The sequence below is a fragment of the Flexivirga sp. B27 genome (genome assembly GCF_052905685.1).
The window spans coordinates 1-56386 of sequence record NZ_JBPYUM010000005.1; the positions used below are offsets into that span (position 1 = coordinate 1).

Sequence of the window (56386 nt, forward strand, 5' to 3'; positions counted from 1 at the left end):
GGCGCGGGCTGGCTCGGGGGCGGCGGCATGGGCGGACCTGCTGCGGGCATCGGGGACGGCATCGGCGCCGGCGGCGCACCCTGCGGCGGCACACCCGGCATCGGCGCAGGCGGTGCGCCCTGTGGCGGCACAGCGGGCATCGGCGCGGGCGCCGGAGGCTCCGGGTCTCCCTCCACCGAGATGCCGAAATCCGTTGCCAGGCCTGCCAGCCCGGAGCTGTAACCCTGGCCGATCGCACGCAGCTTCCACTGGCCGTTGCGTTGATAAATCTCGCCACTGACGAAGGCGGTTTCGTTCTCCGCGTCCATCACGAAGACAGCCAACTCTGCTCCGCTGGCGGCGTCGGACGCGACCAGCCGCAGGTCGGGGACCTGACCGAAGGCACCGCCGTCGGCGGACGCGGCCAGCACCACCTTGGGCACGGACTGCGGCAGGCGGGCCAGGTCCACCTCGAGCGCGTCGGCGCCCGGCTGCTTGCCGAGGTGCCGCACTGCACCGCTCGGGTGCTCGGGCTGGTTGTAGAAGATGAAGTCGTCGTCGGAGGCGACCTTGCCGCTCTCTCCGACCAACAGCGCGGACGCATCGACGTCCGGCACGCCCGGCCCCGGGCTCCAGTGCAGCGTGATCCGGAGCTGCCCGGCATCGATGGGTGTGTTCGATCCCTTGGTCAGTTGGGTCGTCATAGGGTCATCCTCACACGCGCAGTGCGCGCCGCCGACGATCTTCGCAACACAGACGTCAGGGCTTGTGGCGACGTTCCGCGATCCGCAACGCGAGTTGGAAGCGCGTGCTCACGTCGTGTTCCTGCATCATCGCGGCGATCCGGCGGCGCACGGTGCGCAGCGACACCCCCATCGCACGTGCGATCGCCTCGTCGGTCAGACCCTGCTGCATCCAGTGGACCAGCGCGTTGCCCGACTGGTCACCGCCGTGCTCCGCCGACGTCGCCGCCGCCCACAGCCGGTCGAAGAGCTCGATGAACGCCGCGACGACCATCGGGTCGCGCAACAGCACGTAATCACCGCCGCCACGGCCCCACTCGGTCGTGCCGATCGCCATCTCTTCACCGAACACGACGAACTCCGAGGGCAGCGTGCCCGCCATACGCTGCTGCTCACCCAGCTCCGCCCACGCCGCCAGCGTGTCGGCGTGCTCGCTCTGCGCGTCGGGCAGGTAGAGCGCACGCTGCTCGCGCCCGGACGCCAGCTGCTGACGCACCGTCGGGTAGTCGTCCAGCGGGCGCGGGGCACCCGGCACCGCCTGGCGTATGACGCCGACGGTCGACGCCACCAGATGCTCGAAGACCGACGGCAGCACCGCCTGATCGACACGTTCGCGCAGCGGCAGCTCGGAAGTCGAAAGCTCTTGCCCGGCACGATGATCGGTGACGAAGCTGTCGATCGCGTCGCGGACCCGCGCCAGGTCCTGGCGCCGGGTCGCCAACCGTGCCTCCTCCGCGCTGACGACCCGCTCCAGGGCCGCCCGCGGGTGGTCGGCAACCACCTCACCGGAGCCGATCAGCCGCACGAGCCTGCGGGCCCGCAACTGCTCGATGGCGTGCTCGGCCTCGTAGTCGGTCCAGCCGAGCTGCGCGGCGTGCGACGCCAGCGTCTGTCCGGGCGTGCGCAGCACGTGGCGATAGAGCTCCTCGCCCTGTGCCCCCACGCCGAGCACGCCCAGCCGACCGTCCATGACCCGCCTCGGGTCAGAGACCCAGCTCGCGGGCGCCGGTCGCCGAGGAGTCCCGCAGGAAGTCCGCGCAGCGGCGCTGCTCGTCGACCTCGCCGATCTCGCCGGCAGCCTTGGCCAACGCGCCGAGCGCACGCAGGAAGCCACGGTTGGGCTCGTGCTCCCACGGCACCGGACCCTGGCCGCGCCAGCCGGACCTGCGCAGCGCGTCCAGGCCGCGGTGGTAGCCGGTGCGAGCGAAGGCGTAGCACTCGATGACGTCACCGTCGGCCATCGCGTCCTCGGCGAGCGTCGCCCAGGCGAGCGACGAGCTCGGGTAGGAACGCGCGACGTCCCGCGGGTCGACGCCCTGCTCCAACGGCGAACTCGCAGGATCCTCAGGCAATTTCGTCTCGGGTATGCCGAGCAGGTTTTCAGTCATTGCGATGCAACCGTTCTTGAGATCGGGGCCCCCGCGAAGTATTCGGCGGAGCGAAGCGGGGGAGAAACTTCGTGGGGTTAGTGCTGGCCTGCCGAGCCGAGGTTCTCGCACGCCTCGACGACCCGTGCCGACATACCGGCTTCGCCCGCCTTGCCCCAGGCGCGCGGGTCGTACTGCTTCTTGTTGCCGACCTCGCCGTCGATCTTGAGGACACCGTCGTAGTTGCCGATCATCCAGCCGGCGATCGGGCGGGTGAAGGCGTATTGGGTGTCGGTGTCGACGTTCATCTTGACCACGCCGTAGGAGACGGCTTCGGCGATCTCCTTCGGGTCGGAGCCGGAGCCGCCGTGGAAGACCAGGTGGAAGGGCTTGTCATCGGGGGTCTTGAACTTCTCGTGCACGGCAGCCTGGGCGGCCTTGAGCACCTCGGGCCGCAGCTTGACGTTGCCGGGCTTGTAGACGCCGTGCACGTTGCCGAAGGTCAGCGCGGTCATGTAGTAGCCCTGGTCGCCGGTGCCCAGCGCCTCAGCGGTTGCGATCGCGTCCTCCGGCGTGGAGTAGAGCTTGTCGTCGATCGCGCCCTCGACGCCGTCCTCCTCGCCGCCGACGACACCGACCTCGATCTCCAGGATGATCTTGGCTTCCTTGCACTTGCCGAGCAATTCCTCTGCGATCTGGAGGTTTTCGTGCAACTCGACCGCGGAGCCGTCCCACATGTGCGACTGGAAGTAGGGCAGTCCGCCCTGCTTGACGCGCTCGGTCGACGCCTCGAGCAGGGGGCGCACGAAGACGTCGAGCTTGTCCTTGGGGCAGTGGTCGGTGTGCAGCGCGATGTTGACGTCATACGCCTTGGCGATCTCGTGCGCGAAGGCGGAGAACGCGAGCGCGCCGCTGACCATGTTCTTGACGCCCTGACCGGAGAAATACTCGGCGCCGCCGGTGGAGACCTGGATGATGCCGTCGCTGCCGGCGTCGGCGAACCCCTTGATCGCGGCGTTCAGGGTCTGACTGCTGGAGACGTTGATGGCCGGGTAGGCGAAGCCGCCCTTCTTGGCCCGGTCGAGCATCTCGGCGTACTTCTCGGGGGTCGCGATCGGCATGGAGGCCCTCCTGTTGGCGTCGAACGTTGGGTTTCCACTATCCAACCACCCGTGCCGGATCCGACAGGGTGGCCACTGGTCAACTGACGCGCAACCTGTCCCGTCGCGCACGCAATTGCGCCCGCTCGGGGTCGTTCTGGCACCTCTCGACCGCCAGGTCGTATGCCGCGATCGCCTCGGTCTGCCGCCCGGCCCGCCCCAGCAGCTCGCCGCGCGCAGCGGGCAGCCGGTGCGAGTGCGGGAGCTGCTCGTCCAGCCCGTCGAGCAGCCCGAGCGCGGCGGCCAGGTCACCGGCCTCGGCGACCGCGACCGCGCGGTTGAGCCGCACCACCGGCGATCCGGTCAGCTGCTCCAGTTGCCGGTAGTAGTCGGCGATCGTCAGCCAGTCGGTGTCCTCGGGCCGTCTCGCACGCGCGTGCTCGGCGGCGATCAGTGCCTGCAGCACGTACTCCGCGGCAAGTGCGCTCGACAGCGCGACTCCTCCAGCCACGCCGGTCGAGTCCGCTTCAGGCGCTGGTCGAGTAGGGCGAGGGACGAGCCCGTGTCGAGACCCGCCGGTCACTTCCGCCAGCAACTCCAGCCCCTCGCCGATCTCGTCCCGGTGCCAGGCGCTACGGTCCTGGTCCGGCAACAAGACCAGCGACCCGTCCACGGCGACACGCGCATCACGCCGGGCATGCTGCAGCAACATCAGCGCGAGCAGTGCTTGCAGCGCCGGACTCGTCGCCGCCGTGCGGCCTGTCGCCCGCACCAGACGCACCAACCGGATCGCCTCCCCCGCGAGCTCGGCACGCACCACGTCCTCGCCGCTACCCGGCGCGTAGCCGGCGGTGAACGCCAGATACGCAACGCGCGCAACGGTTTCCAGTCGCTGCGGCAACACCTCGTCATCGGGTATGGCGAGCGGCACGCCCGCCGCCACGACCTTCTTCCGGGCACGGGTCAGCCTGGCTGCCATCGTCGCCTCCGGCACCAGGAAGAGCCGCGCGATGTCCGCCGTCGAGATGCCGAGCACCAGCCGCAACGTCAGCGCGGCACCGGCCTCCTCGCTGAGCGACGGGTGCGCGGCAAGCAGCACCAGCCGCAGCAGGTCCTCGTCCTCCCCCGCACGTCGGTCGAGTAGCGGAGGAGCGGAGCGGGGGAGCGTATCGAGACCACGTGCGACCTCCTCAACCGCCAGCAACAGCTGCTTCCGGGCCGCCACCGCCTCCGCCCGCAACCGATCGAGGATCCGTCGCTTGGCGGCGGTCATCAGCCAGGCGGGCGGGTTGTCCGGCATACCTTCCTCGGTCCACAGACGTGCGGCGTGCTCGAACGCATCCGCCAACGCGTCCTCGGCGAGGTCGAGCCGGCGCGTGTGCGCGACGAGCAGGGCGAGCAACCGGCCCCACTCGTCGCGCCATACGTCCTCCAGCGGTGAGATCAAGCCGTCGATCCCTCGATGCGGATGCAGGGGCGGATCTCGATCGAATAGATCTCCGGCAGCAGCGCGCACCACTTCACGACCTGGTCGAGATCGGGTGCTTCGACGAGGTAGAAGCCACCGAGGTATTCGGCGGTTTCGGCGTAGGGGCCGTCGGTGAGTTCGACGGTGCCGCTGCGGCGGCGCAGTGTCGTCGCCGTGTCGGTGCCGTCCAGTGCCTCACCGCCGAGCATCGCGTCGCCGACCTCCCGGTCGAAGGCGATGTGGTCCTGGTGCCACCGGTCGCGGTCGGCCTGCTCGGCGTCGTTCCACTCGGTCTCGATGCCCGCCAGCAGGATCAGATACTTCGTCACGACGCCTCCTCGTCATAGCCCTCGATCGTGACGCATTCACGGATCTCCAGGCTGTATGACGGCGGCAGCAGTTTGCACCACTCCACCACCTGGCGACGGTCGGCCGCTTCGACCAGATAGAAGCCGCCGATCATCTCGGCCGTCTCCGCGAACGGGCCGTCGGTCAGGGCCGGCTCCCCGTTGACGTGCCGCAGTGTCGTCGCGGTCTCCGGGCCGTCGAGAGCCTGGCCGGCCAGGAGACCCGCGCCGACCGCGGTGTCGAACGCATGGTGCTGGTCGTGGAAGGCCTGCTGTTCCTCGGCGGATGCGTTCGCCCAGCCGCCCGGTTCGTAGGCGATGAGGACGAGATATTTCGTCATGACGCCCGCTCCTCCGGATGGACGACGCGTCGGATCTCGACACCCTCGCCGATCCCGGTCAGGATCTTGCAGCAGTCGGCGACGTCGTCGACGTCCTCGGTGTCGACGACGAAGAAGCCACCGAGCTGCTCTGCCGTCTCGGCGAACGGTCCGTCGGTCACGGCGCCGGTGCCGGGCGCGAGACGTTTGGCTTCCTGCGTCGAGTGCAGCTCCGCACCACCGGTGATCTTGTGTCCGCGGCGCCCCAATTCCTCTGTGAACCGGCCGTATTCGGCATACCCGCGCTTGCGTTCCTCGGCCGACATCGTCGTCCACCAGCGGTCGGCGTCCCCGACGATGGCGATCATGTACTCAGTCATGCTGACCCTCTCCATTCGGTCTGCTTCACATCCTCTGACAGCACGATGACGTGCGGGCCGGACCGATATCGACAACTCCGCGAAATTTTTTCTGCCCCCCGAGGTGGCCGAGCCGCTACCCCGAGGTGGCCGAGCCTGTCGAGGTCAAAAATTGAGTCGCGCCGCGCGAGCCCTCCCGCAAGGATCGACCGGATGAACACACCGGACTGGTCACTGCGGACAGCGACGTATGACGACGCGATCCTGCTCGGCGAGATCGTCATCGAAGCCACCAAGGACCAAGGGCGGTGGCCGCAGATGTCCGACGACGACGAAGCCGAGTGGTTGAGGGGATTTGCCGAGTGGAGCCGCGAGTGCGTCGATGCCGCCGATGGGCCGGGCCGTCTGGAGGTGATCGAGATCGACGGCGCAGCCGTCGGACGCTTGCGCACGGCACGCGACACCGGGACGGTGGACGGCGAAGAACTTCCTCGCGTCACGCTCTCCGGGTTGCAGCTGCGACCGGCCGTCCAGGACCGGGGCGTCGGCACGTCGATCATCCGCACCTTGCAGGACGAAGTCTCCGCTGCGGGAGGTGTGCTGGATCTGGGTGTGGAGCATACGAATCCGAACGCTCGCCGCCTCTACGAACGTCTCGGTTTCGTGGCTGTCGGCACCAACGACGACGAGGTCGAGATGCGCTGGACACCCGGTGGCAAGCACTCCGATACGGTCACCAGGCCATGAAGCTGCGGGAGAGCGTGCGCGCACTGATCGTCGATCCCGACGATCATGTGCTGCTGGTGCGCTTCGACTGGGACGGGCTCGACCTCGACGGCGGGTTCTGGGCGAATCCGGGCGGTGGCATCGAGCCGGGCGAGACACGCCTCGCCGCCATACAACGAGAGCTGCGGGAGGAGACCGGTCTTTACGTCGACCACCTCGGCCCGGAGCTCTGGACCAAGACCGCACACTTCGAGATGGCCGACTGGGACGGACAGGTCGACCACATCCACCTGCACCGCGTCGAGCACTTCGACCCCGCGCCGGAGATGTCACCCGAGCAGCTCGCCGCCGAGCACGTGCACGAGGTCCGTTGGTGGTCTCCCGACGAAATTTCCTCGGGATCAGCGACATTCGCACCGCGCGCCCTCGCCGCACTGTTGCGGGAGCTGCGTGAGCACGGCACACCGGACCGGCCGGTCGAGCTCAGCGGATTCTGACGCGCTAACTCGCCTCCACCAGATCCTTCAGGCGGGCAAGATCCTCGCCGACGGTTCGCAGGTCGCGCTCGAACTCCTCGTCGGTCAGCTCGATCTGCCGGACGGTGAAGATCACTTCCGCGCCATCCGGGTGCGCGATGACCCGGACCGGGTTGTTGACGGTGGTCCCCGACGGCAGAGTCACGTCGTGGTCGAGCACCCCGAACTCGTTGGTCGGCACGAACCGCACCGTGACCGCACCCATCGGCGACTCAACAACCAGCTCATCACCCTGTATGACGACAGGGCTCTTCGCCAGACCGGCCGCCCATCGCGGGAGATTGCGCACGTCCGAGGCGAAGTCGTAGATGACCCGCGGATCGGCGTGGATGACCTGGCTGACGTGCCGGCTGACGACATCGGTGCTCATGCAACGCCAGCGTAGAAGCGGCGTCCGACACACCGTCAGCGGCGAACCTCGAGTCCGTGCACGTGCCGCAACACCCACACGTGCATCGCGATCGCAGCCGCCGCGCCGGCGTTGATCGACCGGGTGGACCCGAACTGCTCGATGTGCAGCACGTCGACGCACGCCTCCTGTGCCTCCGTCGAGAGCCCGGGACCCTCCTGCCCGAAGACCAGCACACACCGTTGCGGTAGGTCGTAGGTCTCGATCGGTCTGCTGCCGGGGATGTTGTCGATCCCGATCAGCGGCAGCCCCTCAGCCTCGGCCCAGACAGTCAGCGATGCGACGTCCGGGTGATGGTGCTCGTGCTGATATCGGTCGGTGACCATCGCACCGCGGCGGTTCCACCGGCGCTTGCCGACAATGTGAAAAGCCTTGGCGCCCATGGCATTCGCGGTGCGGATAACCGAGCCGATATTGAAGTCGTGGCCCCAGTTCTCCACCGCGACGTGGAAGTCGTGCCGATGCTCGTCGAGGTCGGCGACGATCGCGTCGTGTGTCCAGTAGCGGAACCGGTCCTCGACGTTGCGCCGGTCACCGGCTGCCAGCAGCTCCTGATCGAACCGCGGGTCCGCAGTGCCGTCGGGCAGCGTCGGCCACGGCCCGGCATACGGCCCGACGCCGACGTCGTGGGACCTCGAGACGCTCGTTCCTCGCTCCTCGGCCACCTCGTGGGAGACGCTCGTTCCTCGCTCCTCGGCCACCTCGTGGGAGACGCTCGTTCCTCGCTCCTCGGCCACCTCGGGTTCTTCCTGCACGGACCTCAGCCAACCGCATTCCCCGCCAGCGCCGCCGTCCGGGTCGCCAGCCGCCGGTATGCCGCCACCAGCTCGTCGTTGTCGAGCACCTCGAAATCCGTTGGTATCCGGAGCAACCACCATGCCATCGTGTCGAGATTCTGCGCACCGACGCGCAGGTCGCAGTGCCCGTCGTCGACCGCGGAGAGGCTCCCCCACCGGGCGACATACTCGTCGACCTCGTCGATCGGGCACTGCAGCCGGACCGTCGCCTCGAACTCCCAACCGGAGTGCACCGAGCGCCGGATGTACTCCTCCGCATCGGGTGCCTCACGCGGGGTGAAGCCGAACGTCGAAGCGCGCACCTCGCTCATCCGGTCCAGCCGGAAGGACCGCCAGTCGTCCCGATCGAGGTCGAAAGCCATGAGATACCAGCGTCTTCCGGTCGCGATCAAACGGTAGGGCTCCACCCGCCGGTATGACGCAGCACCGCCGCGTGCGGTGTAGTCGAAACGCGCCTGGTGATGCTCCCGCACGGCCCGGGCCAGCGCGAGCAGCGCGTCGGAGTCGACGGTGGTGCCCTGGTAGTCGACGGTCACCGTCGCCTCCTGCACCGCCGCCACATGCGCGCGTATGGCGGCCGGCATCACCTGGTCCAGCTTCGTCATCGTGCGCAACGCGGCCTCCCCCACACCGGCGACGGTCCCGCCCGCAGCCAGCCGCAGGCACACCGCGACCGCGACCGCCTCGTCCTGATCCAGCAACAACGGCGGCAGTGCACGACCTGCGCCGAGCTGATAACCGCCGCCGCTCCCCCGGCTGGACTGCACCGGATAGCCGAGTTCGCGCAATCGATCGACGTCCCGGCGCACCGAGCGCGTGGTCACCCCGAGCCGGTCCGCCAGGTCCTCGCCGGTCCAGACGGCTTGTGCCTGGAGCAGACCGAGCAGTTGCAGCAGTCGTGCCGTCGTTGTCGCCATACCCACCAGTCTTCACGATCAGCGGACAGAAGCTGTCCGCTGACGACCGCGCCGCTGCGCCACCGCGCTAAGCGTCCCCTCAGCAGCGCTCACGTACTCTTGCGCTCGTGATGCACTCCCTCGGACCCAGCTTCATGGACCCGACGTACCTGCTCGATCAGTTCGGGGGTGCGTTCTTCGTCATTGCGCTGCTCATCGTCTTCATCGAGTGCGGCGTCCTCTTCCCGATCCTGCCCGGCGACTCGCTGCTCTTCGCGATCGGACTGTTCAGCTCCAGCGCGAAGTACGGCTTCCACGTGCCGCTCTACGTCTCGGTGCCGTTGCTGATGATCGTCGCCTTCGCCGGCAACGTCGTCGGCTATGAGATCGGCCGCGCCGTCGGGAAGCCGATCTATGAGCGCGACGGGCGGATCCTGAAGAAGGAGTATTTCGAGAAGACCAACGAGTTCTTCGACAAATACGGCAACAAGGCGCTGGTGATCGGCCGTTTCGTGCCGATCGTGCGCACGTTCATCACCCTGGTGGCCGGCGCCAGCCGGATGGACCGCAAGCGCTTCTTCACCTGGAGCGCGGTCGGTGCCGTGCTGTGGGTCGGCATCGTCGTCACCGCCGGCGTGGTCCTCGGCCGGACCTTCCCGGGCCTGGGCGACAAGATCGACGTGGCGATCATGCTGGTCGTCATACTCTCGGTGATTCCGATGGCTTACGAATATCTGAAGCACCGTCGCGAGAAGAGCGCGGCGGCACCGGCGGGCGACTGACCCGCCCCAGCACCCGAGGCGCTGCCACCAGCACGACCGCGGTCGCGACAACACCCGCCGCCACGAAGGTCCCTCGCGTGCCCAGCACAGCCGCGACGCTCCCGACAACGACCAGTGAGCTGATGCTGGCGGCCTGGATGACACCGTTGACCGCCGAGCTGACCCGACCGCGGAACTCCTCGGCGCTGCGCAGGATGAAGAGCGCGCCGAAGCAGGAGTTCATCACAGCGGTCACCACGCCGAAGCCGAAGACGGCGATCAGGAAGAGCCAGAACCACGGCGTCAGCCCGCTCACCACAACCAGGCAGGCGATCGCCAGGAAGCTCGACAGCACTGCGCGGACCCGTCCGGGGTCGGAGGCGATGCGTCCCGCGAGGACCGAGCCCGGCACCACGCCGGCAACCATCACGAGGTCCGCGAAGCCGTACCATCCCGCCGACATGCCCAGGTCGTCACGCACCAGGAAGACCTCGATGACGTTGGTGCCCATGAGGATTCCGACGATCGGGATGGTCGCGAGCAACAACGGCCAGACGATCGGGTCCGCCCGCAACACCCGCAGTCCGTCGCGCCAGTCCGGTCGCTCGCCGATCGTGCGCAACTCGCCGCCGCGCCGCGTCCGCACGCTGTATGCCGCCCCGGCAAGCACCGCGAAGGTCAGCGCGTCGGTGAGGACCGCGGCTCGCATCCCCGCGAACCCGTAGACCAGCCCGCCCAGCGCTCCGCCGACCGGCAGCAGTGTCTGCGCGAGGCCCTGCTGCAGCGCGACCAGCCGACCCACCTCGTCCTCGCCGACGAGGCGAGGTGTCAGCCCGGACCACGTCGGCGAGACCACCGCCTGCGCACTCTGCAGCACCGCAACCAGCAGGTAGAGCAGCGGCAGCGAAGGATCGGTCGCTATCGCGAGGCAGGCCAGTGCCTGCAGGGCGAGCGCCACCACGAGCAGCCGGCGCGAGTCGATTGCATCGGCCAGCCGCCCGGCCACGCCCAGCAGCACCACGAGCGGGAGTGCATCGATCACCAGCAGCGCGGTGACGGCGAGCGCGCCGTGTCCGCTGTCGTGCAGGTGCAGCAGCAGCACGACCGTGAGCATCCCGTCGCCGAGCACCGACAGCGCCCGCCCGGGCACGACGATCCGCACGTCGCGGTGCCGCCATACCGATTCTTGAAACATTTCCTTCATAACTATGAAAGTACCGTTTCACATATTCTGGCCGCAAGAGCACGCGAAGAGGCAGTCCGACCTTCCCCCTGAAAGGTCGGACCGCCTCGGGCCCCTGAGAGATTCACTGAGCAATGCGGAGCAACAACCGCCGCGCGCGATCAGTGCTGCGGCATGGGACTCGCCGGAGGCTGCGGCTGACCGCTCTGCTGCGAGTGCTGACCCTCGCTGCGCATCCGGGCATAGGCCTGGGCGTAACGCGAGCCGGCGAACAGCAGCACCAGGCCGACCACGATGAAGGCGATCGCACGGGTCGCGCCGCCGAGAGCCTGCAGGTCGAAGAGGAACAACTTCGCCACACCGCAGCCGGTCAACAGCAGTCCGGCGCCGAGCGTCGCAGCGCCATACCGCGGGAGGCGGATGCCGAGGGCGAGCAGGACCATCGCAACCGAGATCCACAGGACCGTCACGCCGAGGTGCGCCGACCGGAAGCCCTCCGTGCCGCCCACGGCCGCACCGAACGAGACGAACGCCGCGGTCGCGCCATACAGACCGACGATGCCGGCACCCACGGCGGCGACCGTCGGGGTCACCTGCGAGGTAGTACGCACCAACGCCAGCGCGGTGAGCACCGCCCACCCGGCGAGCAGTGCCCCACCGAGCATCGTTGCGTAGGACAGGTCCGCGTCGGCGCGGCCGGCGAAGGTCAGCGCGGCCGGACCCGCGAAGGTCAGGTATGCCGCGCCGCCGATGGCGCCGAAGGCCAGACCGATGATCGTGCTGACCGCGGACTTGGTGGACAGGGCGACCGCGCTGACCAGCACGCCAGGCACGAGCAACAGCACCGGCAGCCACGAACCTTCGGTGAAGGCGAAGGCCGACTCGATCGCGAGCGTGGCGGCGACGCCACCGACGGTGACCCGTCGCACGATGCCGAGTTGCGGGACGAGGAAGGCGACAGCGGCCAGGACCGCGGCGGTCAGCCCGCCTGCGACGATCGCGATCGAGCGGTCCAGATAGCTGAGCTGCGCAGCGACCGGCAGGACGGCGACGGCGAAGGTCGCCGCGTGCAGCTCGTCGTCCGCACCGGCGGAGATGACCAGGGACGCGAGCGCGATCCCGGCGATCGCCAGGGCCGGCGTCAACGAGGTGAGCGACTGAGCGTCGGTGAAGAAGAGGACGCCGGCGATGACGGCCGGCAGCGTGCGCACGAGTCCGAGGAAGTGCCAGTTGCAGATCCGCTCCGGCCACACACCGGCCGCCTGCAGGATGATCAGGAAGCACACCAACGCGAGGGTCACACCGCCGGTGAGCACCGGGGCCAGCACCGCGACGGCGACGGTGACCGCGACCGCGAGCAGCTCGGAACGCCACTGAACCGCGAGCACCCCTGCGGCTGCAGCGATTCCACCGGCGAGGGCGAGCCCGGCCGCGGACGGGATCCACTCGTAGAAGCTGGTCATCGCGACGGTGATGATGAACAGTCCGGCGATGCCGGTGCCCGCGAGCGCGGTGCCGCCGATGCTGCCGCCGGGACGACCGTGGACGCGCAGGCCGGCGGCGATCAGCACGGCGGACAGGACACCGCCGCCGATGACGCGGACCTGCGGGTTGAGCAGGCCGGCTCGCGCCGCGATCACCAGCAGCATCACCACGCCGATCAGCGTGATGGCCCCACCCGCGACGACGAGCAGCTTGCTGACGACGCCCTCACGCTGCCACCACGGCGCACGCTGCGGCTTCATCACCGCGGGCTGCATCGGGTACTGCGGCATCATGCGCTGCTGCGGGTGCGGCTGGTATGGCGGCCGGCCCGGGTGCTGCGGTTGCGCCGGGGGCGGCATGGCAGGCCCCGCGCCGTACTGCTGACGAGGCGCGGGACCTGCGAACGGGTTGGCCGGGCGGGCGCCCGGCCACTGACCTGGATTTTGCGGGCCCTGATTTTGCGGGCCCTGAGAGCCTGGGTTCTGCGGTGTCGTGTTCATGCCTTCAACCCTGTCGAGGGGCGGGCGCCCGGGCATGAGTACTACTACTCATCAGTAGTGAGGGTTCTCGGCAACGCCGGCCTGTGCAGACTCACCTGTGTCAGCTCTGATTCACTTCACGAGTGACATCTACGACGCAGATCAGACTGGCCGCACGCCCGGTGGGCGAGCCGCAGGACTCGGACTTCGACTTCACCACGACCGAGGTGCCGGAACTCGCCGACGGACAGGTGCTGCTGCGCACCATCTATCTGTCGCTCGACCCCTACATGCGCGGCCGGATGAGCGCCGCCAAGTCGTATGCCGACCCGGTGGAGGTGGGCGACGTGATGGTCGGCGCCACCGTCTGCGAGGTGGTGGAGTCACGCGCGGCGAACCGCGCCGTCGGCGACATCGTCCTCGCCTACACCGGATGGCAGACGTATGCCGCCGCGGACGCGCGCGCCACCCGGCGGTTGGACCCGCAGGCCGCACCGATCTCAACAGCGCTGGGCGTGCTCGGGATGCCGGGTTTCACGGCATACGCCGGCTTGCTGGCCATCGGCCGCCCCCAGCCGGGTGAGACCGTCGCAGTCGCGGCGGCGACCGGCCCGGTCGGTTCGGCGGTGGGTCAGATCGCCAAGGTCAAGGGCGCCGGCGCCGTCGGCATCGCCGGCGGACCGGAGAAGTGCCGCGCCCTACTGGACGACTTCGGCTTCGACGCCGCGGTGGATCACCGGTCCCCCACCTTCCGGGAGGACCTGGCTGCGGCCACCCCGGACGGTGTCGATGTCTACTTCGAGAACGTCGCCGGCCCCGTCGGTGCTGCGGTCACCCGGCGGCTCAATCTCTACGCACGGGTCCCCGTCTGCGGGCTGGTGGCGAACTACAACGCGACGCAGGCGCCGGACGGTCCGGACCAGTTGCCGGCATACCTGGGCATGATCCTCACGCAGAGTCTGACGGTGCGCGGTTTCATCCAGAGCGAGTTCGTGCCGACACATCACGATGACTTCCTGCGCGACATGGCCGGGTGGGTTGCGGACGGTTCGGTGCGCTATCGCGAAGATGTCGTGCAGGGTCTGGAGAGCACCGTGGAGGCGTTCCGCGGACTGCTCACCGGGCGCAACTTCGGCAAGCTGCTGGTGCAGGTCGGCACGGATCCGACCGCGGGCTGACAGGCCGACCGTCGCCGGCCTCAGTCGAGTTCGTGCTCGATCGCGTAGCGGGTCAGCTCGATGCGGTTGGACAACTGCAGCTTGCGCAGGGTGGCCTGCACGTGGTTCTCGACCGTGCGGTGGCTCACGTCCAATCTGCGCCCGATCTGCTTGGCACTCAAGCCTTTTGCGACATACCGCAGGACCTCGAGCTCGCGTGGTGTCAACGTCGGCGTCGGCTCGGAGCCGGCGGGTGTGGGCTCGCTCGCCATACGGCGGTATTCGCCGAGGACCAGCCCCGCGAGACCGGGCGTGAAGACCGCCTGCCCGTCGGCGGTGGCGTTGACCGCCTCGAGCAGCTCCGCTGCGGATGCGCTCTTGACGAGGTAGCCGCACGCGCCCGCCTTGACCGCTTGCAGCACGTCGTCGCGCTCGGACGAGGCCGAGAGGACGAGCACGTTGGCCTGCGGTGCCGCGTCGAGGACCCGCGCCGTCGCCTCAGCACCGTTGCCGTCCGGCAACTGCATGTCCATCAGCACGACCTGCGGCTGGGTGGCCTGCGCGCGAGTCGCCGCCGTGGCCACACTCTCCGCCGTCGCGACGACCCGGAAGCCGGCAGCTTCGAGGTCGCGACTCACGCCGTCGCGCCACATCGGGTGATCGTCGACAACCATGACCCTCGTCGAGGTCGCTGCCGAGTTCGCTTGCTCAGTCACGTCGGTCATCCTGCCTCCTTCGCGCGCGGCACGTGCAGCTCCCACTCGGTGCCGATGTCCGGCCCGGTCTCCAGCAACGCCTCGCCGCCGAGGTCGGCCATCCGGCCGCGGATCGACTTGCTGACGCCCATCCGCCCCTCGGCCTCGGCCTGCGACAGTCGCCCGTCGGGTATGCCGACACCGTCGTCGCGGACGGTCAGCACGACCTCGTCACCCAGGTCCTCCAGCAGTACGAACGCCCGGGCGCCGTCACCGGCATGCCGGGCGACGTTGTCCAGGATCGTGCTGACCACCGCGACGAGTTCGGTGACGGTGGCGTCGGGCAGGTGCACCGCCTCGGCCGGCCCGGAGAACGCAGCGTCGGCGGGCAGCACCGCCTGCAACCGACCGCGCAGCTCGGTGGTCTCGTCGATGCCGGGCACGGGCACCGCGGCCTGCTCGCTGATCAGGCTGCGCAGCGCTCGCTCCTGCTCCCCCGCCAGCCGGCCCAGCTCCGCCGCGTCCCCACCGAGGTCCGCGCCCCGGCGGCGCATCAGGGCCAGCACCTGCAGAGCGCCGTCGTGCACTTCGCGGGCCAGCCGCTCGCGCTCCTTGGTCGCGGCCTGCATGCGCACCGCCGCCGACAACTCCTGCTGTGCGCGCGTCACGATCCGCGCGCCGATGCCGAGCGTCACGCCGACGGTCAGCAGGATCGGGGTGGTGGCGTCCGTGACGACGTTGTGGAACTGCTCCTCGACGCCGAGGCTGAGCAACGAGAGCCCGACACCCGTCACACCTCCGGCGATCGGCCCCCGCAGCAGTGCGACCGAGACGACCGCGTTGGTCACCCAGAACGTCGACGGCAGGCTCTGGTGATGGTGGTAGTACTCCGGGCGCACCACCCACATCGTGGAGGCGATGAGCAGGACGGTGATGACCAGCTCGGTGATCACCATCGGCGGCCGCGGCAGCAGCTCGAAGGCATAGACCAGGCCGCTCACACCCGACCAGACCACGAGCAGCGCGATCAGGAACCAACTGATCAGCGGGTGGCTGTATGCCTGGATGCCCGAGTTCGCGGGTGCCTCGGCGTTGACCGAGACGATCTGTGCGCCGATCGCGTAGGCCACCGATGCGAACCGGAAGACCTGCGCGCCGCGCCAGAAGGGCAGCGTGGCATCCGCATCGATCTGCACCACCACGCGTTCCACGTGCTCGACCGTAAGGCACGTTCGCTCTCGCGTGCGGCACGATGGACCGCATGACCGAGCGGCGGACCCTGACGCTGACGGACCCACGCGCCATACGGGTGTTGGCACACGAGGTCCGACAGCAGTTGATGGACGAGCTGAGCGGCGGCGAGGTGCTCACCGCGACCGAGGCCGCGAAGCGCTGCGGGATCACTCCGTCCGCGATGAGTTACCACCTGCGGGCCATGGAGCGCTGGGGCATCGTCGAGCGGGTCGAGAGTGCCGACGGGCGTGAGCGGCCGTGGCGGATGGCCGCCGAATCGATCAAGATCAGTGACGCGGCAGGCGTGGGAATGCCTGCGAGCGTTGCGAACTCGCTGCTGGGCAACTTCATCAAGCGTGTGACACGGACCGTGACCAAGATGATCGAGCGCGACAACCCGGACGACCACGCATCGATCAGCCAGACGTCGGGTATCCACCTGACCGACGAGGAGGCTGCCGAGCTCGACGAGCTGGTGGCCGATGCACTGGGACGCTTCGACGACCGGCACGACCCGAAAACGGCACCGCCGGGCGCGCGCAAGCGCGACATCTACTGGCTCAACCTGCCCCGCGAGTGAAAGCTCCTCGCCAACTCCTGGTCACTCGCTGGTAAAAACCTGGGAATTGTTTGGTAAGGCGATGCAACCTACCGGTGAGTCGCTCTGACGATGAGCACGCGGCCACGCACACCCCGTCGTGGCCCGTCAGAGGGAGAACACACTGTGAAAATGACGCGTATCTGCGCCTTCGCCACCATGTCCGTCCTGACCGTCTCGCTGTCCGGAGCAGTCAGTGCGAGCGCATCCGCCACCTCCGCCACCGGCAACCGTGCATCCGTCGGCACGCACCAGGGGGCTCTGGACAGCAAGAAGGTCGACAGCAAGGCAATCTACGAACGGATCGTCAAGAAGCTGCCCGCCGACTGGCAGGCGCGACGCGACGCAGCGCGCGCCCGTGTCGGGATCGAGCAGTCCCCCGTGACGACGATCTTGCGAACGAAACTCACCAAGGCGTATGCCGCGAAGGGCGTTTCGGCCCAGACGATCGACCCGTCCGACTACGAGTGCGGCCCGACCAAGTTGGACGGTTACGTCGACAAGTTGCTGGAGCCGGTCGACACGTTCAACCTGCTCTTCATCCAGTTGCTGGGCGGGTTGGACATCCCGACATACGACGCCATCCTGAACGGCACTCCCAAGGGCGCCGGCTTCCAACTGCTGCCGGAATACAAGGCGCCGCTGACCAACACCTTCGGCACGGCGCAGCGCTTCTGGGACGTGCGGCTCAACAACGTGCAGCTGATGGCGATGCACGGCGGCATGCTGACCGACGTCAACCGGGTCACCTCCGTCGTCCAGTTCATGTATGGCGTCGGGCCCGCTGACGCCGTCGACATCGCCAAGGACCTGATCACGATGGTCCAGAGCGACCCGGCGCTGAACAACGGGGACAACCCGATCTTCACGCTCAACGCGTTCGCGTTCTCCGGCGAGGGCGACCCGGACCCGGTCGTGCGCAAGCTGAAGGACAAGATGGTCTTCGGAGACGGGATCCTGGACGCACTGAAGTCGATCGGACTCAACAAGGTCGGGCCGAAAGCCGTTCTCAGCCATGAGATGTCGCACCACGTGCAATACGAGGACAATCTCTTCGACAGCCCGCTGACCGGCGCCGAAGCGACCCGTCGCACCGAGCTGATGGCGGACGCGTTCGGCACCTACTTCGCCACCCACAAGAAGGGCCTGGGCATGAAGCCGGTCCAGATCTTGAAGGTGGAGGAATCGTTCTACGACGTCGGCGACTGCTCGTTCGACTCACCGGGCCACCACGGCACACCGAACCAGCGACGTGCAGCGTCGTCGTGGGGTGCGGCAACCGTTGCCTTCTCGAACAACCCCAACAAGGTGATGCCGAGCATGCGGCTGGCCAAGAAGTTCGACAAGGTGCTGCCGGAGCTGGTGAAGCCGGACGCCCCGACGTCGATCAACGCCTATCGGCACCTGGTCGCGCAGCCGTAAGCTGCCGCGTCAGGCCACGGAAGCCGGCCGGGTGGACACGTTCCGCCCGGCCGGCCTCGCGCGGTGCGCTCAATCCGCCTGCGCGACGGCGGCCCGGAAGCGCGCGACGACGACGTCCGCGAGTCGACGATCCGCGCCGAGCGGCTCGCTCACGACGGCGCTCCGGTCGCGCAGCCGATCGTGAAAAACCCCATGCCCCAACAGGTATGCCGCGACCGCAGGCTCCGTGACGTCGCCCGGGGTCGCGGAGCCCGCGGCCGCCAGCGCCTCGTCCACGGTCGGTCGGGCCGCGGAGATGAACGCCGCCGTCACCGGCCCGCGGCGTAGCGCCGACAGCAGCTCGGCCTGCCGCCGCACCGCGGCAACCCCGCTCGCACGGGAGGACCCAGCAGCGGCGAGCACCACCGGCTGCTCGGGTATGACGCCCGCCTCACCCAACCGTGTCGCGAGGATCTCGGCGAGGATCGGGTGCGGCCCCAACGGTAGTGTGGCCGTCACCAGCTCCGATCGCCCAACGGCCCGGGCGATGTCGACCTCGACGTGGAACCCGGTGGACAGCAGCGCAGGCACGATCACGGTCGGAATCCCTTGCCGCACCAGTGAATCCACGACTTCGTCGAGTGTCGGTCGTTGCACGTCGACATACGCGTCGAACACCTGGGCCGTCGGCAGCTCCTCCGCGACCCGGTGACGCAGCCAGGTGACGGTGGCACGGCCGGACGGATTGTCCGTGCCGTGCGCCACGAGCACCAGGGCGCGGTCAATCCGTGCCGGAGGCGGTGAGTCGATAGCCACGTTTGACGACCGTAGTCACCAGCGGTCGGCCGCGTGCGGCCGCCCGCAGGCGGGAGACCGCGACCTCGACGGCGTGCGCATCGGTGGAGTCGCCCGGCAGCGCCGCCAGCAGCTCGTGCCGGGGGACGACAGCACCGTGCGCCGTCGCGAGCGCCCGCAGGACCGCGAGCCCGGACGGAGCCAACGCCAGGACCTCCCCGTCGAGCAGAGCAGCACCGCCACGCACCCGTAGCTCACCGGCGGCCGTGTCGATCCGGAGAGCGTGCCGGTCGGCCAGTTCGGCGACGAGTGCGCGCACCAGCGCACCCATCCGGAACCGATCGGGCACGAGCGGCTCGATGCCCTCGGCACGAAGCGGTGCCGCAGTCAGGTCACCGACCGCCGCGGCGACGACACCCGCCCGATCGGACAACGCGGCGACGACCGGGGCGAGCACGCCTTCGTCGCATGCGGCCTGCAGGAAGGCTGCCGCGCCGGGTGCGGCGGTGAAAGTCACGGCATCGCACTCACGGCGCGCGACGGCATGCACCGCGGCTCGGACAGCGTCCGGGTCCGGCGCCGGTCCCCAGCGGTAGACCACGAGGGAGCAGATGTCGGCGCCGGCCTCGCGGAAGCTGTCGTCCAGCCCGTCCGCGCCGGATCCGTGGTGCTGCACCGCTATCCGGCTGCCCGCCACCCCTTCGACGAGCAGGAAGTCGCGGATCTCGGCACTCGTCTCGGACTCGGCGACCCAGTCGGCGTTCAGCCCGGCCGCCTGTATGGCGCCCCGCGCCTTCGGGCCGCGCGCGATCAGCCGGGCCGACCCGAGAAAGGCGAGCAGCGGTTCGGCGAGCCCGGCTGCGTCGGCGGCCTCGACCCAACCGGTGAACCCGACACCGGTCGTGATGACGACCGTGTCCGGCGGCCGGTCGATGAGTTCCTTGGTGCGCGTGAGGAGTTCGGCGTCGTCGGCGTGCGGCACGACCGAGAGGGTCGGTGCGTGGCTGACGGTCGCGCCCCGCCGCTCGAGTGCTGCTGCCAGCTCGGCGGAGCGGCGTTGTCCGGTCAGCACCACGCGGCACCCGAGCAGTTGGTCTCCGGGAGGTCTCACGGCTGATCCGGATGGGTCGCGAGCACCGACGTGACATCGCCGATGACGATGACCGCAGGGTTGCCGAGACCCTCCAGGTCGACACGGTCGGCGATCCCGGCCAGCGAGTCGGTCACCTGGCGCTGGTCCTTGGTCCAGGCGCTCTGCACGACGGCGACCGGGGTGTCGGCCGCCTTGCCGCCGCGGATCAGCCCTGCGGTGAGCTCCCGCAACCGGCGCATGCCCATCAGCACGACGATCGTGTGCTGCCACGCGACCAGGGACGGCACGTCGAGGGCGTCGTGGCCGGAGATGACGAGCACTCCGCGGGACACCCCGCGGTGGGTGACCGGCACCCGACCCGCCGCCGGCGCGGCGAACGCCGAGGTAACGCCCGGCACGACCTCGACCGGAACACCGGCGGCGCGGCAGGCGAGGATCTCCTCGCCGCCGCGGCCGAGCACGAACGGGTCGCCGCCCTTGAGCCGGACGACGTGCTGCCCGCGCCGGGCGTGTTCGACGAGCAGGCCGTTGATCGCGTCCTGCGGCACCGGGTGATGGTGCGGTGTCTTGCCGACGTCGACGACCTCGACGTCGGGACGCAGCGCGGAAAGCAGATCGACCGGCACCAGTCGATCCGTAACCACCACATCCGCCCTGGACAGCTCGCGCAGGCCGCGCACGGTGATCAGGTCGTCGGCACCGGGTCCGCCACCGACCAGCACCACGCGGCCGGTGCCGTCCCGCCGCGGGGACGAGCCGTCGGCCGGCACCAGTGTGTCGTCGACGTGTGCGGAGGCGCCGTCGCACCAGACCCGGCGCTCGTCCGCCCAGGCGGCGACGCGTGCCCGCTCCGCCGCGGGCAGACCGGGGGCGGTGACCCACCAGGCGTCGTCGAGGTCACCCGCCCGGACCTCCCGCACCTGCAGGTCGACGGCGTCGTGGTGGACGTCATACAGGCGCCGCATGTCGGGTCCGACCGTGCGCGCGACGACCCTGACGACGGCTCCTTGCCCGAGCAGGGCGGACGCGCGCCGTGCCGCGCTCGAGTCACCACCGACGACGACCACTCGTCGTCCGCCCAACTCCAGCGAGACGTTCTGGATCATGTCGTCACCTCGGAGTCCGTGGGGTCGTCTGTCGCGGCCGCCCGGTCGGTCGCGACCCGCGCCGGACCGATCTGGACGTCCCCTCCATGTAACCGCACGTCCCAGGTGGTGAGCAGGGCACACCGATCGGTGAGACACCGTCCGTCGCGCAGGTCGTAGGTCTGCTTGAACATCGGCGAGGTGATCGTGGGCACCTCGACACCGTCGACAGTGGCCGATCCGACGAGTCCGCGGGCCATGACGTTCGCGCCGCTGACCGGGTCGCGGTGACTGACCGCGAAGAGTGTGTCGTCGGCCAGCCGGACCACACCGACCTGTTCGTCGCCGACCAGCACCGCGACCGCGCCGTCACGCGGGATGTCCCCGAGCGTGCACACCGTGACCCACGTCATGACCGCACCTCGATCCGGTCGCCGGAGATGAGCACCGGACGGCGTTGACCGCGTTCGGTCTCGTAGCGCAGGTCGGGGTCCGGCTTCTCGGTCGCGTTCACGAACGAGGTGAACCGGGCCAGCTTCGCCGGGTCGTCGAGCACCGCACTCCACTCGTCCTGGTAGGACGCCACGTGCCGCTCCATCGCCGCGTCCAGGTCCGCGGCGATGCCCAGCTTGTCGTCGATCACGACGTCGCGCAGGTGCTCGACGCCGCCGGGCAGTTCCGCCAGCCACGCGGCAGTGCGCTGCAACCGGTCTGCGGTGCGGATGTAGTAGAGGAAGAAGCGGTCGATCGTGCGGATCAGGCCGTCGTCGTCCAGGTCCTCCGCCAGCAGTGTTGCGTGCCTCGGGGTGAATCCGCCGTTGCCCCCGACATACAGGTTCCAGCCGTTGTCGGTGGCGATCACACCTGCGTCCTTGCCGCGGGCCTCCGCGCACTCCCGGGCGCACCCGGACACACCGAGCTTGAGCTTGTGCGGCGACCGCAGGCCCCGGTAGCGCAGCTCCAGCCGGATCGCCATCGCCACCGAGTCCTGCACGCCGAAACGGCACCACGAGCTGCCGACGCAGGACTTCACCGTGCGCAGCGACTTGCCGTAGGCGTGACCGCTCTCGAAACCTGCGTCGACGAGCTGCCGCCAGATGAGCGGCAGCTGCTCGACCCGCGCTCCGAACAGGTCGATCCGTTGCCCCCCGGTGATCTTGGTGTAGAGATCGAATTCCTTTGCTATCCGGCCGATCTGGATCAAGCCCTCCGGGGTGACCTCGCCGCCGGGTATGCGCGGCACGACCGAGTACGTGCCGTCCTTCTGCAGGTTGGCCAGCATGTGGTCGTTGGTGTCCTGCAGGGTCCCGCGGTCCTCGTCGAGGATGTGGCCCGTGCCGAGACTCGCGAGGATCGAGGCGACCACCGGCTTGCAGATCTCGCAGCCGCGGCCGCGTCCGTGCCGGCCGATGATGTCGCTGAAGGTGCGCAGCCCGGTCACCTGGATCGCGTTGAACAGCTCGGCGCGGGTCAGCTCGAAGTGTTCGCACATGCCTGCCGCGACCGCGATGCCCGCGTCCTCGAGGGCCCCGTCGGTGAGCCGCTTGACCAGCGGCAGGCAGGATCCACAACTGGTGCCGGCACGGGTGCAGCCCTTGACGTCGGCGACCGAGCAGCAGCCCTGGTCCGAGACGGCTGCACGGATCGCACCCGCGGTCACGTTGTTGCAGGAGCAGACGGTCGCGTCGTCCGGCAGGTCGTCGCCCGGCGGCGGACCGTCGGTCGCGGGGACCAGGTAGGCGCTCGGGTCGGTGCTCAGCGCCTGTCCGACCATCGGGCGGAGCGCCGCGTACGCCGAGGCGTCACCGACCAGGATCCCGCCGAGCAGCGTGCGGGCGTCGTCGGAGAGGACGAGCTTCTTGTAGACACCGGCGACGGCGTCGGCGTAGGAGACCTCCAGGCAGCCGGGTGTCGCCCCGAACGCGTCCCCGAACGACGCGACGTCGACGCCGAGCAGCTTGAGCTTGGTCGACGAGTCGGCGCCCGGAAAGGTGGAGCGCCCGCCCAGCAGCCGGTCAGCGGCGACCTCGGCCATGGCGTAGCCCGGGGCGACGAGTCCCCACACGCGCCCGTCGATGCAGGCGACCTCGCCGACCGCGCTGATCGCGGGGTCGTCGGTCAGGCAGGTGTCGTCGACGACGACACCGCCCCGCTCACCGACGAGAAGCTCTGCGTCCCGGGCGATCTCGTCCCGGGGTCGGACGCCGGTCGCGAAGACGACCACGTCGGCGGGCAGCGAGTCCCCGTCGGCGAAACGCATGCCCTCGACCACGCCACGGCGGGCGCCCAGGACCTTGGCGGTCGCCGTGCCGGCGCGCACGGTCACCCCGAGGTCCTCGATCAGCCGGCGCAGCACGGCACCACCGCCGTCGTCGACCTGCAGTGGCATCAACCGTGGTGCGAACTCCACCACCGTGCTCTGCACACCGAGCGCCTGCAGGGCTCCGGCCGCCTCGAGCCCGAGCAGGCCGCCACCGACCACGACCCCGCGCAGTGGCCGGTCGTGCTGGTCGACGCGCAGTGTCTCGACGTACCCGCGGAGGTCCGCGACGTCGTCGATCGTGCGATAGACGAAGCAGCCCCGCAGGTCGCGGCCGTCGACGGGCGGGCGGGCGGCATACGAACCGGTCGCGAGCACCAGGTGGTCGTAGCCGACGTCCTCGCCCCTGTCGGTGTGCACCCGACGGGTGTCGCGGTCGATCGCGGTGACGGTCGTGCCCTTGCGCAGGGTCACGTGCGGGTCGTGCCACAGGTCCTCACCACCGAGGTGGAGGTCCTCCGGGTCCCGCCCGGTGAAATAGGTCGTCAGCGCGACCCGGTCGTACGGCGGTCGCGGCTCGTCACCGACGACGGTGACGTGGAACCGGTTCGCGTCATCGCGGGACCGCAACGCCTCGACGAAGCGGTAGGCGACCATTCCCGCACCTACGACCACGACGTTCTGCTGCGGCGAAGAGTCGATCCTGGCAGTCATCGGGTGATCTCCTTCTGTGTTGTGCAGGACGCTACGTCCCGTGTGTTTCCGGGGTCGTTTCGTGAATGTTTCGGCTCTGCAACGCCATTCGGCGGGTTGACGTCGTCCATCCACTCGAGGAGCCCGCGGACGAGGCCGGTGCAGCCGCCGCAACCGGTGGTCGCCCGCGTGCGTTCGGCCACCGAGGACAGGTCACATGCACCCGCCACGTGGGCGTCGACGATGTCCTTCTTCGTGACCCCGTTGCAGCGGCAGACCGTGGTCCCGGACGGCATCGTCGTCGGGTCGTCAGTGGCCGGCACGCCGGCGCCCGGCAGGCCGTCGATGAGCAACAGCGCCGGGTCGGTGGGCACCGGGGTGCGTCGTTCGTATGCCGCCGTCAGGTCCGCTGCCACGCGTTTCGCGCCGACGCAGCACGCCGCGACGACCCGGCCGGCGGACACCGACACCTGCACGTGCCTCCGGCTGTCGGGGTCGTGCAACGTGACGGTGCGCGCGCCGGCGGGTGGTTCCGGCCCGTCACCGATCGTCACGACGTCGACACCGACGGCCTTCAGCTTCACCACCGCACCGGTGCCCGCGGCCGGCCCCGGGTCGTCCGGTGGCGCTCCGGCCGCGAGGTCACGTGCGAGCTGATCGGCCTGTGCCCAACCGGGTGCGAGTAGGCCGCTGCAGCCGGACGGTGGCTCGGCGCAGTCCCCGATGGCCGCGACACAGGGATCGGCAGGGCTGCGCAGCTCGTCGGTCACGACCACTCCGTGACGCACGGGCAGGCCTGCGGCCGTTGCGATCTCGACGCGCGGCGATATACCCACGCTGGCCACGATCAGGTCGGTCGGGACCTCCCGGCCGTCGCGCAGCCGCACTCCGACCGGTCGACCGTCGTCGTGCCGGACCGACTCGAGCTCGGCGTCGGTCAGCACTCGAACGCCTGCCTCGGCCAGTGCGGCACGTGCGACGGCGCCGGCCTCGGGCGGCAGCTGCCGGTCCAGCACGTGGCCACCGCGATGCAGGACGTGCACGTCCGCGCCCCGGGTGGCCAGCCCGCAGGCGACCTCCAGGCCGAGCAGACCGCCCCCGACGACAGTGGCCCGCCGCGGGTAGGAGCACGCTGCGAGCAGCTCGCGACAGTCGTCGATGGTCCGCAGCACCCGCACGCCCTGCTGCGAGTCGTCCGGGAGTGGCCGGCGTGCCGCCGCTCCGGTGGCGAGAACGACCGTGTCGTAGGGGTGTTCGCTCCCGTCGTCACACCGGACGACGCGGTGCTCCCGGTCCAGTGTGGTCACCGCGACGCCTCGCAGCACACGCACCGTCATACCGTTACCGGTCGGTGGGGCCGGCAGGGTGAGCCTGCCGAGGTCGGCGCGGCCGGCGACGACCTCGCTGAGCAACAGCCGGTTGTACGGCGGATGCGGCTCTTCGCCGATCACGGTGACGTCCAGCCGTGGTTCGGACAGGTCCGCGGTGAGCCGGCCGAGCTCGTCCAGCAGTCGCGCGGACACCATGCCGTGCCCGACGACCACGATGCGGCGACTCATACGCCCGTTCCTTCGGTGTCCACCCGGGTGATCCGGACCGCGCACACCTTGAACTCCGGCATGCCCGAAATCGGGTCGGTCGCCGGATTGGTAACGGTGTTGGCCGCGCCGGCGCCGGGGTAATGGAAGGGCATGAAGACCGTGTCGCGCCGGATGTCGCCGGACAGCCGCGCGGCGCCGCAGGCGCTGCCCCGGCGAGAGGTGACGCGCACCGTGTCCCCCTCCTCGATGCCGAGGGTCGTCGCCAGTGCCGGGTGCAGTTGCACGAACGGCCGCGGTTCGCCGCGGAGCAACTCGGCGACCCGGCGGGTCTGCGCCCCGGACTGGTACTGCTGCAGGATGCGACCGGTGATCAGGTAGATGGGGGCATCGGGACGCACGTCGTCGTCGACGGGTGACGCGTCGATCGGGATCATCCGGGCTCGCCCGTCGTCAGTCGCGAAGCGCTCCAGGAACAGGCGCGGCGTGCCCGGGTGCGCAGCTTCGGGGCACGGCCAGTACAGCGCTTCGCCCGCATCGAGCCGAGGCAGGTCGACACCGGCGTAGTCGGCGACTCCGCCGCCGCTCGCTCGCGCCAGCTCGGCCAGGACCTCGTCCGGCGAGTGCGCGAAATCAACTGGTGCGTGGAGCAATCGGGCCAGGTCGTGCCAGATGCGCAGCTCGTCCCGCACCCCGTCGGGCGGTCCGACGACGCGCCGCCGACGCAGCACCCGTCCCTCCAGGGACGTCATGGTGCCCTCCTCCTCGGCCCATTGCGGCACGGGCAGCACGACGTCGGCGAGCAGCGCTGTCTCGGAAGGCACGAAGTCGGCCACGACGAGCAGCTCCAGGTCCGTCAGCCTGCGGCGAACCCGTGCTGAGTCCGGTGCACTGACAACGGGATTCGCGCCGTGCACGAAGAGGACGCGGGGACCGTCTGGCTCGCCGATCGCGTCGAGCAACTGCACTGCCGGCAGGCCAGGTCCCGGCACGCTGCTCTCCGGAATCCCCCACACGCCCGCGACGTGTACCCGGGCCGCGGGATCGGTGATGGATCGGTAACCGGGCAGCTGGTCCGCCTTCTGGCCGTGTTCCCGCCCGCCCTGGCCGTTCCCCTGCCCGGTGACGCATCCGTAGCCCGAACCCCGGCGACCGGGCAGCCCGAGGGCCAGCGCCAGGTTGATGGCGGCCGTGACCGTGTCGGTGCCGTGCGCATGCTGCTCCGCGCCGCGGCCGGTGAGAACATACCCGCCCGCACCACCCGCCTGTGGGCTGGCGGCGGTGAGAACCTCTGCTGCAGCTCGCAATTCGTCGACCGGCACGCCGCTCACCCGCTCGACCCGCTCCGGCCACCAGCCGGCGGCAGCAGCGCCGACCGCCTCCCAGCCCGTCACCCGACGACTCAGGTAGTCCTCGTCGGTCGCGCCGCCGACGGACACCAGGTGCAGCAGCCCGAGCAGCACCGCGACGTCGGTCCCCGGCACCGGCTGCAGGTGTATGCCGACGTCCGGTTCGGTCAGTGCAGCGGTCGCCGTGCGGCGCGGATCGACCACGATCAGGCCACCACGCTCACGCACTCCGGACAAATGCTGCACGGCCGGTGGCATCGTCTCGCTGAGGTTGCTGCCCACCAGCAGGACCGCGTCGGCTCCACCGAGGTCGGTCAGGGGGAAGGGCAGCCCGCGGTCCAGGCCGAAGGCGCGGTTGCCGGCCGCGGCGGCGGACGACATACAGAAGCGGCCGTTGTAGTCGATCCGGGACGTGCCGAGTGCGACCCGGGCGAACTTTCCCAGCGTGTATGCCTTCTCGTTGGTCAGCCCTCCACCCCCGAACACGGCGACGGCATCCGGTCCAGCTGCACGCTGCGCATCGCGCACTGCCGTGACGATTCGGCTGTACGCCTCGTCCCAGGTGGCCCGCACGAGCTCCCCGTCGGCGTCGCGGACCAGCGGGGTCGTGAGCCGATCGGGTGTGCGGAGCAGCTGCGCGGCCGTCCAGCCCTTCTGGCAGAGACCCCCTCGATTGGTCGGGAAGTCACGCGGCTCCAGCCTCACCTCGCCCGACGTCGTCGCGCTCATGCGGATGCCGCACTGCAACGCACAGTAGGGACAGTGGGTGTCGACCGTCGTCATGCGGTCACCCCGCCGGTCCGGCGGCGCCCGTAGACCGCCCACGTCACGGCCGCCATCACCAGGTAGCACGCCAGCACCGCCCAGAGTGCCGGGATCACTGTCCCGGTCGGGTGCTGGGCGCTGTGCGTCGCCGACTTCGCCACGGCGAAGACCTGTGGGAGCACGAAGCCGCCATACGCACCGACCGCGCCGACGATGCCGATGGCTGCCGCCGCGACCTTGCGGGCGGCGGCCTGGTCCCCCTTCCCGTCACCGGGTGCCGTCACAGCGAACACGGCAGGGATCATCCGGTAGATCGATCCGTTGCCCACACCGGTCCAGACGAACATCCACAGAAAGCTCACCATGAAACCGCCGAAACTGTTGTCCTGCAACGAGATCACCACACCCGCGGCGCCGAGCGCCATGGCAGCGAAGCTGAGCATCGTCACCAGCCATCCACCGAGCCGGTCAGCCACGACGCCGCCCAACGGCCGGGACATCGAGCCGACGAGTGCACCGAGGAAGGCGAGCGTCATCGCGACGCCGAAGATCGCGTACGTACCGTGCCCAGCGAACGAGTCGTTCATCAGCTTGGGGAAGATGCCGGCGAAACCGATGAACGATCCGAAGGTCCCGAAGTAGAGGAATGCCAGGATCCAGGTGTGCCGCGAGCGGACCGCCGCGGCATACGTGCCGGGCTCGGACCGCGCATCGGCAAGGTTGTCCATCCGCAACCAGGCAAGGACCACGGCGAGCAGCACCAGCGGGACGAAGACCCAGCCGATGACCGGTACGTCGGGTCGGGCGGTCGAGAAGCCCGCGCCGATGGTGACGATCACCGGCGCCGTGAACTGCACGGCTGCGGTGCCGAGATTGCCTCCGGCGGCGTTGATCCCGAGCGCCTTGCCCTTCTCCGCCGCCCGGTAGAAGAACGAGATGTTCGTCATCGAGGAGGCGAAGTTGCCGCCGCCGAGGCCGGCAAGGGCGGCCATCACCAGTAGCACGGGGAAGCCGGCGTGCCGAGCAACCGCCACCGCCAAGCCGATCGTCGGCAGCAGCAACAGCAGCGCCGACAACACTGTCCAGTTGCGTCCGCCGAGGCGGGACACCAGGAACGAGTACGGAAGTCGGAGTGTGGCGCCGATCAGGGTGGGTATCGAGATCAGCCAGAACTGCTGGGTGTCGGATATCGCGGACGAGCCGCTGTAGCCGTACTTGGGCAACAGCGGCACCACGACACTCCACATCGCGAACACGCCGAAACCGAGGAACTCGGCGTAGACCGAGATGCGGAGGTTGCGCTGTGCCGTGCGTCGTCCGAATCGCGCCCATTGGACGGGGTTCTCGGGGTCCCAGCCGGTTATCCAGCGGCCACGGCCGACCTCCGGGTCACCGGCGTCATCCGTCGTCCCGGCGTGCGCTTCCCGACTTGTCGCGAGTGCCATCTCCACCTCCGTGAGCGGCACTCCCGGGTGGAGCACCGGGTCACGAAGCTAGGAACGGCATGTTTCGGAGAACGACGTCGTCGTGTTACCTGCGCGTCACAGTGATCTCTCCGGTCGCGCGCGGCGATGAGAGACCGCGTCGGTCACACACCGGATTTCGGCGTGGTTCCGTCACGTTCGAAGGAGTGGGTGCCGACTCAGGCCAGCCCGAGGTCGGCGAGACCGTATGCCGTGAGATAGGACACACCCTCCGCCTCGATCCGCTCACGCGCACCGGTGGACCGGTCGGCGATGACCGCGACCGCGACGACCTCGGCACCGGCCTCCCGCACCGCGGCGACCGCCTCGAGGGCGGAGGCACCGGTCGTGGAGGTGTCCTCGACGACCACGACCCGCCGACCCTTGATCGACGGACCTTCGATGCGCTGCTGCAGGCCGTGCGCCTTGCCGGCCTTGCGCACGACGAACGCATCGAGCGCGCGGCCCTGGGCGGCTGCTGCATGCAGCATCGCCGTGGCCACCGGGTCGGCGCCCATGGTGAGGCCGCCGACGGCGTCATACGAGAGGTGGGCGGTGAGGTCGAGCATCTCCTTGCCGACCAGCGGTGCCGCCACGCCACTGAGCGTGATCCGGCGCAGGTCGACGTAGTAGTCGGCCTCCTTGCCGGACGACAAGGTGACCTTGCCGCGGACGATCGCCTCGGACTTGATGTGCTCCAACAGTTCCTGACTGGCCAAGGCCAACTCCTCGCTGCTCGCGGTATGGGATGTCACTGCGGTCGGTGCCTGCGGGTGAGTTTGCCCATCCGCACGATCGGACGAGGCAGCACGCGCAGCGCGGTCGCGGCCACTTTGTACTGCGGACTCGGGATGGAGATGACCTTCCCGCGGTCGACGTCGTCCAGGCATTCCTTGACCAGCGGATCCGCCTGCAACCACATGAAGTCGGGGAGCCCGCCGTTGCCCTTGATGCCTGCCCGGTCGTGGAACTCCGTGTGCGTGAAGCCCGGGCACAACGCCGTTGCGGTCACGCCGCTGCCCCGCAGCTCGCTCGCCAGCCCTTCGGTGAAGACCGTGACATAGGACTTCGCAGCCGAGTAGGTGCCCGACGCCATGAAGCCCGCGACCGAGGAGACGTTGACGATCGCGCCGCGTCCGCGCTCCCGCATCGCGAGCGCAGCGGCGTGTGACAGCACGGCGACCGCCCGGACGAGGACGGTCAGCATCTCCTCCTCGTCGCGGATCTCGTTGCGCAGGAACGGTTTCTTCAGCCCGTAGCCGGCGTTGTTGACCAGCAGGTCGACCGGGCGCGCTGCGTCGGAGAGCCGGTCGGCGACCAGCTGGATGTCGAGGCGATCGCTGAGATCGGCGGGCAGCACCTCGACGGAGACCGAGTAGCGCTCCTCCAGTTGGGTGCGCAGCTCCTGCAACCGGGCCTCGGTGCGCGCCACGAGGACGAGGTCGTGACCGCGCTGGGCCAGTTGGGTTGCGAAGGTCTTCCCGATGCCGGCGCTGGCGCCGGTGACAAGTGCGGTGGCCATGGGCGCCGAGTGTATTAGGACGGCGCGAGGTCGAACTTCTCGCGGTGTGCGATGACGGCGGCGATGTGCTGCTCGGACCAGTCCCGGATGACGTCGAGCGGGTCCTGGAGCGACCGGCCGAGCTCGGTGAGCTCGTAGTCGACCCGCGGCGGGATCGTCGGGTATGCCGTGCGCGTGACCAGTCCGTCGCGAGCGAGCGCACGCAGGGTGGCGGTGAGGACCTTGCCGGAGACACCGCCCACGCGATCACGCAGCGTGGAGAACCGCATCGGGCCGTCGGCCAACGCCCCGATCACCAGGACGGTCCACTTGTCGCCGACCCGGTCCAACAAGACGCGGGTGGGGCACTCCGGGTCGTAACCGTCGCCGACCCAGGCCGCTGTTGCCGACGTCATACGAACACACTCCTTTAGTTACCTTGAGGTACCAAGATACCAATGGTTACTGTTGATGCAACATCAACGGTATTGAGGAGTAGTCATGAAGGTTGCAGTCATCGGCGCCAGCGGCATGGTCGGGTCGCGGATCGTGGGCGAACTCGCGCAGCGTGGACACGACGTCACCGCCGTCACGCGCTCCGGCACCGAGGTGGCCGGCGCGAATTCCAGCGTCGCCGGAAACCTCGGAGACGCCGAGTTCGTCGGCCGGCTTGCGGCGGACCACGACGTGATCCTGTCCGCGACCGGGCCGAGCCGCACCGGCGAGGACCACCAGGTCTGGCTGGACGCGCTGCAGACCGCCGAGCAGTCCGCCGGCGACTCCCGGCTCTTCGTCATCGGCGGCGCCGGCTCGTTGCTGATCGACGGGACGCGGCTGGTCGACCTACCCGACTTCCCGGAGGGTTACAAGGCCGAGGCGCTCACCGCGGCGCAGGCGCTGGAGACGATCCGGCAGGCGCCCGAGTCCCTCGACTGGACCTTCCTGTCCCCCGCCCCCGAGATCGCCCCGGGCGAACGCACCGGCACCTACCGCACCGCAGACGACACCCCGGCAGGCGACAGGATCTCCGCCGAGGACTTCGCCGTCGCGATCGCCGACGAGCTCGAGCAGCCGAAGCACCGGCGGGCGCGCTTCACCGTCGCGAATTGACTCTTGGGCTCGACTCCTCGCAGACCGGCCGGCTGCCCAGCTCGCACGCTCGCTCGGGCATCCGACCGCCCTGGCCGTCGTCTCGCGTGCCCACGTAGGTTGGCGTCGTGCGTATTGCCACCTGGAACGTCAACTCCATCCGCTCCCGCATCGACCGCGTCGTCGATGTCCTCGACCGCCACGACCTGGACGTACTGCTGATCCAGGAGACCAAGTGTCGCGATGACCAGTTCCCCGAGATGCCTCTGCGGGCAGCGGGTTACGAGATCGCGATGCACGGCCTGAACCAGTGGAACGGTGTCGCGGTCGTCTCGCGGGTCGGGCTGGAGGACGTGAGCGTCGGGTTCCCCGGTATGCCGGCGTTCGGCGAACCACCGGTGCAGGAGGCCCGCGCGCTCGGTGCGACCTGCGGCGGCGTGCGGGTGTGGTCGCTCTACGTGCCCAACGGCCGCGAGGTCGGGCATGCGCACTACTCCTACAAACTCGACTGGCTCGCCCGGCTGCGCGACAACGCGGCCGGGTGGCTCGCCGAGGACACACACGCCCAGATCCTGCTGGCCGGCGACTGGAACATCGCACCGGTCGACGAGGACGTCTGGGACATCGGGTTCTTCGACGGCAAGACGCACGTGACCGACGCCGAGCGCGCGGCGTTCCGTTCCGTCGTGGACACCGGTTTCGCTGACGTGGTCCGTCCCTTCACCCCCGGGCCCGGGACCTACACCTACTGGGACTACACGCAACTGCGCTTCCCCAAGAAGCAGGGCATGCGGATCGACTTCGCGCTGGCGTCCCCGACCTTGGCGGCCCGCGTGGTCGATGCATCGATCGACCGCGAGGAGCGCAAGGGCAAGGGCGCGTCCGACCACGCGCCGGTCGTCGTCACGCTCGGTGACTGACGTCATACCCTCGCGCCCTGTGCGCCCGCGGCCCTACAGTGGCCGCAGGGAGTTCATCAGCAGGGGGCGCGCATGACTGATCACGCAGGTTCATCCGACGACACGACCCGGCCGGTCCGGCTGCACAAGGACGACCGGCGCAGCGACACCGAGCGCATCCCGACGACGCCCGAGACGCAGCGCTTCCAACAGCCGCCGGCTCCGAGCACCTACTCCACGCCCCCGCAGCATTACGGATCGCCACCGCCGAGCGCCTCACCGGCCCACCCGCAGTTCCTGCCGCCCCAGGGGCCGTCGCCGCAGTACCCGATGCAGTCCTACGCCCCACGGCCCGTGGGGCCGCCCCCGGCATACAACTCCGTCGTGATGACCGGTCGACCCGGCCCGTCCGGCGCAGTGGTCGCGATCGCCTGGATCCTCGCGGTCTGTACGTTCTTCTACCTGTTTCCGTGGGCTATCGCCGCGACTCGCAACAAGTCCAACCAGGGCGGCATCTTCGCGCTCAACTTCCTGCTCGGCTGGTCCTTCATCGGCTGGGTCATCGCGCTCGTCATGGCCTGCGGGACAGATCAGCAGACCAATGTCGTGGTCGTCAATCAGGCGCCACAGCAGCACTATTACCGCTGATCCGGACGCGCGCGGCGTTGCCGGTCGGCCGGGCCGACACGCCGACGTAACCTGACGCCATGGGCACCCGCATGAACGCGCGCGTCGATCACGACCTGGTCATCGTCGGCTCCGGCTTCTCCGGCATCGGTATGGCGATCGCGGCCCGCAACAAGGGCCGGGACTTCGTCGTGCTGGAGAAGGCCGAAGAGATCGGCGGCACCTGGCGCGACAACCGCTACCCGGGCTGCGAGTGCGACGTGCCGAGTCACCTCTACTCCTTCTCGTTCGAGCTGAATCCCTATTGGTCCAAGGCGTATGCGACCGCCGACGAGATCCAGGACTACCTGCTCTACTGCGTGGAGAAATATGCCCTGCGCGAGCACATACGCTTCGGCACCATCGTCGAGCGGATGACGTATGACGAGGGCCTGGCCGCGTGGCATCTGACCGTCACGGACAACTACGGCACCCACCAGCTCGTCGCCGGAGCGGTCGCCCTCGGCGTCGGGCCGTTGCACGAGCCGGTGATGCCGGAGATCCCCGGCATCGAGGAGTTCCGCGGGGAGTTGCTGCACACCGCCGAGTGGGACCCGGGCACCACCGTCGTCGGCAAGCGGGTCGGCGTGATCGGCACCGGCTGCAGCGGAGTGCAGGTGATCCCGGCGCTGGCCGAGGACGCGCGGTCCGTCACGGTCTTCCAGCGCACACCGACGTGGGTGCTGCCGAAGATCGACCCGGCATACCCCGACTGGCTGATCGACCAATACGAGAAGCGCCCCTGGCTGATGAAGGCGCACCGCGCGAAGCTGCGCACCGCCGGCGAGGTGCGGGTGGGTGGCTTCACCAAACAGCCCAAGGCACTCAAGGCTGCCTCGAAAGCCGCACTGGCGCATATGCATTCGGCGATCAAGGACCCAGCACTGCGCAAGAAGCTGACGCCCGACTACACGATGGGCTGCAAGCGGGTCACGATGTCCAACACCTACTACCCCGCGCTGGCCGCCGACCACGTCACGGTCGAGACCGCCCCGATCCGCGAGGCCGACCGCACCTCGGTGACGACCGAGGACGGCACGTCATACGACCTCGACGTGCTGGTCTATGCGACCGGCTTCGACGTCACGGGGTCCTACCGGCACCTGGGCATCACCGGCCTCGGCGGGCGCACCCTGGACTCGGAGTGGTCCGACGACATACAGACCTATTACGGGGTCACCGCACCCGGTTATCCCAACCTCTTCTTCCTGCTCGGCCCCAACACCGTGCTCGGCCACACCTCGGTGGTGCTGATGATCGAGGCGCAGATCGGGCTGGTCAGCAAGCTGCTCGACGCGCGCGACGAACGCGGCGCGACAGCGGTGCAGGTGCGCCCGCAGGTGGTGCCGGCGCACATGCAACAGCTGGACGAGCGCAGCGCGCAGTCGGTGTGGGAGGCCGGGCAGTGCACCAGCTGGTATCTCGACGACCGGGGCCGCAACCGCGTGCTGTGGCCGGGAACGGTCGGTGAATACGAACGCAAGCTGGCCAAGCCCGAGCTCGTGGACTACGAGTTCACCGGCTCCGCTTCGTAGTCCTCCTCGACCGGGTGTGCCACCCGGGTCCCGAGCAGCAGCGCCACGGCGGCCGCGACCAGCGCGACCACTGCCGCGCCGAGGAAGACCGTCTGCACCTGCAGCACGCCCGCGTCGGTGACCTGCGTCTTGGTGGGGTCGGTCAGCGACTGCACCCGCCCGTAGAACCGGTGCAACCCGATCGCGGTCAGCAACGCCAGGCCGACCACCATCCCGACCATCCGGGCGACGACGAGCAACGACGACACCACACCGTGCGCGGTCTGCGGCGCATCGTGCAGCGCTGCGTCGTTGACCGGCGCGATCGCCAAGCCGACCCCGAGGCCGGCCAGCACCAGCATGAGCGTCGGCAGCCACCACGAGTCGAGGGCATCGGCGTCCCAGGTCGACATCTGGAACAGCGCGAGCGCCGTGACCAGCAGCCCGGGCGCCGCGATCATCGCCGCGCCGAACCGGCGCAACAGCGCACCACCGGCCAGCGCACCGACCGGCACCGCGACGAGGAAACGCAGCAGCACCAGCGCCGCCTGGGTCTGTGAGTCGGTCACCGTCAGCCGCGCCAGCACCGGTATGTCGACCACGACCGCCACGATGGCGGTGCCCACACAGATCGAGACCACCAGCGCCGGCCGGACCCGGCCCACCACAACACCCTTGGCGATCAACGGATTGCTGGCGGACCGGTGGCGCCATACATAAAGGGCGGCGGCGACCACTGCGACCGGCAACAGCCACCAGCCGAGCGGCCCGACCACCTGCTTCTCCGGGTTGGACGCCGCGAAGGTCAGCACCAGCGCACCGAGTGCGACGGCGATCAGCAGGGCGCCGATGACGTCGACGCTGCGCGCCACCGGCCACCAGAAGCGCACCGACAGCGCGAGCAGCACGACCAGTGCGACGAGGCCCCAGACGCCGATCGGTGTCAGCATGCGGGAGGTGTGATCGCCATACGGGACGAAGGGGCCGCCCCAGCGGATCGACGTGGTGAGCGAGTCGGGTGCCCACAGGGCGAGCCCGAGCAGCACCACGGTCGCGAGCGCCGCGACGCCGGTCAGCCCGCGCCACCACCGCGGCACCGGTGACCCGATGTGCTCCCGCCTGCCCGGTGCGCCGCAGGCGACGATGCACAAGCCGAGCACGATCCCGGCAGAACCGTTGAGCCAGAAGATCATTCGCCAGTCGGAGACCGCCAGGACCAGAGCACCCAGCAACGGCCCCACCACGCTGCCGATCTCCTGGACCGCGCCGACGACGCCCAGCGGCGTGCCGCGCTTGCCGGGCGGCCACAGGTCCGCGACCAATGCCAGCGTCGCGGGCACCAGGCCGCCACCGCCGACGCCCTGCAGGAAGCGCCCGGTCACCATGACCGACAGCTCGGCCGAGATCGCGGTCACCGCCGAGCCGACCACGAAGAGCGCCAGGCACCACAGCAGGATGCGCTGCCGGTCGATCAGGTCGGCCAACCGGCCGATCAGCGGCAGCACCGCGATGTAGCCCAGCAGGAAGCCGGAGATGATCGGCGTCGCCTTCTGCAGCGAGTCGACGCCGAGGCCGACGCCGTTCATCATGTCCTGCAAAGCCAGCACGACGACGTAGGTGTCGGCGGCGGCTAGCGCGACGGCTACGGACGCGGTCGCGAGCAGAGCTTTCGCACGGGGTTCGACGGCAGCCCCGGTTGCGGTGTCCTGCACGACCGGCTCACCCATCTCAGGGCGCCTTGACGGAGACCTTCTGGCCGTACTTGCTGAACTCGACGGTGTATGACGTGTCATTGGACCCCTTGTAGAACGCGCCGGTCAGCTCGGCCGAGCGCAGCTCCCCCTTGTCGGTGATCTGGTAGACGGCGTCATAGGTCTTGTTCGCGTTGCCGAAGTTGAGGCTCTGCTTGATCGCCTTGCCCGGCAGCGTGCCGGTGACCGTCTGCACGATGTCCTTGCCGTCGCGCTTCTTGTCACCGAACTTCGGGGACTTCGTGGCCACGAGGAGGCTGGAGAAGCCGCCCTCCTTGGCGAAGATCTGTGCGGGGTCGGGCGCGCCGAACTGCTTGGGGTCGATCTTGGCCATCTTGGGATTGAGCGGGGTCTTGGCCCACACCTTGCCGTCGACGGCGACCACGGGCACGGAGATGGTGCCGGCGGCCGGGATCCGGACACCGATCTTGCCCTTGAATGCCGGCGCGTGCGACCCGTCACCCTCGCCGCTGATCAGGCCGTTCTCCTTCGGCGGGATCTTGTCCGAGGTCAGCTTCAGGTGCACACCCGAGGTGTCGTCGAGGGTCTTCTTAGCCTGCACCAGCACCGACCGCGGGGTCTTGCCGCCGTCCGATCCGCCAGAGGTCCCCTCGCCGGAGGACTTGCTGCCGCTGCTGCAGCCGGCCAACGCCAGAGCAGCCGTGATCGCGAGCGAGCTGGTGACGGTCAGGGTACGTCGCATGTGGAGCAACCTATCTTTCCCGAGGGGGTGACGGGTGGACGCCCATGTTGACGTATGGGTGCGTCGGGCGGTTCCCGGAGGCCCGCGCCACCGACCGGTCGGGGAGAATGGCGCCATGGCAGGACTTCACGTGCACCGCATCAGCACCGACGACGAGGCGGTGTTGTCGGCATACATCCGCGAACCGAGCGGCCCGGTGACGCGCACCGTGGTGCTCGGCCACGGCTGGATCCTGGATCACCGCTCGTGGCTGCCGGTGCTGCGCACGCTCGACCCGTCGCTGCGGGTGGTGCTGTGGGATCAGCGCGGACACGGCACGTCGACGCTCGCCGGCGGCAGCCGCAAGGTCGGGCCGCAGTCGATCCGCCGGCTGGGCGCCGATCTGCGGACGGTCACCGACGAGCTCGTGCCGGCCGGCGAGCAGGTGGTGCTCGGCGGGCACTCGATGGGCGGGATGACGATCCTGGCGTATGCCGGGCTCGCGCCGCAGGAGTTCGTCGGGCGCGTCCGCGGCATGGCGCTGGTGTCGACGGCCGCGGGCGGTCTGCACGGGACCGGTCGACCGGGCGAACGCCAGGCGATGGCGGCGATGCGCCGACTGCCGCTCCGCCTCGGCAGAGGTATGACGGAGAAGGGCCACCGCGCTGCGGCGTTCGGCCCCGGCGCCGACCCGGCCGACGTGCAGGAGGCCACCGTGATTGCGCGGGGCACCCGGGTGAGCGTCTTCGCCGGCTTCTACGACGCACTGATGCAGCACGACGAGGTGGCGGCGCTTGCCGATCTGCAGACGGTGCCGGCGCAGGTGCTCGTCGGTTCGCGGGACCGGCTCACGCCGCCGAAGCTCGCGCAACGCATCGCTGCCGGCCTGCCACAGGCGGAGCTGACGACCTTCGACGAGCTCGGCCACATGCTGCAGTGGGAGGCGCCGGCCGACGTGGCCCAGGCCATCGAGGAGCTGTCCCGATGACGGCCGCGCTGCCGGCCGGACAGTTTCGTGACGAGGCGGACCGGCTGCTCGACTTCGCCCTGCGATCACGCACCACGCACGGTTTCGGCTGGCTGGACGACGACGGGCAGCTGACCGACCGGCCACTGGAGTTGTGGTTGACCTGCCGGATGACCCACGTCGCAGCCCTCGGGTTGCTGCGCGGGCGGGACGAGTTCGCACCGCTGGTCGATCACGGTGTGCAGTCGTTGTCCTCGGTGTTCCGTGACCCGGTCAACGACGGCTGGTTCGCGGCCGTCGACAGCGCGTCCGGCTCGCCCATCGACGACAGCAAACAGGGCTACCCGCACGCGTTCGTGCTGCTGGCGGCGAGCAGTGCCGTCGTCGCCGGTCGGCCGGGCGCTGCGCAGCTGCTCGCGTCGGCGCAGGCCGTGCACGACGAGCACTTCTGGATCGAGTCGAAAAACCTTGTGCACGAGAGCTTCTTGGCGGACTGGAGCGAGGTCGAGCCCTATCTGGGCGTGAACGCCGCCATGCACACAGTGGAGGCATTCCTCGCGGTGCACGACGTGACCGGCGACGGGCGCTACCTCGACCGGGCCGAAGCGATGACCCGGCAGGTGGCGAGCTGGGCACAGGAGCGGGACTGGCGGATCGCCGAGCACTTCGAGCCCGACGGCGCCGTCCTGCCCGACTACAACCGCGAGAGCCCGGCCGACCCCTTCCGTCCGTATGGCGCAACGGTCGGCCACGGACTGGAATGGTCGCGCCTGGCGCTGTCGGTGCGCGCGAGCCGTCGACGCGTCGACGGGTCATACGACGGGAGTGAGCTGGTCACTGCCGCAACGGAACTCGCGACCCGCGCGGTGACCGACGGTTGGGCGGTCGACGGCGCGGACGGCTTCGTCTACACCACCGATTGGGAGGGCCGGCCGGTCGTGCGCGCACGCATGCACTGGGTGCTGTGCGAGGCGATCGGCGCGGCATACGCCCTCGGGGGCGTGACCGGCGAAAAGCGTTGGTGCGATTTGCTGCTCGAGTGGTGGGGTTATGCCCAGGAACACCTCATCGACACCGAGCGGGGGTCGTGGCGCCACGAGCTCGACGAGCACAACCGACCGGCGGCCGGCACCTGGGACGGTAAGCCGGACGTCTACCACGCCCTGCAGACGTGCCTGCTGGTCGGCGACTTGCTGCCGCTCGCCCCGTCGTTCGCGACCGCGATCGCCGAAAACGCCTCGGAATCGGTCTGATCCGCGGGTCAGACCGCGCGCTCGTGGTAGCCGGTGAGCTTCTCCCCCGACTGCCATTCGGCCATGTTGCCGCGGTAGACCCCGTGCCGTAGCTCCAGCTCGTACCCCGCGTAGTCGGGCATCCCGACCGACCGCGCGTGGGCGAGCTCGGCCTCGACGTCATACGGGACGCGGGCGTAGGCGACGGACCACGGCGCGGTCTCCTGCGAGCCCCACTCCCCCTCGAGGATGCAGTACATCGCGGTCGGGTCACCCATCGAGTTGCCGACGGCTCCGGTGTTGAAGACCGTGCGCGCCCCGAGCTGCACCTCGTAGTGGGGGTCGTGCGTGTCGCCATACCCGATGAGGTCCGGCAGCGGCCCGTCCCCGGTCGCCGGGGTGTTGGTGAAGAGCGCCTCGAACTCGTCCTGGCTGCGCACATAACGCACCCGCCGGTGCACGGTCTCCTCGCTGGCGTGGAAGACCCGCAGCCGCCGACCGCTCACCCACTCGTCGTGGCTGAAGTCCAGCGCACGCAGCCACTCGCCCTGACCGGGGCCGAGTTGATCCAGCCACCAGACCAAAGCTTCGCTGCCGGGTTCGCGGTCGGGGTCGGGCAGGAAGTCGTCCCAGTTGCCGAGGATGTTGACCTCGCAGCGCTCACGGCAGATGTCGACGACCTCCCGGCCGCGCGGTCCCTTGCCGACGTAGTCGCCGAGGTTCCAGATGCGGGTGATGCCCCGCCGCTCGATGTCGGCGAGCACCGCCTCGAGCGCGGTCAGGTTGCCATGGACATCGGAGATCAGCGCGACGCGTTCCACGGCTGCGATCCTGCCACCCGAGCCCGACACACCCCCAACCGACCCGACGCCCTTTTACCGAGCGGACACGTAACGCACTGAGAGGACACACAATTCGGCCTTCACGGGCCAAAATTGCGTGTCCCCTCGATGCGTTTTGTGTCCTCTCGGTGACGGGGGTCAGGCTGCCGGGGCGGGGGCGCCGGCCGGGGCGAGCGTCAGGCCGTCGCCGTCGGGCCCCGCGTCGACCGTGACGTCCTGGCCGTCGCGGACCTCGCCGCCGAGCAGCGCCTTGGCCAGCCGGTCACCGATCTGCTTCTGCACCAACCGGCGCAGCGGCCGAGCACCGTATGCCGGGTCGTAGCCCTCGTCGGCCAGCCACTGCTTGGCGGCCGGGGTGACCGACAAGGTGATCCGCCGGTCGGCGAGCCGCAGCGCGATCGCGTCGACCTGCAGGTCGACGATCCGGGTCAACTCGTCCTTGGTCAGCGCCTCGAAGATGATGACCTCGTCGAGCCGGTTGATGAACTCCGGCTTGAACGACTGCCGCACGGTCTGCATGACCGACTCGTGCTTCTGCTTCAGGTCCAGCGTCGGGTCGACGAGGAACTGCGAGCCCAAGTTGGAGGTCATGATCAGGATGACGTTGCGGAAGTCGACCGTGCGGCCCTGACCGTCGGTCAGCCGCCCGTCGTCGAGCACCTGCAGGAGGATGTCGAAGGTCTCCGGGTGCGCCTTCTCGACCTCGTCCAGCAGCACCACCGAGTAGGGGCGCCGGCGGACGGCCTCGGTCAGCTGACCACCCTCCTCGTAGCCGACGTAGCCGGGAGGCGAGCCGATCAGCCGGGCGACCGCGTGCCGCTCGGAGTATTCGGACATGTCGATGCGTATGACGGCGCGCGGGTCGTCGAAGAGGAAGTCCGCGACGGCCTTGGCCAGCTCGGTCTTGCCGACACCGGTCGGGCCGAGGAAGAGGAACGACCCCGCGGGCCGGTCCGGGTCGGCGACACCGGCACGGGTGCGACGCACCGCATCCGACACCGCCTGCACCGCACTCTTCTGACCGATGACGTGTTCGCCGATCCAGTCCTCCATGCGCAACAGCTTCTCGGTCTCACCCTCCAGCAGCCGGCCGGCCGGTATGCCGGTCCACGAGGAGATCACGTCCGCGATGTCGTCGGGTCCGACCTCTTCCTTGACCATCGGCGCCTCGCCACCGGCGGTCGACTGGGTCGACTCGGCGGCCTGCGCTTCCTCCAGGCGCGTCTCCAGGGCGGGCAGCTCGCCATACAGGATCTTCGACGCGCCGGCGTAATCGCCTTCTCGCTGAAGGCGATCGGCGTTGGTGCGCAGCTCGTCGATCTCGGCCTTCAGGTCGCCGACCTGGTTGAGGCTGGCCTTCTCCTGGTCCCACCGTGCGGTGAGGGCGCTGAGCTCGTCCTGCTTGTCGGCCATGTCCGACTGCAGCTTGGCCAGCCGCTCCTTCGAGGCGTCGTCGGTTTCGTTCTGCAGGTGCAGCTCCTCCATCTTCAGCCGGTCGACGGAGCGACGCAGCTCGTCGATCTCGACCGGTGAGGAGTCGATCTCCATCCGCAGGCGGGACGCCGACTCGTCGATCAGGTCGATCGCCTTGTCGGGCAACTGCCGGGCGGTGATGTAGCGGTCGGACAGCGTCGCCGCCGCCACGAGCGCGGCATCGGAGATGGCAACCTTGTGGTGCGCCTCGTAGCGCTCCTTCAGGCCACGGAGGATGGCGATGGTGTCCTCCACGGAGGGCTCGCCGACATAGACCTGTTGGAAGCGACGCTCCAGCGCCGGGTCCTTCTCGATGTTCTCGCGGTATTCGTCCAGGGTGGTCGCGCCGACCAGCCGCAGCTCGCCACGGGCCAGCATCGGCTTGAGCATGTTGCCGGCATCCATCGACGAGTCGCCGCCGGCGCCCGCGCCGACCACGGTGTGCAGTTCGTCGATGAAGGTGACGACTTCGCCGTCGGAGCCCTTGATCTCCTCCAGCACGGCCTTGAGCCGCTCCTCGAACTCGCCGCGGTATTTCGCGCCGGCGACCATCGCGCTCAGGTCGAGCGAGATCAGTCGCTTGTCCCGCAACGACTCCGGGACGTCACCGGCGACGATGCGCTGCGCGAGGCCCTCGACGACGGCGGTTTTGCCGACACCGGGCTCACCGATCAGCACGGGGTTGTTCTTGGTCCGCCGCGACAGCACCTGCACGACGCGCCGGATCTCGGAGTCGCGACCGATGACCGGGTCGAGCTTGCCCTCCCGCGCGACCGCTGTCAGGTCGGTGCCGTACTTCTCGAGCGCGTCGAAGCTGCCCTCCGGCTCGGGGCCGGTCACCTTGCCGCCACCGCGCGTTTGCGGGATGGCAGCCGCCAAAGCATCTGCGTTCAAATCGAATTCACCGGTTTGGGCGAGCGCGAGCAACAAGTGGTCGGTGGAGACATAGGTGTCGCCCATCGACTCCATCGCCTGCCGGCCCTGCTCCAGCACGTTGGCGAGCGTGCGGGACATCGTCGGCTGAGCAACCGAGGCGCCCTGCGTCGCGGGCAGGGTGCGCAGCGCCTGCTCGGCTGTCGCACGTGTGGCCTGTGCGGTGGTGCCCACCGCTTCCAGCAGCGGACCAGTGGTCGTGTCGGTCTGCTCGGTCAGCGCGAGCAGTAGGTGGGCCGGCTCCACCTGCGGGTTGCCGGCGGTGGTCGCAAGCTGCACTGCGTTGGACACAGCCTCTTGCGCCTTGGTGGTCAGCTGTAGAGCCACGTCGGTTGGTCCTCCCTGTCGGGTCGTCAAATCAGGTCATCGGGTATGCCGCACCGCTGCCACCCACTCAAGCGCGGCGCGCGGGGCGGGGCAAGCACGACATACGTCTCGGTAGGGACAACTACCACAAAGTTGAGTCTATTCCGCTCAAGTTTGTCCGCCGCAACGTCTTCACCAGGACCTCGCCCGACCGTCACCTCGGCGCCGCCGAACGCCGCAAATCTGGTCGCGTCTGCACCTCCCCACACAACCAGGAGTGACATGTCCCCCATCGGACGTCGGAGCCTGCTCGGCGCAGCGGTCGCGGGAGCGGCGACGACCGCACTCGCAGGTGCCGCCCGGACCGAGGCCAGCCCACCGCGGGGCGACCTCGCGGCGGGAATCGCGGCCGACCCGGAAGAGCACAGCGCGGCGCGGTCAGCAGGCACGACACTTGCGCAAGCCGCGCGACCGGTCTCCACACGCGGCTACACCCGGCTGACCGCCGGGCCCGGCTATCCGGTGGTCGTGCGCACCGATCTCAGCCCGGCGAAGCGGCGGCGCTCGGTCACGCGCACCGGTCGCGCCTCGATCGTGCAGGTGACCGACCTGCACGTCATCGACGCGCAGTCGCCGGTGCGTTTCGAGTGGCTGCACCAGATCACCGGGTCCGCCTTCCGCCCGCAGGAAGCGCTGGGCACTCAGGGCGCCGCCCAGCTCGTCCGCCGGATCAACGACGTGGGCATCGGGCCCTTCAGCAACCGTGCGTTCGACTGTGTCGTGACCACGGGCGACAGCTCCGACAACCACGAGAAGATCGAGCTCGACTGGTTCCTGGCGACCCTGAGCGGCGGCCGGATCACCGCCAACACCGGCGCCCGCGACAGCTGGGAGGGCGTCCAGTCCGCCGGCAGCACGCTCTACTACCTGCCCGAGACCGGTGCGCCCGATATCTACAAGAAGGCTGGATTCCCCACGCTCCCAGGGTTTTTCGACCGCGCAACCCGACCACACAGCAGCGATGGGCTGGCCACGAAGTGGTACAGCGTCTTCGGCAACCACGACGACGCCATCGGCGGCATGATGCCGTCGGACAGTCCGGTCCTGGCCGACCTCTACACCGGGCGGTTCAAATTCACCGGCTTCGCCGACGCGGGCGGCAACACGGCACTACGACGCGCGGTGGACGGGGCACACGCGGCGATCTCCGGGACCTCGAAGCTCCCGAAATCGCGCTGGGAGGTGACTGCCGACGAGCGTCGCGCACCCTTCACGCCACGCGAGTTCATGGGCGCCCATCTCGACCGGTCGGTGGACGGCCCGGGACCACACGGCCACGGCTTCACCCTCGACGCGCTGGCGCAGGGCATCGGCTACTACTCCTTCGCCATTGCACCCGGCGTGACCGGCATCGCGATGGACTCCACGAATCGCACTGGTTTCGTGGAGGGTTCGATCGGCGAAGCGCAGTTCCGCTGGATCCAGCGCACCCTGCGCGCGGGCTCCAGTCGCTACTACGACGCGCGCGGCGCAGTGCTCCGGCAGGACGTCACCGACCAGCTCTTCGTGCTCTTCAGCCACCACACGAGCGACTCGATGAACAACCTGGCACCGGCACCGGACCTGCTCGAAAAACGCCACGGCGGAAGCGAACTCGTCAACATGCTGCAGCGTTATCCGAACGTGGTGGCCTGGGTGAACGGCCACCTGCACAAGAACCGGATCCTCCCGCACCGGCACGCTGATCCGGCCCGCAGCTTCTGGGAGATCAACTCCGCATCGCACGTCGACTACCCGCAGCACGCGCGGATCATCGACATCTGCGACAACACCGACGGCACGCTGTCGCTCTTCACCACCCTCATCGAGTCCGCCGCGCCATACCAGGCGGCGTATGACGACGGGTCGCCATCCGCCCTGGCCTCCCTCTACCGCGAGCTGGCCTACAACGACATACATCAGCACGTGACCAAGCGCATGGGCACTCCCGCGGATCGCAACACCGAGCTGCTGTTGCGCAACCCGCTCGCGTGACGCGATCCGAGATTTCGTGAAGATCCGAGATTTCCTGAATTCGTCGACTCGGAGTCACCACACGGTCGCCGTTGACCGCAATGATGGACGCACGTCCAAGTAACCGAGGAGCGACATGACTTCCCTGCGACGCCGCACCGTGCTCGGCGGAACCATCGGCGGGCTGGCAGCAACAGCCCTGAGCAGCCACAGTGCCCAGGCGACAGACTCCGGCCTCAACTCCAGGTTCGACACCGGCTTCGATGCGAGCCGACATCGAGGACTGAGCCGTGCGCTCCTGCCGGAAGGGACGACCTTGGAGCAGGCCGCCGCCCCGGCGACCACCGGCGGCTACACCCGACTGGTCGCCGGACCGGGCTATCCGCTCGTCGTGCGCACCGACCTGAGCCCGGCGAAGCCGAAGCGGGACGACACCCGGCAGGCCCAGGCGTCGATCGTGCAATTCACCGACGTCCATGTCATCGACGCGCAGTCACCGGTGCGTTTCGAGTGGCTGCACCAGATCACCGGGTCCGCCTTCCGGCCGCACGAGGCGCTCGGCACCCAGGGCGGCGCCGAACTGGTCCGCCGGGTCAACGCGTTGCGGAAGGGACCGTTCAGCGGCCGGGCCTTCGACTGTGTCGTCACCACCGGTGACAGCTCCGACAACCACGAGAAGGTCGAGCTGGACTGGTTCCTGGCGATGATGAGCGGCGGCGCGATCACCGCGAACACCGGGTCGAAGACCTGGGAAGGCGTGCAGACCGCCGGCGACAGCTTCTACTACCTGCCCGAGTCCAACGCCCAGGACACCTACAAGAAGGTTGGATTCCCCACTCTCCCAGGGTTTTTCGACCGGGCGACCAAGACTCACACCAGCGACGGTCTCGACACGAAGTGGTACAGCGTCTTCGGCAACCACGACGACTCGATCGAGGGCACGCTGCCGTCCGACACTCCGATCCTCGCCGACCTCTACACCGGGCGCTTCAAGTTCACCGGCTTCGACAACACCAGCGCGACCCGTGCACTGCGGACCTCCGCGGTCGGCGGGCGGTCCGCCATCCCGAAGTCGGCGAAGCTGACCGACTCCGACTGGGAGGTGACCGCAGACGAGCGCCGGGCACCCTTCAGCCCACGCGAATTCATGGCCGCACACCTCGACCCGGCCGTTGACGGCCCTGGGCCGCACGGCCACGGCTTCACCGCCGACGCGGTCGCCGACGGGATCGGTTACTACAGCTTCCAGATCGCGCCGGGCGTCGTCGGCATCTCGATGGACTCCACGAACCGGGCCGGCTTCACCGACGGCTCGATCGGCGACGCGCAGTTCCGATGGATCAAGCGCACGCTCGAGGCGTCGTCGAGCCGTTACTACGACGGCTGGGGCATCGAGCACCGCAAACACGTCACCGATCAGCTCTTCGTGCTCTTCAGTCACCACACGAGCGACACGATGGGCAACCTGCTGCTCGCGCCGGACAAGCTCGAAATCCGCCACAGCGGAAGCGAACTCGTCAGCACGCTGCAGCGCTACCCCAACGTGGTCGCCTGGGTGAACGGCCACACCCACGACAACAAGATCACTCCGCACCACCACAACGACCCGACGCGCAGCTTCTGGGAGATCAACACCGCGTCACACGTGGACTTCCCCCAGCACGCGCGGATCATCGACGTCTGCGACAACACCGACGGCACGCTGTCGCTCTTCACCACCCTGATCGAGTCCGCCGCGCCCTACCAGGCCGCGTATGACGACGGGTCGCCCTCGGCGCTTGCGTCGCTCTATCGGGAGCTGTCCTACAACGACATCTATCGCGACCCGGACCGGAACGGCAGCACGGCCGATCGCAACACGGAGCTGTTGCTGAAGAACCCGCTCGCCTAAATCCCCACGACGAACATCCCCTGACCCGAACGGAACTGGGTCAGGGGATGTCGTGATTTTCTTCGGAGGTGTCGCCGGCGGTGTCGTCGGAGGAGGCCGGCATCAGTGGCGGCTGAGCCAAGGAGTCTGCTTCTCGATCAGCAGCTCCTGTGCGTCCTGCTGACTGCGCCAGAACGCCCGGACCTTGCTGCTGAAGCCGAGCGACGCCCGACCCCGGTCGTTGTGCTGGATCTTGTTGTTCAGTCCCTGTGTCGTGTTCATGACATCTATGCTGCCGAACTTAACTGTTCAGCACAAGCTGTGATTGCTTTATGATGGTTAAGACTTGCTGTAGTGTTGTTTGCATGCTCGACATACACCGCCTGAGGGTCTTCCGGTCCGTCGTCGCCAGCGGGTCGGTGCAGGCCGCCGCCGCCAACCTGGGCTACACGCCGTCGGCGGTGAGCCAGCACATCAACCAGCTGCAACGCGAGACCGGCTTGAGCCTCTTCGAGAAGGCCGGCCGCGGCATCTGCCCGACTCCGACAGGGCGCCTGCTGGCCGAGCACAGCGACGACGCCATGGGCGCTCTCGCACGGCTCGACGACGTGGTGACGGACCTTCGTCAGGGCCGCACCGGCAGCCTGTCGATCGCCTGCTTCTCCTCCGCCGGCGAGGAATGGGTCCCCCAGCTCGTCGCGAAGCTGCAGCGCGAGTTCGCGGACGTCCTGATCACGGTCGACCTCAACGAGCACTCCGAGGCATTCCGACCCGAGTGCGACCTCGACATACGCACCGAGGACCTGAGCGAGCCGCCCGTGCGGCTGAAGGGTTACACCCGCCACGAGTTGATGACGGAGCAGTATGTCGCGGTCGTCCCCGCGAAGCACCCGCTCGCCGACCGGGAGTCGGTCACGATGAGCGAGCTCGCCGAATACCCGTGGATCGACGACAGTGACGAGGCACAGACCTGCGGTCGCATCCTGCAGCGCGCGATCAACAAGTCCGGCGTCCGTCCCCGGGTGGTGGCCGAGTGCCAGGACCACCACACGAGTTTCGCGCTCGTCGCCGCGGGCATCGGCGTGACGATGGCGCCACGGCTGACGCTCGGTTCGCTGCCTCGCAAGGCGCGCGCAGTGCCGTTGGAGGACGCGGACGTCAGCCGCGGCATCGCGGTGCACGTGCGCGACGCCGCCGCGAGCAGCCCGGCAGTGCGCCGCACCCTGGACCTGCTGCGCACGATCGGCGGGGCCTGACTCCGCCCGGCGCCCGGAGGAGCGACGCGATCCGACCATTAGGATCGCGGTGTATGGACGACCCTCCGCCCCGTGCTCCGTCAGCGGACGCCGACACGGACGGTGATGTCACGTGCTGACGGAGTGGTTGCTGGTCGGCGTGGGCCTGGTCCTGACACTCGGCACGGGCGTGTTCGTCGCATCCGAATTCGCCCTGGTCAACCTGGACCGAAGCGAGCTCGAGGACCGCGATCGCGCCGGCGAGAAGGGTCTTGGGCACACGATCCGGGCACTGCGGATCACCTCGACGCACCTGTCCAGCGCACAGCTGGGCATCACCTTGACGACCCTGCTGACCGGCTTCACCTTCGAGCCGGCGGTCAGTTCCCTGCTCGGGTCACCGCTGCGCTCGATCGGCCTGCCGGGGAGTGCGGTGCCGGCGGTCGGCGGTGTCGTCGGTCTGGTGATCGCGACGATCTTCTCGATGCTGTTCGGCGAGCTGGTGCCGAAGAACTTCGCGTTGGCGACGCCGCTGCACACTGCGAAGGTGGTGGTGCCGCTGCAGGCGGCGTTCACCCGGATGTTCCGGCCGCTGGTCTCGGCACTCAACAACTCCGCCAATGGGCTCCTGCGGAAGGTCGGCGTCGAGCCGAAGGAGGAGTTGTCCGGGGCGAGAACCGCCGAGGAGTTGTCCTCGCTGGTGCGCCGGTCGGCGGCGCACGGAGCGCTGGAGGAGGACCACGCCCGGCTGCTGGGTAGGGCGCTGCGGTTCGCCGGTCGCTCCGCGCACGAGGTGATGACGCCCCGGGTGCGGATGGTGACGGTGGGCCCCCACACCACCGCCGCGACGGTGACCGACCTCGCGGGACGCACCGGGCTGTCTCGCTTCCCGGTGATCGGAAGAGACGCCGACGAGGTCGTCGGGGTCGTGCACGTCAAGCACGCCTTCGCAGTCCCGGTCGACCGCTGGACGCACGTCACGGCCGAGGAGCTGATGGTCGAGCCGGACCGCTTGCCGGAGTCGGTGAGCGTGGGGACCTTGCTGGAGGTGCTGCGCAGCGGCGGATTCCAGATGGCCATCGTGATCGACGAGTATGGCGGCACGGCCGGGCTGGTCACCATGGAGGACGTGGTCGAGGAGCTCGTCGGCGAGGTGCGCGACGAGCACGACAAGTCGGTGGTTTCCGTGCAACGACAAGGAGACTCGCTGGCCTTCGATGCCGTCCTGCGACCCGATGAGCTGGCGGAGCTGGCCGGGGTGCAGGTGCCTGAGGGTGACGCCTACGAGTCGGTCGGTGGGTTCGTCATCGAGCGCCTCGGCCGGATCCCGCAGTTGGGTGACCGGGTCGAGTTCGACGATGGCAGCCTGCAGGTCGAGCGCCTGGACGGGATGCGGATCGACCGCATCCGATTCATCCCGAAGTCCAGCCCGAAGACACTGGCTCCCGATGATGTGGCCGTTACCCCGGACGACGTGGCCGGCCGTGGCGAGACCGACGGGACGGCATAAATGTCCGACTACACGGGCCTGATCTGGCTGGTCGTGCTCCTGCTGGGGAACGCATTCTTCGTCGCGGCGGAGTTCGCGGTGATCTCGGCGCGCCGCTCGCAGATCGAGCCGCGGGCCGAGCGCGGCAGCAAGTCGGCGCGAACCACCCTGTTCGCGATGGAGCACGTGACGCTGATGCTGGCGACGAGCCAGTTGGGGATCACGGTGTGCTCGTTGCTGATCCTGAACGTGTCCGAGCCCGCCATACATCACTTGTTCGGAGCGCTGCTGGACCAGGTCGGAGTCGGCGCCGAATCCATCACGATCATCGCGTTCCTCGCCGCTCTGGTCTCGGTCACCTACCTGCACGTGGTGTTCGGGGAGATGGTGCCCAAGAACCTGTCCTTCTCGCTCCCGGACCGTGCGGCGCTGCTGCTCGCGCCGCCACTGGTGGCGGTCGCCCGGCTGGTCAAGCCCGTGGTGGTCGCACTGAATGCCACGGCGAACGCGGTCGTGCGCCTCTTCGGGGTGGAGCCGAAGGACGAAGCCACCAGCGAATACACGCGGGAGCAGGTGGCCACGATCGTGGCCGAGTCGAAACGCGAGGGCACGGTGCAGGACCGCACCGGCGCGCTGAGTGCCGTGACCGCCCTCCCCGCCAAGACGGTCTCCGACCTCGCCGTGCCGACGGGCGACCTGGTGTTGCTCCCGCGCGACGTCACTCCGGCACGGTTGCAGCAGGTCGTGGTCGACCACGGCTACTCCCGTTACGTCCTGACCGATCCCGACGGAGAGCCGACCGGCTATGTGCACCTGAAGGACGTGCTGGACCTGACCGGCCCCACGGACTTCCGCGAACCCGTCCCGGCCGAGCGGATCCGGCCGCTGATCAGCCTCGAGCCGGAGATGGACCTGGACGACGCGCTGACGAGGCTGCGGCGCACCGGGTCCCATGTGGCGCAGGTGACCGGTCCGGCAGAACACAACGGTGCGGTGTTTCTGGAAGACATCCTCGAGGAGCTCGTCGGCGAGATCGACGACACGACGAGTGCGTGATCCTGCGTAATCGCCGGACTACGGCCTCGTCGGATCGATGACCCACTCGGTCGACGTCTCGACGACCTCGAAACCGAGGTCGACATTGACCGAGACCATGTGCGCGTTGGTCTCGGCGTTCATCGTGCGCACGAAGGTCGGCTCCGGGTGATCCCGCTGGAGCCGCTGCAGATTGGCGACCTTGACCGCCATACCGAGGCGATGCCCGCGGTGCTCACGGTGGACGTAGGTCCCGAGCTGGACGGCGAAATCGACCGTCCCCTCCATGACCAGGTCGCTCTGGGCGACGACGGCACCCGACGCGTTGTGGATGGCCAACGTCGACAGGTGAATTCGTCCCTGCTCTGCCTCACGGTCATACATCCGCCGCAGTCGGTCGGGAGTGACCGCCTCGGCGTCGAAGTCGATCTCCCCTGACGGTGAGTCGACCGCCAGCAGGCGCATCAGTTCGGCGAGTCCGGGCAGGTGTTCCTCCGGCACCCGACCGACGAACGTTTCGACGCGATAGTCGTTGGCATACTTCGCCGACGCCGACTCCGCGAGCCGGATCAACCTCTCCTGCGGAACGGGAAGCGGGAGATGACGGGTGATGTCGTCCCACCCGTGCGAGAAGCCGGCAGCACGTGCGAATCGCACGAAGCCGTGCTGCTCGTCGAAGGAGCCCGGGACGAGTGTCTCCGCGAAGACCTGCGTCCGGCGCAGTGCTCGCGCCCGAGCGAGGCCGTGCTCGACGAGCGCACGGCCGACGCCCTGGCGGCGGTGAGCCGGCGCGACATCCACGATCGAATAGACCTTGTCGGTGTTGTCCTCCAGCGGGATGAACAACAGATTGGTGCCCTGGCAGGTGCCGTCCGCGTCGAACGAGGCGTAGAGCGCCTGCGCGTCCTCCGGGTCCGGGTCCCGCATCTGGATGACCCACGAGTCGTAGCTGACGGGTGAAAACCACGGCAGATCATGGGACTTGGTTGCGATGCCGACGTCGAAGACCGCACGCATGTCGGCGTCGTCACTCGGGTCGATGAGTCGGATCACGTCGAGCACGCTAGGCAAACCGCTCACCGGGCGGCAACCGATTTCCGCCGTGCCGATTCCGCACGCGCCAACTTACCGATCCGTAAGATTTCCTGAGTGAGCCAGATCACATCTCGATTCACACCTCGATGAAAGCGAGCCGCAATGTCCTCTCTGCGACGCATCACCCTCGGCGCTGCCGCAGGGGATGAATGACTGGTCATGCAAGCCGTCTGCCGCCCACCCCAATCCGGTCGTGCTGGTGCAGGGCACCTGGTCCAGCCGCTACGACAGCTTTGCCGCGCTGTCCCCCGCGCTGAAGAAACAGGGCTACTGCGTCTTCGGCGAGAACCTCGGCGGCAGCGACGCGATCCTGAGCAAGTTCCCCGGTGTATATCTGACCGGTCCGGTGAAGGACTCGGCCAAGCAGCTCAGCCAGGAAGTCGACAAGGTGCTCGCGGCCACCGGGGCGAAGAAGGTCGATCTGGTCGGCTGGTCACAGGGTGGCATCGTGGCGCGCGGCTACCTGAAGTTCTTCGGCGGCGCGAATCCGTCGATTCCCGCCGCCAACAAGGTCGACAATGTCGTGACGTATGGCGCCACCAACCACGGCACCACGTTGTCCGGACTGGCAACAGTGGCAAAGGCGTTCGGTCTGAACCCGGCACTGCCGAGCACACTGGGACAAGCAGCGGTGGACCAGGAGATCGGCTCCGACTATCTCAATGAGCTCAACGCCGACGGCGACACGATGCCGGGGATCGACTACACGATCATCGGGTCGAAGTACGACGAGGTCACCACGCCATACACCCGGACGTTCCTGACCGCGGGTCCCGGCGCGACGGTGCACAACATCACTCTGCAGGACGGCTGTGCCATCGACTTCAGCGATCACCTGCAGCTCGCGTATTCACCCCGTGTCATCCAGATGACGGAGAAGGCTCTCGGCTCGAACGTGCGCGTCGGGTGCACCCTTCGCACGCCGCTCTGAGTCCGGACCACCGCGTTACCTACAGCGAAACCGCCTACGGCCGTTCGGTCGTAGGCGGTTTTCCTGTGTCATTCGCTGTGTCATTCGCCGCTCGAACGGTGCTCGTCGAGCCAACCGTCGTGCTCCTCGGCGAGGGCATCGAAGCGTTTGGCCAGTGCGCGGGCGACGGCACCCGTCGGATCGTCGATGGTGTCCTGCATGACGTGGACCGCCCAGTCGACGTCTTCTGCGTCATCCTCGCCGGCAAGCGCCTCGGAAACCACTCGCACGGAAGTGAATTCGTCGTTGTCACGGAGCTCGTCGGCGACTTCCTCCGCGGCATCGCGCTCGGGGAAGACCATGAGGTACTCGATCACGGGCACCACTGTGCCAGAGCGGAGTGCTCAGCCGCGCTTACGCCATACGACCAGGGCGCGTTCGGTGCGGGCCGGGGTGACCCGCTCGCCGGGCCGCAACGGAGTGATCTGGCCGTCCGGGGCAGCGGCGAAGACCCGTCCGAGACCCTTGGCACGCTCCCGCTCCAACTCGTCGGACAGCTCGCGCACCCGGGAGCGCAGCGCACCGATCTGGTCCTCCAGTTGCAGGATGCGGCGGATGCCGGCCAGCGACACCCCCTCCTCCTGCGACAGTCGCTGGACCTCGCGCAACACGTCGAGGTCGTGCATCGAGTAGCGCCGCCCGCCGCCCCGTGTGCGGGACGGCGTGACGATGCCCAATCGGTCGTACTGGCGCAGCGTTTGGGCATGGATGCCCGCCAGCTGCGCCGCCGCGGAGATCGCGTAGATCGGCGCATCCGGCGGTGGCGGCGAGGCGCCGCGCCAGGATGACCGGACCATTACTGCGCAGCTTTCGCGTTCAGCTCGGTGCGCGGGTCGACGCCACGCTCGCGGTCCTGCTCGGCGAGCGCCTCGACGGCCTGCTTGGTCTCCTTGGTGAGCTTCTCGGGGACGACCACCTGCACGGTCGCGATCAGGTCACCCGCGCCGTTCTTGGCCTGGATGCCCTCACCCTTGACGCGCAGCTTGCGACCGGACGGGGTGCCCGCCTTGATCTTGACCTTGACGTTCTTGCCGCCGAGCGTCGGCACGGAGACGGTCGCCCCGAGTGCGGCCTCGGCGAAGGTCACCGGCAGGTCGATCAGCAGGTTGTTGCCGTCCCGGTGGAAGACCGGGTGCGGCTCGACGGTGACGTGCAGCAGCAGGTCACCGGGTTGTCCACCGCTCTGACTGGGGCGGCCCTTGCCGCGCAGCCGGATCGTCTGACCGTCCTTGACCCCAGCGGGGATCCGCGTCTTGATGGTCTGCCCGTCGGCGGCCTGCAGCGACACGGTCTCGCCCGCTGCCGCATCACGGAAGCTGAGCTTGGTGCGAGCCTCGAGGTCGGCACCCTTGCGCGGGCCGGCCTGATAGCCGCCGTATGGCGAGCCGTAGCCACCACCGCCGAACTGGCCGAGGATGTCGTCGAGGTTGATCTGCTCCCCGCCTCCACCGGTGGAGAAGCGGACGTTCTGTCCCCCACCACCGCCGAACATCGAGCCGAAGAGGTCCTCGAATCCGCCTGCGCCACCGCCGCCACCGGGGCCGCCTGCGGTGAATCGTGCACCGCCGCCGACCATCTGGCGCAACTGGTCGTATTCCTGGCGCTTGGCCGGGTCGGACAGGACGGAGTTGGCCTCGCCGATGTCCTTGAATTTCTGCTCCGCCGCGGCGTCGCCGGGGTTCTGGTCCGGGTGCCACTTGCGGGCGAGCTTGCGATAGGCCTTCTTGATCTCGTCCTCGGACGCGTCCTGCGACACGCCGAGGATCTTGTAGAAGTCCTTCTCGAGCCAGTCCTGACTAGCCATGCATCACTCCTAAAAAGTTGAAAGTCGTTGATCGAGTGGGGCTCTCGTCATGCACGCCCCACTCGACCAACGACTCGGGCTGCATCAGGACGGGTCCGCGACCGCGACGCGTGCGGGTCGGACCATGCGGTCGCCCAGCCGGTAACCCGGCTGCATGACCTGCACGATGGTGGTGCCTTCCGAACCCTCCGGCACTTCGGCCTCGATGTGCATCAAGGCCTCGTGGTGGGTGGGGTCGAACGCCTCACCCACGGCGCCGAACGCGGTCAGCCCCAGCTTGGTGAGCGTGGTGTCCAGCTTGTCGGCGATCTTCTCGAAGGGGCTGCCCTCCAGATCGCCGTGCTCACGCGCCAGGTAGATGTCATCGAGCACCGGCAGCAGGGACTCCAGCACGCGCGCAGTCGTCGCGTCCTTCTGGGCCTCGCGGTCGCGCTCGACGCGCTTCTTGTAGTTGAAGTACTCCGCCTGGGTGCGCTGCAGAGCGTCGAGCCGCTCGGCGGCGAGCGCCGTGTCAGGGTGCTCCTCACCGTCGGCAACGCCATCCGCAGCGCCGTCGCCTGCGTCCGCCGACGCGGTCGGCTCCTCGGCGGTGGGACGCTCCTGCGCGCCCGGGGCGGCGGTCTCGTCCGTCACCTTGTCCTCCGATCTGCCTTCGGCTGAGCTGCGCAGGTCGCCGTTCTCGTCGATCCGTCGCTTGTCGCGGATCACCGGTCCGGTGGCCTGCTCCTCTTCCTCCGGCCGCCGGCCGGGCTCCGGTAGATCGGAGCCCGGCTGCGCACCCTGAGTGGGGTCCGTCACTTGGAGTCACCCTCGTCGTCCACGACCTCGGCGTCAACGACGTCGTCGTCGGCGCCCGAGGCGGACTCGCCCGCGGCGTCACCGGCACCGGCGCCCGCTGCGTCGCCCGCCGGGGCCTCGCCGGACTGCTGCTCGGCGGCATACAGGGCGGCGCCCATCTTCTGCGAGGTCTCGTTGACCTTGTTGGTCTTGGCGGAAATGTCCTCGGCAGAAGCGTTTTCGTCCTTGAGGGCGTCCTTGAGCTCGGTCAGGGCCGACTCGACCTCGGACTTGGAGTCGTCCGGGACCTTGTCGCCGTTGTCGGCCAGGAACTTCTCGGTCGAGTAGACCAGCTGCTCCGCGGTGTTGCGGGCCTCGGTCTCTTCACGCCGCTTCTTGTCCTCGGCCGCGTGCTCCTCGGCGTCCTTGACCATGCGGTCGATGTCTTCCTTCGGCAGCGCGGAGCCACCGGAGATCGTCATCGACTGCTCCTTGCTGGTGCCGCGGTCCTTGGCGGACACGTGGACGATGCCGTTGGCGTCGATGTCGAAGGTGACCTCGATCTGCGGCACACCACGCGGGGCGGGTGCGATGCCGGACAGCTCGAAGTTGCCGAGCGGCTTGTTGTCCTTGGCGAGCTCACGCTCACCCTGGAAGACCTGGATCTCGACTGACGGCTGGTTGTCCTCGGCGGTCGAGAACACCTCCGAGCGCTTGGTCGGGATGGCGGTGTTGCGCTCGATCAGCTTGGTGAACAGGCCACCCTTGGTCTCGATGCCGAGCGACAGCGGGGTGACGTCGATCAGCAGCACGTCCTTGCGGTCGCCCTTCAGCACACCGGCCTGCAGCGCCGCACCGACCGCGACGACCTCGTCCGGGTTGACGCCCTTGTTGGGCTCCTTGCCGGTGAGGTCCTTCACGACCTGCGTCACGGCCGGCATACGGGTCGAACCACCAACGAGCACAACGTGATCGATGTCCTTGACGGTGACGCCGGCGTCCTTCATGACCTGCTCGAAGGGGCCCTTCGTGCGCTGCAGGAGGTCCTTGGTGACGTCCTCGAACATCGCGCGGGTGATGGACTCGTCCAGGTGGATCGGGCCGTTCTCGCCCATCGAGAGGTATTGCAGGCTGACATTGGTCGACGTCGCGCCGGACAGCTC

55 protein-coding genes (1 of these 55 cut by a window edge) are annotated in these 56386 nt (G+C 68.9%); 18 read left to right on the forward strand and 37 right to left on the reverse strand.

The window, feature by feature from the left end:
• From ACSZL9_RS16750 to ACSZL9_RS16785, 8 genes are all read right to left on the reverse strand, one after another.
• Positions 1-683 (reverse strand): TerD family protein (locus tag ACSZL9_RS16750; RefSeq protein WP_446666661.1); only part of this gene is annotated, 683 nt, incomplete at its 3' end.
• 55 nt (positions 684-738) lie between these two features.
• A complete protein-coding gene (locus tag ACSZL9_RS16755; RefSeq protein ID WP_446666662.1) occupies positions 739-1692 on the reverse strand; it encodes a hypothetical protein in 954 nt (317 codons plus the stop codon).
• Between the two features lie 13 nt (positions 1693-1705).
• Positions 1706-2110 (reverse strand): DUF3151 domain-containing protein, encoded by a 405-nt coding sequence (locus ACSZL9_RS16760; protein ID WP_446666663.1) that lies wholly within the window; start codon positions 2108-2110, stop codon positions 1706-1708.
• Positions 2111-2187: 77 nt separating this feature from the next.
• Positions 2188-3210 carry a class II fructose-bisphosphate aldolase gene (fbaA, locus tag ACSZL9_RS16765; RefSeq protein WP_446666664.1) on the reverse strand — a complete coding sequence of 341 codons (1023 nt, stop codon included), beginning with the start codon at positions 3208-3210 and terminating at the stop codon, positions 2188-2190.
• A gap of 79 nt (positions 3211-3289) precedes the next feature.
• A complete protein-coding gene (locus ACSZL9_RS16770) occupies positions 3290-4636 on the reverse strand; it encodes an RNA polymerase sigma factor (protein ID WP_446666665.1) in 1347 nt (448 codons plus the stop codon).
• A complete protein-coding gene (locus tag ACSZL9_RS16775) occupies positions 4633-4986 on the reverse strand; it encodes a YciI family protein (protein ID WP_446666666.1) in 354 nt (117 codons plus the stop codon). Before ACSZL9_RS16775 ends, ACSZL9_RS16770 begins: the two co-directional genes overlap by 4 nt.
• Entirely contained in the window at positions 4983-5345 is a 363-nt protein-coding gene (locus ACSZL9_RS16780; RefSeq protein ID WP_446666667.1) for a YciI family protein, read from the reverse strand. The genes ACSZL9_RS16775 and ACSZL9_RS16780 overlap by 4 nt, the downstream gene beginning before the upstream one ends.
• A complete protein-coding gene (locus ACSZL9_RS16785) occupies positions 5342-5704 on the reverse strand; it encodes a YciI family protein (RefSeq protein ID WP_446666668.1) in 363 nt (120 codons plus the stop codon). The genes ACSZL9_RS16780 and ACSZL9_RS16785 overlap by 4 nt, the downstream gene beginning before the upstream one ends.
• A gap of 192 nt (positions 5705-5896) precedes the next feature.
• On the opposite strand from ACSZL9_RS16785, the gene ACSZL9_RS16790 reads away from it, so the two are divergent.
• Both ACSZL9_RS16790 and ACSZL9_RS16795 read left to right on the forward strand, forming a co-directional pair.
• Positions 5897-6430 carry a GNAT family N-acetyltransferase gene (locus ACSZL9_RS16790; RefSeq protein WP_446666669.1) on the forward strand — a complete coding sequence of 178 codons (534 nt, stop codon included), beginning with the start codon at positions 5897-5899 and terminating at the stop codon, positions 6428-6430.
• Positions 6427-6906 carry an NUDIX domain-containing protein gene (locus ACSZL9_RS16795; protein ID WP_446666670.1) on the forward strand — a complete coding sequence of 160 codons (480 nt, stop codon included), beginning with the start codon at positions 6427-6429 and terminating at the stop codon, positions 6904-6906. The genes ACSZL9_RS16790 and ACSZL9_RS16795 overlap by 4 nt, the downstream gene beginning before the upstream one ends.
• Positions 6907-6910: 4 nt before the next feature.
• Here ACSZL9_RS16795 and ACSZL9_RS16800 read toward each other — a convergent pair whose 3' ends face one another.
• The 3 genes from ACSZL9_RS16800 to ACSZL9_RS16810 all read right to left on the reverse strand — a co-directional run bounded on the left by ACSZL9_RS16800 (position 6911) and on the right by ACSZL9_RS16810 (position 9068).
• A complete protein-coding gene (locus ACSZL9_RS16800; protein ID WP_446666671.1) occupies positions 6911-7315 on the reverse strand; it encodes an SRPBCC family protein in 405 nt (134 codons plus the stop codon).
• A 35-nt stretch (positions 7316-7350) separates the two neighbouring features.
• Entirely contained in the window at positions 7351-8019 is a 669-nt protein-coding gene (locus ACSZL9_RS16805) for a TrmH family RNA methyltransferase (protein ID WP_446666916.1), read from the reverse strand.
• Between the two features lie 95 nt (positions 8020-8114).
• Positions 8115-9068, reverse strand: a complete 954-nt coding sequence (locus ACSZL9_RS16810; protein WP_446666672.1) for a helix-turn-helix transcriptional regulator — start codon at positions 9066-9068, stop codon at positions 8115-8117.
• A gap of 110 nt (positions 9069-9178) precedes the next feature.
• Between ACSZL9_RS16810 and ACSZL9_RS16815 the strand changes: the two genes are divergently transcribed.
• Complete coding sequence (locus ACSZL9_RS16815; protein ID WP_446666917.1) at positions 9179-9829, forward strand: DedA family protein; 651 nt, start codon at positions 9179-9181, stop codon at positions 9827-9829.
• On the opposite strand, the gene ACSZL9_RS16820 is transcribed toward ACSZL9_RS16815, so the two are convergent.
• Positions 9747-11003, reverse strand: coding sequence for an MFS transporter (locus ACSZL9_RS16820; protein WP_446666673.1), 1257 nt, complete (start codon positions 11001-11003; stop codon positions 9747-9749). The genes ACSZL9_RS16815 and ACSZL9_RS16820 overlap by 83 nt on opposite strands.
• A 149-nt stretch (positions 11004-11152) precedes the next feature.
• Positions 11153-12835: a DUF2339 domain-containing protein gene (locus ACSZL9_RS16825; protein WP_446666674.1), complete on the reverse strand. Its 1683-nt coding sequence runs from the start codon at positions 12833-12835 to the stop codon at positions 11153-11155.
• A 263-nt stretch (positions 12836-13098) separates the two neighbouring features.
• Here ACSZL9_RS16825 and ACSZL9_RS16830 point away from each other — a divergent pair, with 263 nt between their 5' ends.
• Complete coding sequence (locus tag ACSZL9_RS16830; protein ID WP_446666675.1) at positions 13099-14133, forward strand: NADP-dependent oxidoreductase; 1035 nt, start codon at positions 13099-13101, stop codon at positions 14131-14133.
• A gap of 20 nt (positions 14134-14153) precedes the next feature.
• On the opposite strand, the gene ACSZL9_RS16835 is transcribed toward ACSZL9_RS16830, so the two are convergent.
• The gene (locus ACSZL9_RS16835) at positions 14154-14837 is read right to left on the reverse strand and encodes a response regulator (protein ID WP_446666676.1); all 684 of its coding nucleotides are present in this window, start codon (positions 14835-14837) and stop codon (positions 14154-14156) included.
• A complete protein-coding gene (gene macS / locus ACSZL9_RS16840; RefSeq protein ID WP_446666677.1) occupies positions 14834-16018 on the reverse strand; it encodes a MacS family sensor histidine kinase in 1185 nt (394 codons plus the stop codon). The genes ACSZL9_RS16835 and macS overlap by 4 nt, the downstream gene beginning before the upstream one ends.
• A 50-nt stretch (positions 16019-16068) precedes the next feature.
• Between macS and ACSZL9_RS16845 the strand changes: the two genes are divergently transcribed.
• Together ACSZL9_RS16845 and ACSZL9_RS16850 are read left to right on the forward strand one after the other, a co-directional pair.
• Positions 16069-16620 (forward strand): ArsR/SmtB family transcription factor, encoded by a 552-nt coding sequence (locus tag ACSZL9_RS16845; protein ID WP_446666678.1) that lies wholly within the window; start codon positions 16069-16071, stop codon positions 16618-16620.
• A 150-nt stretch (positions 16621-16770) separates the two neighbouring features.
• On the forward strand, positions 16771-18060 hold the full coding sequence (locus tag ACSZL9_RS16850) for a hypothetical protein (protein ID WP_446666679.1): 1290 nt from the start codon (positions 16771-16773) through the stop codon (positions 18058-18060).
• Positions 18061-18129: 69 nt separating this feature from the next.
• Here the strand turns inward: ACSZL9_RS16850 and ACSZL9_RS16855 are convergent, their stop codons facing one another.
• The 11 genes from ACSZL9_RS16855 to ACSZL9_RS16905 form a co-directional block, all read right to left on the reverse strand.
• Entirely contained in the window at positions 18130-18855 is a 726-nt protein-coding gene (locus tag ACSZL9_RS16855) for a sirohydrochlorin chelatase (RefSeq protein WP_446666680.1), read from the reverse strand.
• Complete coding sequence (locus ACSZL9_RS16860) at positions 18821-19945, reverse strand: uroporphyrinogen-III synthase (RefSeq protein WP_446666681.1); 1125 nt, start codon at positions 19943-19945, stop codon at positions 18821-18823. The genes ACSZL9_RS16855 and ACSZL9_RS16860 overlap by 35 nt, the downstream gene beginning before the upstream one ends.
• Positions 19942-21033, reverse strand: coding sequence for a uroporphyrinogen-III C-methyltransferase (gene cobA, locus ACSZL9_RS16865; RefSeq protein ID WP_446666682.1), 1092 nt, complete (start codon positions 21031-21033; stop codon positions 19942-19944). The genes ACSZL9_RS16860 and cobA overlap by 4 nt, the downstream gene beginning before the upstream one ends.
• Entirely contained in the window at positions 21030-21425 is a 396-nt protein-coding gene (nirD, locus tag ACSZL9_RS16870) for a nitrite reductase small subunit NirD (RefSeq protein WP_446666683.1), read from the reverse strand. Before nirD ends, cobA begins: the two co-directional genes overlap by 4 nt.
• Positions 21422-23986, reverse strand: coding sequence for a nitrite reductase large subunit NirB (gene nirB / locus ACSZL9_RS16875; RefSeq protein ID WP_446666684.1), 2565 nt, complete (start codon positions 23984-23986; stop codon positions 21422-21424). The genes nirD and nirB overlap by 4 nt, the downstream gene beginning before the upstream one ends.
• The gene (locus ACSZL9_RS16880; protein ID WP_446666685.1) at positions 23983-25524 is read right to left on the reverse strand and encodes an FAD-dependent oxidoreductase; all 1542 of its coding nucleotides are present in this window, start codon (positions 25522-25524) and stop codon (positions 23983-23985) included. Before ACSZL9_RS16880 ends, nirB begins: the two co-directional genes overlap by 4 nt.
• On the reverse strand, positions 25521-27635 hold the full coding sequence (locus ACSZL9_RS16885; RefSeq protein ID WP_446666686.1) for a molybdopterin oxidoreductase family protein: 2115 nt from the start codon (positions 27633-27635) through the stop codon (positions 25521-25523). Before ACSZL9_RS16885 ends, ACSZL9_RS16880 begins: the two co-directional genes overlap by 4 nt.
• A complete protein-coding gene (locus ACSZL9_RS16890; protein WP_446666687.1) occupies positions 27632-29062 on the reverse strand; it encodes an MFS transporter in 1431 nt (476 codons plus the stop codon). Before ACSZL9_RS16890 ends, ACSZL9_RS16885 begins: the two co-directional genes overlap by 4 nt.
• A gap of 197 nt (positions 29063-29259) precedes the next feature.
• Entirely contained in the window at positions 29260-29805 is a 546-nt protein-coding gene (pyrE, locus tag ACSZL9_RS16895) for an orotate phosphoribosyltransferase (protein ID WP_446666918.1), read from the reverse strand.
• Positions 29806-29831: 26 nt separating this feature from the next.
• Positions 29832-30602 (reverse strand): SDR family NAD(P)-dependent oxidoreductase, encoded by a 771-nt coding sequence (locus ACSZL9_RS16900; protein WP_446666688.1) that lies wholly within the window; start codon positions 30600-30602, stop codon positions 29832-29834.
• 14 nt (positions 30603-30616) lie between these two features.
• Complete coding sequence (locus ACSZL9_RS16905; RefSeq protein ID WP_446666689.1) at positions 30617-30997, reverse strand: winged helix-turn-helix transcriptional regulator; 381 nt, start codon at positions 30995-30997, stop codon at positions 30617-30619.
• A gap of 85 nt (positions 30998-31082) precedes the next feature.
• Here ACSZL9_RS16905 and ACSZL9_RS16910 point away from each other — a divergent pair, with 85 nt between their 5' ends.
• The 4 genes from ACSZL9_RS16910 (at position 31083) to ACSZL9_RS16925 (ending at position 34770) form a co-directional block, all read left to right on the forward strand.
• Entirely contained in the window at positions 31083-31691 is a 609-nt protein-coding gene (locus ACSZL9_RS16910; protein ID WP_446666690.1) for an NAD(P)-dependent oxidoreductase, read from the forward strand.
• Positions 31692-31798: 107 nt separating this feature from the next.
• Positions 31799-32590: an exodeoxyribonuclease III gene (locus ACSZL9_RS16915; RefSeq protein ID WP_446666691.1), complete on the forward strand. Its 792-nt coding sequence runs from the start codon at positions 31799-31801 to the stop codon at positions 32588-32590.
• Positions 32591-32662: 72 nt separating this feature from the next.
• Positions 32663-33217, forward strand: a complete 555-nt coding sequence (locus ACSZL9_RS16920) for a superinfection immunity protein (RefSeq protein ID WP_446666692.1) — start codon at positions 32663-32665, stop codon at positions 33215-33217.
• 59 nt (positions 33218-33276) lie between these two features.
• Entirely contained in the window at positions 33277-34770 is a 1494-nt protein-coding gene (locus ACSZL9_RS16925) for a flavin-containing monooxygenase (protein ID WP_446666693.1), read from the forward strand.
• On the opposite strand, the gene ACSZL9_RS16930 is transcribed toward ACSZL9_RS16925, so the two are convergent.
• A complete protein-coding gene (locus tag ACSZL9_RS16930; RefSeq protein WP_446666694.1) occupies positions 34743-36476 on the reverse strand; it encodes an MFS transporter in 1734 nt (577 codons plus the stop codon). The two genes, ACSZL9_RS16925 and ACSZL9_RS16930, sit on opposite strands and share 28 nt — an antisense overlap.
• A 1-nt stretch (position 36477) precedes the next feature.
• On the reverse strand, positions 36478-37203 hold the full coding sequence (locus tag ACSZL9_RS16935; RefSeq protein WP_446666695.1) for an LppX_LprAFG lipoprotein: 726 nt from the start codon (positions 37201-37203) through the stop codon (positions 36478-36480).
• A 115-nt stretch (positions 37204-37318) separates the two neighbouring features.
• On the opposite strand from ACSZL9_RS16935, the gene ACSZL9_RS16940 reads away from it, so the two are divergent.
• Complete coding sequence (locus ACSZL9_RS16940) at positions 37319-38170, forward strand: alpha/beta fold hydrolase (protein WP_446666696.1); 852 nt, start codon at positions 37319-37321, stop codon at positions 38168-38170.
• A complete protein-coding gene (locus tag ACSZL9_RS16945; protein ID WP_446666697.1) occupies positions 38167-39402 on the forward strand; it encodes an AGE family epimerase/isomerase in 1236 nt (411 codons plus the stop codon). Before ACSZL9_RS16940 ends, ACSZL9_RS16945 begins: the two co-directional genes overlap by 4 nt.
• Before the next feature lie 8 nt (positions 39403-39410).
• Here the strand turns inward: ACSZL9_RS16945 and ACSZL9_RS16950 are convergent, their stop codons facing one another.
• Both ACSZL9_RS16950 and clpB read right to left on the reverse strand, forming a co-directional pair.
• Complete coding sequence (locus tag ACSZL9_RS16950) at positions 39411-40202, reverse strand: metallophosphoesterase family protein (protein ID WP_446666698.1); 792 nt, start codon at positions 40200-40202, stop codon at positions 39411-39413.
• A 159-nt stretch (positions 40203-40361) separates the two neighbouring features.
• Positions 40362-42956, reverse strand: a complete 2595-nt coding sequence (gene clpB, locus ACSZL9_RS16955; protein ID WP_446666699.1) for an ATP-dependent chaperone ClpB — start codon at positions 42954-42956, stop codon at positions 40362-40364.
• A 261-nt stretch (positions 42957-43217) separates the two neighbouring features.
• On the opposite strand from clpB, the gene ACSZL9_RS16960 reads away from it, so the two are divergent.
• The gene (locus tag ACSZL9_RS16960; protein WP_446666700.1) at positions 43218-44969 is read left to right on the forward strand and encodes a TIGR03767 family metallophosphoesterase; all 1752 of its coding nucleotides are present in this window, start codon (positions 43218-43220) and stop codon (positions 44967-44969) included.
• A gap of 115 nt (positions 44970-45084) precedes the next feature.
• The gene (locus ACSZL9_RS16965) at positions 45085-46839 is read left to right on the forward strand and encodes a TIGR03767 family metallophosphoesterase (protein WP_446666701.1); all 1755 of its coding nucleotides are present in this window, start codon (positions 45085-45087) and stop codon (positions 46837-46839) included.
• Between the two features lie 102 nt (positions 46840-46941).
• On the opposite strand, the gene ACSZL9_RS16970 is transcribed toward ACSZL9_RS16965, so the two are convergent.
• Complete coding sequence (locus ACSZL9_RS16970; RefSeq protein WP_446666702.1) at positions 46942-47100, reverse strand: hypothetical protein; 159 nt, start codon at positions 47098-47100, stop codon at positions 46942-46944.
• Positions 47101-47183: 83 nt separating this feature from the next.
• On the opposite strand from ACSZL9_RS16970, the gene ACSZL9_RS16975 reads away from it, so the two are divergent.
• The 3 genes from ACSZL9_RS16975 (at position 47184) to ACSZL9_RS16985 (ending at position 50598) form a co-directional block, all read left to right on the forward strand.
• Positions 47184-48074 (forward strand): LysR family transcriptional regulator, encoded by an 891-nt coding sequence (locus tag ACSZL9_RS16975; RefSeq protein ID WP_446666703.1) that lies wholly within the window; start codon positions 47184-47186, stop codon positions 48072-48074.
• Positions 48075-48189: 115 nt separating this feature from the next.
• On the forward strand, positions 48190-49563 hold the full coding sequence (locus ACSZL9_RS16980; protein ID WP_446666919.1) for a hemolysin family protein: 1374 nt from the start codon (positions 48190-48192) through the stop codon (positions 49561-49563).
• Complete coding sequence (locus ACSZL9_RS16985) at positions 49564-50598, forward strand: hemolysin family protein (RefSeq protein WP_446666704.1); 1035 nt, start codon at positions 49564-49566, stop codon at positions 50596-50598. It begins immediately after the preceding gene.
• Positions 50599-50616: 18 nt separating this feature from the next.
• Here the strand turns inward: ACSZL9_RS16985 and ACSZL9_RS16990 are convergent, their stop codons facing one another.
• On the reverse strand, positions 50617-51630 hold the full coding sequence (locus ACSZL9_RS16990; protein WP_446666705.1) for a GNAT family N-acetyltransferase: 1014 nt from the start codon (positions 51628-51630) through the stop codon (positions 50617-50619).
• A gap of 187 nt (positions 51631-51817) precedes the next feature.
• Here ACSZL9_RS16990 and ACSZL9_RS16995 point away from each other — a divergent pair, with 187 nt between their 5' ends.
• Positions 51818-52603, forward strand: a complete 786-nt coding sequence (locus ACSZL9_RS16995; protein ID WP_446666706.1) for an esterase/lipase family protein — start codon at positions 51818-51820, stop codon at positions 52601-52603.
• 80 nt (positions 52604-52683) lie between these two features.
• On the opposite strand, the gene ACSZL9_RS17000 is transcribed toward ACSZL9_RS16995, so the two are convergent.
• The 5 genes from ACSZL9_RS17000 to dnaK form a co-directional block, all read right to left on the reverse strand.
• The gene (locus tag ACSZL9_RS17000; protein ID WP_446666707.1) at positions 52684-52959 is read right to left on the reverse strand and encodes a hypothetical protein; all 276 of its coding nucleotides are present in this window, start codon (positions 52957-52959) and stop codon (positions 52684-52686) included.
• 27 nt (positions 52960-52986) lie between these two features.
• Positions 52987-53439, reverse strand: coding sequence for a heat shock protein transcriptional repressor HspR (locus ACSZL9_RS17005; protein ID WP_446666708.1), 453 nt, complete (start codon positions 53437-53439; stop codon positions 52987-52989).
• Positions 53439-54446 carry a DnaJ C-terminal domain-containing protein gene (locus tag ACSZL9_RS17010; RefSeq protein WP_446666709.1) on the reverse strand — a complete coding sequence of 336 codons (1008 nt, stop codon included), beginning with the start codon at positions 54444-54446 and terminating at the stop codon, positions 53439-53441. Before ACSZL9_RS17010 ends, ACSZL9_RS17005 begins: the two co-directional genes overlap by 1 nt.
• Before the next feature lie 84 nt (positions 54447-54530).
• On the reverse strand, positions 54531-55244 hold the full coding sequence (locus tag ACSZL9_RS17015; RefSeq protein ID WP_446666710.1) for a nucleotide exchange factor GrpE: 714 nt from the start codon (positions 55242-55244) through the stop codon (positions 54531-54533).
• Positions 55241-56386: the 3' portion of a molecular chaperone DnaK gene (gene dnaK, locus ACSZL9_RS17020; RefSeq protein WP_446666711.1), read on the reverse strand. 747 nt of this gene lie beyond the right edge of the window; only the last 1146 of its 1893 coding nucleotides appear in the window; its start codon lies off the right edge, out of view — the gene reads right to left on this strand; the stop codon is at positions 55241-55243. Before dnaK ends, ACSZL9_RS17015 begins: the two co-directional genes overlap by 4 nt.

What these genes read in the sequence shown, in the direction of transcription:
- ACSZL9_RS16755 (WP_446666662.1), bottom strand. Translation starts at nt 1,692, where the DNA reads ATGGACGGTCGGCTGGGCGTGCTCGGCGTGGGGGCACAGGGCGAGGAG.
- ACSZL9_RS16760 (WP_446666663.1), bottom strand. Translation starts at nt 2,110, where the DNA reads ATGACTGAAAACCTGCTCGGCATACCCGAGACGAAATTGCCTGAGGAT.
- fbaA (WP_446666664.1), bottom strand. Translation starts at nt 3,210, where the DNA reads ATGCCGATCGCGACCCCCGAGAAGTACGCCGAGATGCTCGACCGGGCC.
- ACSZL9_RS16780 (WP_446666667.1), bottom strand. Translation starts at nt 5,345, where the DNA reads ATGACGAAATATCTCGTCCTCATCGCCTACGAACCGGGCGGCTGGGCG.
- ACSZL9_RS16785 (WP_446666668.1), bottom strand. Translation starts at nt 5,704, where the DNA reads ATGACTGAGTACATGATCGCCATCGTCGGGGACGCCGACCGCTGGTGG.
- ACSZL9_RS16790 (WP_446666669.1), top strand. Translation starts at nt 5,897, where the DNA reads ATGAACACACCGGACTGGTCACTGCGGACAGCGACGTATGACGACGCG.
- ACSZL9_RS16795 (WP_446666670.1), top strand. Translation starts at nt 6,427, where the DNA reads ATGAAGCTGCGGGAGAGCGTGCGCGCACTGATCGTCGATCCCGACGAT.
- ACSZL9_RS16800 (WP_446666671.1), bottom strand. Translation starts at nt 7,315, where the DNA reads ATGAGCACCGATGTCGTCAGCCGGCACGTCAGCCAGGTCATCCACGCC.
- ACSZL9_RS16810 (WP_446666672.1), bottom strand. Translation starts at nt 9,068, where the DNA reads ATGGCGACAACGACGGCACGACTGCTGCAACTGCTCGGTCTGCTCCAG.
- ACSZL9_RS16815 (WP_446666917.1), top strand. Translation starts at nt 9,179, where the DNA reads ATGCACTCCCTCGGACCCAGCTTCATGGACCCGACGTACCTGCTCGAT.
- ACSZL9_RS16820 (WP_446666673.1), bottom strand. Translation starts at nt 11,003, where the DNA reads ATGTTTCAAGAATCGGTATGGCGGCACCGCGACGTGCGGATCGTCGTG.
- ACSZL9_RS16825 (WP_446666674.1), bottom strand. Translation starts at nt 12,835, where the DNA reads ATGCCGCCCCCGGCGCAACCGCAGCACCCGGGCCGGCCGCCATACCAG.
- ACSZL9_RS16835 (WP_446666676.1), bottom strand. Translation starts at nt 14,837, where the DNA reads ATGACCGACGTGACTGAGCAAGCGAACTCGGCAGCGACCTCGACGAGG.
- ACSZL9_RS16845 (WP_446666678.1), top strand. Translation starts at nt 16,069, where the DNA reads ATGACCGAGCGGCGGACCCTGACGCTGACGGACCCACGCGCCATACGG.
- ACSZL9_RS16850 (WP_446666679.1), top strand. Translation starts at nt 16,771, where the DNA reads ATGACGCGTATCTGCGCCTTCGCCACCATGTCCGTCCTGACCGTCTCG.
- cobA (WP_446666682.1), bottom strand. Translation starts at nt 21,033, where the DNA reads ATGATCCAGAACGTCTCGCTGGAGTTGGGCGGACGACGAGTGGTCGTC.
- nirD (WP_446666683.1), bottom strand. Translation starts at nt 21,425, where the DNA reads ATGACGTGGGTCACGGTGTGCACGCTCGGGGACATCCCGCGTGACGGC.
- nirB (WP_446666684.1), bottom strand. Translation starts at nt 23,986, where the DNA reads ATGACTGCCAGGATCGACTCTTCGCCGCAGCAGAACGTCGTGGTCGTA.
- ACSZL9_RS16880 (WP_446666685.1), bottom strand. Translation starts at nt 25,524, where the DNA reads ATGAGTCGCCGCATCGTGGTCGTCGGGCACGGCATGGTGTCCGCGCGA.
- ACSZL9_RS16885 (WP_446666686.1), bottom strand. Translation starts at nt 27,635, where the DNA reads ATGACGACGGTCGACACCCACTGTCCCTACTGTGCGTTGCAGTGCGGC.
- ACSZL9_RS16890 (WP_446666687.1), bottom strand. Translation starts at nt 29,062, where the DNA reads ATGGCACTCGCGACAAGTCGGGAAGCGCACGCCGGGACGACGGATGAC.
- ACSZL9_RS16900 (WP_446666688.1), bottom strand. Translation starts at nt 30,602, where the DNA reads ATGGCCACCGCACTTGTCACCGGCGCCAGCGCCGGCATCGGGAAGACC.
- ACSZL9_RS16905 (WP_446666689.1), bottom strand. Translation starts at nt 30,997, where the DNA reads ATGACGTCGGCAACAGCGGCCTGGGTCGGCGACGGTTACGACCCGGAG.
- ACSZL9_RS16910 (WP_446666690.1), top strand. Translation starts at nt 31,083, where the DNA reads ATGAAGGTTGCAGTCATCGGCGCCAGCGGCATGGTCGGGTCGCGGATC.
- ACSZL9_RS16920 (WP_446666692.1), top strand. Translation starts at nt 32,663, where the DNA reads ATGACTGATCACGCAGGTTCATCCGACGACACGACCCGGCCGGTCCGG.
- ACSZL9_RS16925 (WP_446666693.1), top strand. Translation starts at nt 33,277, where the DNA reads ATGGGCACCCGCATGAACGCGCGCGTCGATCACGACCTGGTCATCGTC.
- ACSZL9_RS16930 (WP_446666694.1), bottom strand. Translation starts at nt 36,476, where the DNA reads ATGGGTGAGCCGGTCGTGCAGGACACCGCAACCGGGGCTGCCGTCGAA.
- ACSZL9_RS16935 (WP_446666695.1), bottom strand. Translation starts at nt 37,203, where the DNA reads ATGCGACGTACCCTGACCGTCACCAGCTCGCTCGCGATCACGGCTGCT.
- ACSZL9_RS16940 (WP_446666696.1), top strand. Translation starts at nt 37,319, where the DNA reads ATGGCAGGACTTCACGTGCACCGCATCAGCACCGACGACGAGGCGGTG.
- ACSZL9_RS16945 (WP_446666697.1), top strand. Translation starts at nt 38,167, where the DNA reads ATGACGGCCGCGCTGCCGGCCGGACAGTTTCGTGACGAGGCGGACCGG.
- ACSZL9_RS16960 (WP_446666700.1), top strand. Translation starts at nt 43,218, where the DNA reads ATGTCCCCCATCGGACGTCGGAGCCTGCTCGGCGCAGCGGTCGCGGGA.
- ACSZL9_RS16965 (WP_446666701.1), top strand. Translation starts at nt 45,085, where the DNA reads ATGACTTCCCTGCGACGCCGCACCGTGCTCGGCGGAACCATCGGCGGG.
- ACSZL9_RS16970 (WP_446666702.1), bottom strand. Translation starts at nt 47,100, where the DNA reads ATGAACACGACACAGGGACTGAACAACAAGATCCAGCACAACGACCGG.
- ACSZL9_RS16975 (WP_446666703.1), top strand. Translation starts at nt 47,184, where the DNA reads ATGCTCGACATACACCGCCTGAGGGTCTTCCGGTCCGTCGTCGCCAGC.
- ACSZL9_RS16985 (WP_446666704.1), top strand. Translation starts at nt 49,564, where the DNA reads ATGTCCGACTACACGGGCCTGATCTGGCTGGTCGTGCTCCTGCTGGGG.
- ACSZL9_RS16995 (WP_446666706.1), top strand. Translation starts at nt 51,818, where the DNA reads ATGAATGACTGGTCATGCAAGCCGTCTGCCGCCCACCCCAATCCGGTC.
- ACSZL9_RS17005 (WP_446666708.1), bottom strand. Translation starts at nt 53,439, where the DNA reads ATGGTCCGGTCATCCTGGCGCGGCGCCTCGCCGCCACCGCCGGATGCG.
- ACSZL9_RS17010 (WP_446666709.1), bottom strand. Translation starts at nt 54,446, where the DNA reads ATGGCTAGTCAGGACTGGCTCGAGAAGGACTTCTACAAGATCCTCGGC.